The organism is Streptomyces polyasparticus, assembly GCF_014493765.1.
Lineage (GTDB): Bacteria > Actinomycetota > Actinomycetes > Streptomycetales > Streptomycetaceae > Streptomyces > Streptomyces polyasparticus.
This window is the reverse complement of the sequence record NZ_JACTVJ010000017.1, coordinates 1-57,671: the sequence shown is the minus strand read 5'-3', so window position 1 is coordinate 57,671 and position 57,671 is coordinate 1. Positions and strand designations below refer to the sequence as shown.

At 70.7% G+C, this 57,671-nt stretch carries 46 protein-coding genes and 1 pseudogene (1 of these 47 running past the window's edge); 32 read left to right on the top strand and 15 right to left on the bottom strand.

Annotation, left to right across the window (positions count from 1 at the left end; genetic code table 11):
- The 3 genes from H9Y04_RS30880 to H9Y04_RS30870 form a co-directional block, all read left to right on the top strand.
- A protein-coding gene (locus tag H9Y04_RS30880) for a helix-turn-helix domain-containing protein (RefSeq protein ID WP_236071687.1) crosses the window boundary here: on the top strand, positions 1 to 290 show its final stretch. Its footprint begins 535 nt before the window's first position; 290 of the gene's 825 nt are visible here — the last part of the coding sequence; the start codon falls outside the window, past its left edge; it ends in the stop codon at positions 288 to 290.
- Positions 287 to 526, top strand: coding sequence for a DUF397 domain-containing protein (locus H9Y04_RS30875; protein ID WP_187817397.1), 240 nt, complete (start codon positions 287 to 289; stop codon positions 524 to 526). Before H9Y04_RS30880 ends, H9Y04_RS30875 begins: the two co-directional genes overlap by 4 nt.
- Positions 527 to 834: 308 nt before the next feature.
- On the top strand, positions 835 to 1,413 hold the full coding sequence (locus H9Y04_RS30870; RefSeq protein ID WP_187817396.1) for a VanZ family protein: 579 nt from the start codon (positions 835 to 837) through the stop codon (positions 1,411 to 1,413).
- A 399-nt stretch (positions 1,414 to 1,812) separates the two neighbouring features.
- Here the strand turns inward: H9Y04_RS30870 and H9Y04_RS30865 are convergent, their stop codons facing one another.
- Both H9Y04_RS30865 and H9Y04_RS30860 read right to left on the bottom strand, forming a co-directional pair.
- A complete protein-coding gene (locus H9Y04_RS30865; protein WP_187817395.1) occupies positions 1,813 to 2,676 on the bottom strand; it encodes an ABC transporter permease in 864 nt (287 codons plus the stop codon).
- A 52-nt stretch (positions 2,677 to 2,728) separates the two neighbouring features.
- Positions 2,729 to 5,380: an alpha/beta fold hydrolase gene (locus H9Y04_RS30860; RefSeq protein ID WP_187817394.1), complete on the bottom strand. Its 2,652-nt coding sequence runs from the start codon at positions 5,378 to 5,380 to the stop codon at positions 2,729 to 2,731.
- Between the two features lie 475 nt (positions 5,381 to 5,855).
- On the opposite strand from H9Y04_RS30860, the gene H9Y04_RS30855 reads away from it, so the two are divergent.
- The 3 genes from H9Y04_RS30855 (at position 5,856) to H9Y04_RS30845 (ending at position 8,757) form a co-directional block, all read left to right on the top strand.
- Positions 5,856 to 7,184: a hypothetical protein gene (locus tag H9Y04_RS30855; protein ID WP_308801240.1), complete on the top strand. Its 1,329-nt coding sequence runs from the start codon at positions 5,856 to 5,858 to the stop codon at positions 7,182 to 7,184.
- Positions 7,185 to 7,276: 92 nt separating this feature from the next.
- Complete coding sequence (locus H9Y04_RS30850) at positions 7,277 to 8,380, top strand: WxL protein peptidoglycan domain-containing protein (protein WP_187817393.1); 1,104 nt, start codon at positions 7,277 to 7,279, stop codon at positions 8,378 to 8,380.
- Complete coding sequence (locus H9Y04_RS30845; RefSeq protein ID WP_187817392.1) at positions 8,344 to 8,757, top strand: GNAT family N-acetyltransferase; 414 nt, start codon at positions 8,344 to 8,346, stop codon at positions 8,755 to 8,757. The genes H9Y04_RS30850 and H9Y04_RS30845 overlap by 37 nt, the downstream gene beginning before the upstream one ends.
- Positions 8,758 to 8,799: 42 nt before the next feature.
- Here the strand turns inward: H9Y04_RS30845 and H9Y04_RS30840 are convergent, their stop codons facing one another.
- A complete protein-coding gene (locus H9Y04_RS30840) occupies positions 8,800 to 9,429 on the bottom strand; it encodes a LysE/ArgO family amino acid transporter (RefSeq protein WP_187817391.1) in 630 nt (209 codons plus the stop codon).
- 83 nt (positions 9,430 to 9,512) lie between these two features.
- On the opposite strand from H9Y04_RS30840, the gene H9Y04_RS30835 reads away from it, so the two are divergent.
- Positions 9,513 to 10,427, top strand: coding sequence for a LysR family transcriptional regulator ArgP (locus tag H9Y04_RS30835; protein ID WP_308801237.1), 915 nt, complete (start codon positions 9,513 to 9,515; stop codon positions 10,425 to 10,427).
- Between the two features lie 324 nt (positions 10,428 to 10,751).
- Positions 10,752 to 12,350, top strand: a complete 1,599-nt coding sequence (locus tag H9Y04_RS30830; protein ID WP_187817549.1) for a vWA domain-containing protein — start codon at positions 10,752 to 10,754, stop codon at positions 12,348 to 12,350.
- A gap of 198 nt (positions 12,351 to 12,548) precedes the next feature.
- Here the strand turns inward: H9Y04_RS30830 and H9Y04_RS30825 are convergent, their stop codons facing one another.
- Both H9Y04_RS30825 and H9Y04_RS30820 read right to left on the bottom strand, forming a co-directional pair.
- Positions 12,549 to 13,760 (bottom strand): S8 family peptidase, encoded by a 1,212-nt coding sequence (locus H9Y04_RS30825; RefSeq protein ID WP_187817390.1) that lies wholly within the window; start codon positions 13,758 to 13,760, stop codon positions 12,549 to 12,551.
- Positions 13,761 to 13,982: 222 nt separating this feature from the next.
- On the bottom strand, positions 13,983 to 15,653 hold the full coding sequence (locus H9Y04_RS30820) for an arabinofuranosyltransferase AftB family protein (RefSeq protein ID WP_187817389.1): 1,671 nt from the start codon (positions 15,651 to 15,653) through the stop codon (positions 13,983 to 13,985).
- Positions 15,654 to 15,840: 187 nt separating this feature from the next.
- Here H9Y04_RS30820 and H9Y04_RS30815 point away from each other — a divergent pair, with 187 nt between their 5' ends.
- The gene (locus tag H9Y04_RS30815) at positions 15,841 to 17,748 is read left to right on the top strand and encodes an AMP-dependent synthetase/ligase (RefSeq protein ID WP_187817388.1); all 1,908 of its coding nucleotides are present in this window, start codon (positions 15,841 to 15,843) and stop codon (positions 17,746 to 17,748) included.
- 123 nt (positions 17,749 to 17,871) lie between these two features.
- Positions 17,872 to 19,338 (top strand): nitronate monooxygenase, encoded by a 1,467-nt coding sequence (locus tag H9Y04_RS30810; RefSeq protein ID WP_187817387.1) that lies wholly within the window; start codon positions 17,872 to 17,874, stop codon positions 19,336 to 19,338.
- A gap of 16 nt (positions 19,339 to 19,354) precedes the next feature.
- On the opposite strand, the gene H9Y04_RS30805 is transcribed toward H9Y04_RS30810, so the two are convergent.
- From H9Y04_RS30805 to yicI, 3 genes are all read right to left on the bottom strand, one after another.
- Positions 19,355 to 20,011, bottom strand: a complete 657-nt coding sequence (locus tag H9Y04_RS30805; RefSeq protein WP_187817386.1) for a class F sortase — start codon at positions 20,009 to 20,011, stop codon at positions 19,355 to 19,357.
- 104 nt (positions 20,012 to 20,115) lie between these two features.
- Entirely contained in the window at positions 20,116 to 20,760 is a 645-nt protein-coding gene (locus tag H9Y04_RS30800; RefSeq protein WP_187817385.1) for a hypothetical protein, read from the bottom strand.
- 271 nt (positions 20,761 to 21,031) lie between these two features.
- Positions 21,032 to 23,254 (bottom strand): alpha-xylosidase, encoded by a 2,223-nt coding sequence (yicI, locus tag H9Y04_RS30795; protein ID WP_187817384.1) that lies wholly within the window; start codon positions 23,252 to 23,254, stop codon positions 21,032 to 21,034.
- Positions 23,255 to 23,474: 220 nt separating this feature from the next.
- Here yicI and H9Y04_RS30790 point away from each other — a divergent pair, with 220 nt between their 5' ends.
- On the top strand, positions 23,475 to 24,482 hold the full coding sequence (locus H9Y04_RS30790) for a LacI family DNA-binding transcriptional regulator (protein WP_187817383.1): 1,008 nt from the start codon (positions 23,475 to 23,477) through the stop codon (positions 24,480 to 24,482).
- A 95-nt stretch (positions 24,483 to 24,577) separates the two neighbouring features.
- Here the strand turns inward: H9Y04_RS30790 and H9Y04_RS30785 are convergent, their stop codons facing one another.
- On the bottom strand, positions 24,578 to 25,264 hold the full coding sequence (locus H9Y04_RS30785; protein WP_308801284.1) for a glycoside hydrolase family 12 protein: 687 nt from the start codon (positions 25,262 to 25,264) through the stop codon (positions 24,578 to 24,580).
- 101 nt (positions 25,265 to 25,365) lie between these two features.
- Here H9Y04_RS30785 and H9Y04_RS30780 point away from each other — a divergent pair, with 101 nt between their 5' ends.
- Complete coding sequence (locus tag H9Y04_RS30780) at positions 25,366 to 25,941, top strand: IS607 family transposase (RefSeq protein ID WP_187817381.1); 576 nt, start codon at positions 25,366 to 25,368, stop codon at positions 25,939 to 25,941.
- Entirely contained in the window at positions 25,938 to 27,395 is a 1,458-nt protein-coding gene (gene tnpB, locus H9Y04_RS30775) for an IS607 family element RNA-guided endonuclease TnpB (RefSeq protein WP_187817380.1), read from the top strand. The genes H9Y04_RS30780 and tnpB overlap by 4 nt, the downstream gene beginning before the upstream one ends.
- Here tnpB and H9Y04_RS30770 read toward each other — a convergent pair.
- The 4 genes from H9Y04_RS30770 to H9Y04_RS30755 are packed head-to-tail and all read right to left on the bottom strand — an operon-like array spanning position 27,368 to position 33,127.
- A complete protein-coding gene (locus tag H9Y04_RS30770; protein WP_187817379.1) occupies positions 27,368 to 29,452 on the bottom strand; it encodes a beta-galactosidase in 2,085 nt (694 codons plus the stop codon). The genes tnpB and H9Y04_RS30770 overlap by 28 nt on opposite strands.
- A gap of 5 nt (positions 29,453 to 29,457) precedes the next feature.
- A complete protein-coding gene (locus H9Y04_RS30765) occupies positions 29,458 to 30,381 on the bottom strand; it encodes a carbohydrate ABC transporter permease (RefSeq protein ID WP_236071697.1) in 924 nt (307 codons plus the stop codon).
- A gap of 23 nt (positions 30,382 to 30,404) precedes the next feature.
- A complete protein-coding gene (locus H9Y04_RS30760) occupies positions 30,405 to 31,436 on the bottom strand; it encodes an ABC transporter permease (protein ID WP_187817377.1) in 1,032 nt (343 codons plus the stop codon).
- Positions 31,433 to 33,127 carry an extracellular solute-binding protein gene (locus H9Y04_RS30755; RefSeq protein WP_187817376.1) on the bottom strand — a complete coding sequence of 565 codons (1,695 nt, stop codon included), beginning with the start codon at positions 33,125 to 33,127 and terminating at the stop codon, positions 31,433 to 31,435. The genes H9Y04_RS30760 and H9Y04_RS30755 overlap by 4 nt, the downstream gene beginning before the upstream one ends.
- Before the next feature lie 267 nt (positions 33,128 to 33,394).
- On the opposite strand from H9Y04_RS30755, the gene H9Y04_RS30750 reads away from it, so the two are divergent.
- From H9Y04_RS30750 to H9Y04_RS30740, 3 genes are all read left to right on the top strand, one after another.
- Complete coding sequence (locus tag H9Y04_RS30750) at positions 33,395 to 36,268, top strand: glycoside hydrolase family 3 C-terminal domain-containing protein (RefSeq protein WP_187817375.1); 2,874 nt, start codon at positions 33,395 to 33,397, stop codon at positions 36,266 to 36,268.
- Between the two features lie 77 nt (positions 36,269 to 36,345).
- Positions 36,346 to 36,948 (top strand): SigE family RNA polymerase sigma factor, encoded by a 603-nt coding sequence (locus H9Y04_RS30745; RefSeq protein ID WP_187817374.1) that lies wholly within the window; start codon positions 36,346 to 36,348, stop codon positions 36,946 to 36,948.
- Positions 36,948 to 37,784 (top strand): hypothetical protein, encoded by an 837-nt coding sequence (locus tag H9Y04_RS30740; RefSeq protein WP_187817373.1) that lies wholly within the window; start codon positions 36,948 to 36,950, stop codon positions 37,782 to 37,784. The genes H9Y04_RS30745 and H9Y04_RS30740 overlap by 1 nt, the downstream gene beginning before the upstream one ends.
- Before the next feature lie 25 nt (positions 37,785 to 37,809).
- On the opposite strand, the gene H9Y04_RS30735 is transcribed toward H9Y04_RS30740, so the two are convergent.
- On the bottom strand, positions 37,810 to 39,072 hold the full coding sequence (locus H9Y04_RS30735; protein ID WP_236071686.1) for a hypothetical protein: 1,263 nt from the start codon (positions 39,070 to 39,072) through the stop codon (positions 37,810 to 37,812).
- Positions 39,073 to 39,178: 106 nt separating this feature from the next.
- Between H9Y04_RS30735 and H9Y04_RS30730 the strand changes: the two genes are divergently transcribed.
- The 15 genes and pseudogenes from H9Y04_RS30730 to H9Y04_RS30660 all read left to right on the top strand — a co-directional run bounded on the left by H9Y04_RS30730 (position 39,179) and on the right by H9Y04_RS30660 (position 55,965).
- Positions 39,179 to 40,009: a pectate lyase gene (locus H9Y04_RS30730; RefSeq protein ID WP_187817372.1), complete on the top strand. Its 831-nt coding sequence runs from the start codon at positions 39,179 to 39,181 to the stop codon at positions 40,007 to 40,009.
- Positions 40,010 to 40,316: 307 nt separating this feature from the next.
- Positions 40,317 to 41,027, top strand: coding sequence for a GntR family transcriptional regulator (locus tag H9Y04_RS30725; RefSeq protein ID WP_187817371.1), 711 nt, complete (start codon positions 40,317 to 40,319; stop codon positions 41,025 to 41,027).
- Positions 41,024 to 41,935, top strand: a complete 912-nt coding sequence (locus H9Y04_RS30720) for a dihydrodipicolinate synthase family protein (protein WP_187817370.1) — start codon at positions 41,024 to 41,026, stop codon at positions 41,933 to 41,935. Before H9Y04_RS30725 ends, H9Y04_RS30720 begins: the two co-directional genes overlap by 4 nt.
- Positions 41,923 to 43,653: an L-arabinonate dehydratase gene (gene araD / locus H9Y04_RS30715; RefSeq protein ID WP_187817369.1), complete on the top strand. Its 1,731-nt coding sequence runs from the start codon at positions 41,923 to 41,925 to the stop codon at positions 43,651 to 43,653. Before H9Y04_RS30720 ends, araD begins: the two co-directional genes overlap by 13 nt.
- Positions 43,654 to 43,748: 95 nt before the next feature.
- On the top strand, positions 43,749 to 44,690 hold the full coding sequence (locus H9Y04_RS30710; RefSeq protein WP_187817368.1) for a carbohydrate ABC transporter permease: 942 nt from the start codon (positions 43,749 to 43,751) through the stop codon (positions 44,688 to 44,690).
- Positions 44,687 to 45,586, top strand: a complete 900-nt coding sequence (locus H9Y04_RS30705) for a carbohydrate ABC transporter permease (protein WP_187817367.1) — start codon at positions 44,687 to 44,689, stop codon at positions 45,584 to 45,586. Before H9Y04_RS30710 ends, H9Y04_RS30705 begins: the two co-directional genes overlap by 4 nt.
- Positions 45,583 to 46,770, top strand: coding sequence for a Gfo/Idh/MocA family protein (locus tag H9Y04_RS30700; RefSeq protein WP_187817366.1), 1,188 nt, complete (start codon positions 45,583 to 45,585; stop codon positions 46,768 to 46,770). The genes H9Y04_RS30705 and H9Y04_RS30700 overlap by 4 nt, the downstream gene beginning before the upstream one ends.
- Positions 46,771 to 46,772: 2 nt before the next feature.
- On the top strand, positions 46,773 to 47,630 hold the full coding sequence (locus H9Y04_RS30695) for a DUF6807 domain-containing protein (protein WP_187817547.1): 858 nt from the start codon (positions 46,773 to 46,775) through the stop codon (positions 47,628 to 47,630).
- On the top strand, positions 47,627 to 49,171 hold the full coding sequence (locus H9Y04_RS30690; protein ID WP_187817365.1) for a glycoside hydrolase family 43 protein: 1,545 nt from the start codon (positions 47,627 to 47,629) through the stop codon (positions 49,169 to 49,171). Before H9Y04_RS30695 ends, H9Y04_RS30690 begins: the two co-directional genes overlap by 4 nt.
- Positions 49,172 to 49,283: 112 nt before the next feature.
- Positions 49,284 to 50,309: pseudogene (locus tag H9Y04_RS30685) on the top strand (pectinesterase family protein); the annotation flags it as partial.
- Positions 50,310 to 50,414: 105 nt separating this feature from the next.
- Positions 50,415 to 51,758, top strand: a complete 1,344-nt coding sequence (locus H9Y04_RS30680; RefSeq protein ID WP_187817363.1) for an ABC transporter substrate-binding protein — start codon at positions 50,415 to 50,417, stop codon at positions 51,756 to 51,758.
- Between the two features lie 128 nt (positions 51,759 to 51,886).
- Complete coding sequence (locus H9Y04_RS30675) at positions 51,887 to 52,714, top strand: rhamnogalacturonan acetylesterase (protein ID WP_308801225.1); 828 nt, start codon at positions 51,887 to 51,889, stop codon at positions 52,712 to 52,714.
- Positions 52,715 to 52,809: 95 nt separating this feature from the next.
- On the top strand, positions 52,810 to 54,120 hold the full coding sequence (locus H9Y04_RS30670; RefSeq protein WP_187817362.1) for a pectate lyase family protein: 1,311 nt from the start codon (positions 52,810 to 52,812) through the stop codon (positions 54,118 to 54,120).
- A gap of 223 nt (positions 54,121 to 54,343) precedes the next feature.
- The gene (locus H9Y04_RS30665; protein WP_187817361.1) at positions 54,344 to 55,120 is read left to right on the top strand and encodes an IclR family transcriptional regulator; all 777 of its coding nucleotides are present in this window, start codon (positions 54,344 to 54,346) and stop codon (positions 55,118 to 55,120) included.
- Positions 55,117 to 55,965, top strand: a complete 849-nt coding sequence (locus tag H9Y04_RS30660) for an SMP-30/gluconolactonase/LRE family protein (protein WP_187817360.1) — start codon at positions 55,117 to 55,119, stop codon at positions 55,963 to 55,965. Before H9Y04_RS30665 ends, H9Y04_RS30660 begins: the two co-directional genes overlap by 4 nt.
- A 64-nt stretch (positions 55,966 to 56,029) precedes the next feature.
- On the opposite strand, the gene mmsB is transcribed toward H9Y04_RS30660, so the two are convergent.
- The gene (gene mmsB / locus H9Y04_RS30655; protein ID WP_187817359.1) at positions 56,030 to 57,268 is read right to left on the bottom strand and encodes a multiple monosaccharide ABC transporter permease; all 1,239 of its coding nucleotides are present in this window, start codon (positions 57,266 to 57,268) and stop codon (positions 56,030 to 56,032) included.
- Positions 57,269 to 57,429: 161 nt separating this feature from the next.
- Here mmsB and H9Y04_RS30650 point away from each other — a divergent pair.
- The coding region (locus H9Y04_RS30650; RefSeq protein WP_187817545.1) for a helix-turn-helix domain-containing protein at positions 57,430 to 57,671 on the top strand (242 nt) is incomplete at its 3' end.

Genomic DNA, 57,671 nt, shown 5'->3' with positions numbered 1-57,671 from the left:
ACACCGAGCAGTTGCGGAGCCTTCAGGAGTCGGCAGCCATTCCCGGCCTGACCGTCCAGGTGGTGCCGCTCGGCCGCACCTTTCATGCCGGGCTGTCGGGGCCGTTCATCCTGATCGAGACAGCAGATCACCAGCGGCTCGCGTACGTGGAGGCGCAGCGCGGCAGCCAACTGATTGCCGCTCCGGACGAGGTGTCCATCCTGGAGCACAAATATGCGATGCTGCGGACACAGGCCCTCAACCCCCAGGAAAGCAGGGACCTGTTGAGTCGGTTGCTAGGAGAGCAATGACCAGCACGCTTAGGTGGTTCAAGTCGAGCTACAGCAGCGAACAGGGCGGCGACTGCCTCGAAGTCGCCTACGACTGGCGCAAGTCGACCTATAGCGATGACGTCCACGACAGGTGCGTAGAGGTCGCCCCCCACCCCGCCGCCATCCACATCCGCGACTCCAAGTGCCCCGAGGGCGACATCCTCACCGTCACCCCCGAGGCCTGGGCCAAGTTCACCGCGTACGCGACCGCTTGACCGTACGCATCAGAGGTGGGCGTCGCCCAAGAGCCGGCTCGCCTCCGGCTCCCGCCGGGGGCTGCGCGTTTCGTCGGCGGCCGGCGGCCCGGTGGGGCTCTTTCTCATCCGCTGGGGTGGCTGATCTGCGTGGATGGTTGCGCGAACCTCGCGCGGGTCCATTTTCGGCGCCCGCGCCATCGGACTTCCTTTCTCCGATTGCTCTCAGAGCTCTTCCGGATCTCCCGGCTCCCGCCGATCCATACGCCGCCGATATGTGCCGCCGGTGAGACTGCCGGTGGCAACTGGATGGAATCAGGGGTGGCAGGGTGAGGCTCGAAGGGTGGCACGGCTGGGCCGGTACGTTCACCGGGGTGGTGATCCTCACCGTGGCCGCGTTGCCGGTGGCGGCGCTGGTGGCGTGGGCACTGGCTCGGCGGCGGAGGCTCGCCGGGGCGGCGAGGGCGTGGCGCAGGTCGCTCGCCGAGGTCGGCATCGTCTACGGGACGGTGCCGCCGGTCTGGTTGATTCTGCTGCCGGGCGACGAGGACGGGGCGGTCGTCCACCTGGTGCCGCTGCAGGACCTGCTCACGATGGACACGGCCCAGATCATCGGCAACCTGATGGTGTTCGCGGCGCTGGGGTTCCTTGCCCCGCTGCGGTTCGCGGCCCTGGCATCGATACGGCGGATGGTCGCGCTCGGGGCCGGCGGCTCGGTCCTGGTCGAGACGGCGCAGTACGTCCTGCAGTTGGACCGGGTGTCGTCCGTGGACGACATTCTGCTCAACACGGCCGGCGCCGGTCTGGCCGCACTGGCGTCACGCCGCTGGTGGCGCGTCGGCCGTACCCCGCTCCCCGCGGGAGGAACGGGCCGGACACGCGGGGAGGCGAGCGGGAGCTCCGCATGACCGAAGCACGACTCCCCGCCCACCACCCGATTGCGCGGACCTCGCGAGGCTCCGCGTTCGACGCTCCCACCCTCGGCCCCGCTTCCCCCATTGCTGTCAGGGAGGCGAGATTGCTGTCAGGGAGGCGAGAAGAAGAGCTGAGGGAGATGGGGCGGAAGAGTTCTGAAAGCAATCGGGGAAAGGAAGCCCGATGGCGCGGGCGCCGAAAAGGAACCCGCGCGAGGTCCGCGCAACCATCCACGCAGCTCAGCCACCCCAGCGGAAGAAGAGGAGAACCCCCACCGGCCGAGCCGCCGCCGACGAAACGCGCACCCCCCCGGCGGGAGCCGGAGGCGAGCCGGCCCTTAGGTGACGCCCGCCCACGTCCGGCTCCCGATCCGCAGCCCCGGCCCGCACCCCTCAGGACACAATGTCCTTCCGCGAAAACGCCCGGAACGCCAGCGCCACCAGCACCACCGCGTACGTGACCGAGACCGCCGCGCCCTGGAGCATGCCGCCCCATTCCATCTTGGGCTGGAGCGCGTCGATCCACGCGAACTGCCAGTGCGCGGGCAGCACATCGCGCCAGTTGCCCAGCGCGGTGACCGCGTCGAGGACGTTGCCGACGATGGTGAGGCCCACCGCGCCGCCGACCGCGCCGAGTGGTGCGTCCGTCTTCACCGAGAGCCAGAACGCGAGGCCCGCGGTGACCAGTTGGGAGAGGAAGACGTAGACCACCACGACCAGCAGGCGGCCCGCCGATTCGCCGGCGCCGATGCCGCCGCCCGTCGGCAGTTGCAAGGGGCCCCAGCCGTATGCCGCCGTGCCCACGACCAGAGCGACCAAGGGGAGCAGGAGCATCGCCGCCGCACTGAACACCAGCGCCACCGACAGCTTGCTCCACAGGAGGCGGGCGCGCGGGACGGGGGCCGCCAGCAGGTAGCGCAGCGATGACCAGCTGGCCTCCGAGGCCACGGTGTCGCCGTGGAAGAGGGCGACGGGGATGACGAGGAGGAAGCCGGCCGAGACGAAGAGGCAGGTGGCGGCGAAGTTCGCGCCCGATTCCGTGGCCGTCTGCATCAGGGTCGGGCCGCGTTCGGCGTTGCCGTCGGGGGTGCCGCCGATCGCGAAGGCCGCGACCAGGATGAAAGGCAACAGGGACAGGATCGCGGCCATCACCATCGTGCGGCGGCGCTTCAGCTGGCGCAGGGCCTCGACCCGGAAGGGCAGGGTGCGGCCGGCCCGGTAGCCGGGCGCGGCCTCGGACGTCACCACAGTGCTCATGCCGAGCCTCCGATCAGGTAGCCGGGCGCGGCCTCGGACGTCACCACAGCGCTCATGCCGAGCCTCCGATCATGTTCAGGAACGCGTCCTCGAGGCGGCGGTGCGGTCCGACACCGGTCACCGGTACTTCGAGGCGCAGGAGTTCGGCGAGCAGGAACGGCACGGTCGCGCCGTCGAGCCGTACGAGCAGACCGCCTTCGGCCACGGCCGCCGAGGCGATGCCGGGCAGGCCCTCGATCTTTCCGGCGACGGCCTCGGTGACCGGCTCGGACGTGGAGACGAGCAGCATGTCGCCCGAGCCGACGATCTCCGCGACGGGACCGGCCTGCACGAGCTGTCCGCGGTCCATGACGACCAGATGCGTACAGGACTGCTCGACCTCGGAGAGCAGATGGCTGGAGACGATGACGGTGCGTCCCGCGGCCGCGTACCGGATCATCACCTCGCGCATCTCGCGGATCTGCGGCGGGTCGAGACCGTTGGTGGGCTCGTCCAGGATCAGCAGATCCGGCAGGCCCAGCATGGCCTGCGCGATGGCGAGGCGCTGGCGCATGCCCTGCGAGTACGTGCGTACGGCGCGGGCGAGGGCGTCGCCGAGGCCGGCGATCTCCAGGGCTTCGTCGAGATGGGCGTCCGCGGCCGGGCGGCCGGTCGCGGCCCAGTACAGCTCCAGGTTCTCGCGGCCGCTGAGGTGCGGCAGGAAGCCCGCGCCCTCGACGAAGGCGCCGACGCGGGAGAGCACCGGTGCGCCGGGCCGGATGGCGTGCCCGAAGACCCGGATCTCGCCCTCGTCGGGACGGATCAGGCCCATGAGCATGCGCAGGGTCGTGGTCTTGCCCGCGCCATTGGGGCCGAGCAGGCCGAGGACCTGGCCCTTCTCGACGCGGAAGCCGAGATCCCGTACGGAATAGCGGTCGGACTTGCCGTACTTCTTGCTCAAGTCCGTGATCTGGAGGGGGACTTCGGCGAGCGCCGGGTCGGCGGGCGGCGCCGCGACCCGGCGGCGGGCGGTGAGGAGCAGCCCGGCGGCGAGTGCCACGCCGGCCAGGGGCAGGGCCCAGACCCAGGCGGGCAGCGCTGCCGGGGCCGTCTTCACGCCGGGGGCGGTGGGCACGCTCAGGTCGTCGAGCAGGGTCACCTTGTACGTGGCCGGCTCGACGGGGGAGGCGAAACCGAGGTCCGTGGAGGAGAGGGCGAGGCGCAGCTTGTGCCCCGACTGCACCTCGTAATCGATCGCGGGCAGCGTGAGGTCGACCTCGCGGCCGTCCTCGGCGTCCGTGACCCGGACCGGCGAGACGAGCTGGGAGGGCAGAACCTGTTGTTGCTGTCCGCCCGGCCCCACGTCGTACACCTTCGCGAAGAGGACGGCTTCGCCGGAGTCCGACTGCACCCTGACGCGAGCGGTGGGGGAGCCGGTGATCCGCAGGTCCTTGCCGAGGGGCGCGGAGTCGAAGGCCGCGAACTGGCCGGGGAAGTCGAGCGAGAGCCCGCCGAGCCCGAGCGAGGACAGCTGGCCGAGGCCGCCGCCGAGGCCCGGCACCGTGGAGATCGCGGGAGGGCTCGAACCCGCCGGGTTCTCCAGGGACTTGGTGCCCTTGTGCAGCGGGACGGTCTTCATCCCGCTGTCCAGACCTGGGTACTGCCCGTCGGTCGCGCCCCTGAGCTGCGCCCGGCCGTCGGTGGAGTCCACTCCTCCGGTACGGGTCACACGGAACGCGGGACCGGTGTCTGCGCCCTTGTCCTGCTTGAGGTAGCGGTCGAACCAGGCGGCCACGCGCCCGTCGGCCCGGGCGCCCTCCATGTCGCCGCCGTCATGGCCGCCGGCGATCCAGTCGACGGCGACCGGTCCTCCGTTGTCCCCTATGGTCTTGGCCATCTCGTCGGCGTGGCCGAGCGGGAACAGCGAGTCGGTCTGGCCCTGGAGGATCAGCGTCGGCACCTTGATCCGGTCGCCGACCGCGGACGGGCTGCGCTCCTCGAGGAGCGCCTTCGCCTTCGCATCGGGCTTCCCGGCGACCGCGACCCGGTTGTACATCTCGCAGATCTGCTGCTCGAACCGGTCGCAGCCACCGCCGGTGGAGAGGAAGATCCCGGCCCACAGCTTCTTGAAGACCCCGTTCGGGAAGAGGGCCTCCGCGAGATTCCAGTACGTGATCAGCGGGGCGATCGCGTCGACCCGCTGGTCGTGCCCGGCGGCGAGGAGCGAGATCGCCCCGCCGTAGGAGGGGCCGGTCAGGCCCACGCGGGGGTCGCCGGCCTTGTCGAGCTGCACCTCGGGACGGGCCGCCAGCCAGTCGATCAGCTTCGAGACATCGGCGACCTCGGCCTTCGGATCATTCAGCCCGATCCTGCCGGTGGACTTCCCGAAGCCGCGCGCCGACCAGGTCAGGACCGCATAGCCGCGCGCGGCCAGACGCTCGGCCTGCGCCCGCACGTCCTCCTTGCTGCCGCCGAAGCCGTGCCCGATCAGGACAGCGGGTCGTCTGTCGTCCCTGCTGCCCGCCGTGAAGTACGAGGTGTCGATCGACGCCCCGTCCATCCGCATCTGGGCGTCGGTGCGCCGGACAGCCGGTTTGTCGTCGGCGGCCACCGCCGTCCAGGTGCCGGCGCCCACGAGCACGGCGAGCGCGGCCCCCGCGGCGGCGAGCCGGCGGGACCGCGGCCATGTGCGGGCACGCTTCAGCCCGGGCAGTCGAAGATCCATGCTTACGAGCGTAAGCGCGCGGTCGGACAATCGCGGCCCCCGCCGGACGGAGACCCCGGACCTCCCCGGGAGGTAGGAGGCGTGCCCCGCGTACCGCAGACGCAGTACGTGGCGGTCCTGCGGTTACGGGCGTGTTAAAGCGCACCTTACTCAGGACATAGCGGGCATTTCCGATGGGGAGCGCTTTCTCTCCTGATGGACCGTCAAATGCGTTGTCCGGTGACCTTCACATGTCATTGACATCTCCGGCACCTGGCGCGCTAATGCGACGACCGCACCACCGCGCACACGCGAACACACAAGAACCGGCCACCCTTTCCCGCGCCAACAGGTCAAGGGTGGCCGGTCCGTCGGCACAGGAGTGCCGGTCCCAATGTAAGCGCACGACCCCCGGGGCCGACAGCTCCTGTGATCACTTGCGGCCGGCAACTGCCGTGCCGCACAAGAGGATCACGACACAAGGGGGCTCCACCCAGTGAGAACCACCCGCAAACGAAGTCTGGCCTGCGTGGGAGCGCTGGCCCTTGCCGTGGGGGCGGGAGTCGTCGGGCTCGCGGCCCCGGCGAGCGCCGTGACGGGTACCGCCACGGCCAGCATGCACTGCCAACTGCCCGCAGGCTCGCCCTCGCCGAACCCGCGCGACATGAACTCCACGTACACGGTGGAGGTGCCGGACAATGTGCAGCCGGGCGATGTGCTGCCCGTCGGATCGGTGAAGGTGACACCCTCGCCGACCGGTGTGACGGTGCCGCTGCAGCTGACCCTGACGATGACGCCGTCCGTCACCTTCGAGCTGGAGAACGCCGGGATCCCGGCCGGCACCAAGGTGACCGTCGCGGGCGACGCACAGGCCTCGCAGACCGTACCGGCGAACGGTGAGCCGACGATCGCGCCGTGGTCCAACAACGCGCCGATCACCATCCCGGCCTCCGCGAGCCCGGGCGCCATCAAGTGGCTGATCGACTCGTCCAAGACCGTCACCACGATCACCAACCCGCCGCTCGGCGCGCAGGACACCACCTGTACGGCGAACGCGCCGAAGGTCTCCGCGGTCACCAACCAGATCCCGGTGCCGACGGTCCCGACGACCACCAAGCTGACCCCGAACAGCGGCGGCCCGGGTACGGCCGTGACGGTCAGCGGTGTCAACTTCCCCGCAGGTGCGGTGACGTGTACCGCGTCGCTGGCCGGTGTGGACACCGACACCGGTGCGGGTACGGCGGACGCGGCCGGCAACGCGACCTGTTCGCTCACGGTGACGACGAAGGCGGACAGCATCCGCATCGGCAGCACCCCGGGCAAGGCCTTCGTCTGGGTCGCCCCCATCGAGGGCGTCCCGCACCCCGTCGACATCGAGGTGCTTCCGGGCGCCCTGGCGATCGGACCCGCGGGCGGTCTGCCCACGCTCGACCTGGGCTCGGTCACCATCAACGGCAAGTCCCAGACGGTGACGGGCACCTTCAACGCCGCCGCCGTACAGGACTTCCGCGGTGGCAGCCTCGGCTGGGACGTGACCGTGACGAGGACACCGTTCCTCAACGCGGCCACCGGGCACGCCATGAGCACCGCGGCGCTCTCCATCGCGCCGACCTGCACCGTGACCAACCCGGACAGCCCGAGCCCGTGCACCGTGGGCGCGGCCGGAGCGATCACGGACACACCGAAGCAGGTCGCCTCCCAGGCGCCTGGTGGTGAGGAACTGACCGGTGGCGAGTTCGCGGTCGGCGGCGGGGCCTCGCTGAAGCTTCCGCCGTTCATGTTCGCGGATGCCTATCAGTCGGTCGTCACGTTCTCGATGGCGTAACCGGCACAAGGGGGCAGGGTGCGCCCCGGCTCAGTCACCTCAAGGCGCACCCTGCTCCAACTCTTCGCCGTACCAGACTTCTTGGAGCAGGCATGCCCAGACCGTACGCGTTGATCGTGGCCGCAGTGGTCGGCCTGCTCCTCACCCTCACCGGCCCGCCGCCCGCCGCGCGCGCGGCGGACAACGGCACCTGGGCGGTCTTCCCCACGCCCCCCGACGGCTCGGACAAGCGCACCCGCGAGTACTTCTCCCACGAGGCGGACCCGGGCGGCGAGATCGAGGACAGCGTCAGCATCGCCAACACCTCGGACGAGGCCCTCACCTTCCGGGTCTTCGCCACGGACGCGATGAACACCCCGCAGGGCGGCGCGTTCGCGCTGCTTCCGGTGGAGCGCGAACCGAAGGACGTCGGCCTGTGGATGCTGCTCGGCAAGGAGGACGCCGCGCGCGACGCCTCGATCACGGTGGAGGCGCACCAGCGTGTCGACATCCCGTTCCGCCTGAAGGTCCCCGCCGACGCCACCCCCGGTGACCACATCGGCGGCATCGTGGCGCTCAACACCAAGGTGGAGAGCGTCCGCAAGAAGGACAAGGTGCAGGTGGGCGTGCAGCGTTCGGTGGGCGCCCGGATGTATCTGCGGGTCAGCGGCCCGCTCGCGCCCGATGTCGCGATCGAGTCGGTGTCGGTGGACCGCAGCGCACCCCTGGTCCCCTGGGTCACGGACGCCAAGGCCACCGTCCGCTACGTCCTGGTCAACCGCGGCAACGTCCGGATCCGCCCGACCGTCCAACTGTCCGCGGAGGGCCTGTTCGGCCGCGATGTCCTCACGCAGCGTCCGCGCGCCCTGAAGATGGAGCTGCTTCCGGGGCAGCGCGTGGAGTTCACCGAACCCTGGGCGGACGCGCCCCAGTTGGACTGGGTGACGCTCAAGGCGACGGCGGGCGCGTTCGACGAGCCGAAGGTCGCGCAGACGACCCGCGAGACCTCCTTCCTCGCCGTGCCCTGGCCGGCGCTCGGCGGACTGTTCCTGCTGGCCCTGCTGGTGTGGGCCGGGCGCCGGATCCGCCGTGCGGGCGGGCCGCGTGCGGTGCTCCGCCGGCTGCGGTCCCGCATGAGCAGGCGCGCTCAGGACCCCAACTCCCGTGATACGGATGAGGAATGGACATCCGCCGCGCCACCGACGCTGACCAGGTGACAGCAGCCGCCCATCTCTTCGACACCCCGCCCCGCGAGGAGGCCACCCGCCGCTTCCTCGCGGCCGGCGGGCACCACATGTTCCTCGCGTACGAGGAGGGCGTGCCCGCGGGCTTCATCACGGGGATCGAGATCCACCACCCGGACAAGGGGGTGGAGATGTGCCTGTACGAGCTGGGGGTGGACGCTCCGTACCGGCGCAGGGGCATCGCCACGGCACTGATCACCGAACTGGCCGCGCTCGCCCGCACGTTGGAGTGCTACGACATGTGGGTGCCGGTGGACACGGACAACGAGGGGGCGCTGGCCACGTACCGGGCGACGGGGGCGCGGGACGACGGGGTGTGTGCGGTGCTGACGTGGGAGTTCGGCGCCTGAGGGCTTTCGACGCCCATGGGCCCTACAGGGTGCTCATGGGTCCTACAGGGTCTGGAGCAGCAGCATCCCGCCGAGCGCCAGCATCGTCCCCGCCACGACACCGTCCACCACGCGCCAGGCCGCCGGCCGGGCGAGGACGCCGCTGAGCAGGCGCGCGCCGTAGCCGAGCGCCGCGAACCAGACCAGGCTGCCGAGCGTCGCGCCGAGGCCGAACACCCACCGCAGGTCCCCGCGCTGCGAGGCGACCGAGCCGAGCAGCAGCACCGTGTCCAGGTAGACATGCGGGTTCAGCCAGGTCAGGGCCAGGCAGGTGAGCACCGCGGCCCGAATGGAGCGGGTGCCCGCGCCGTCCGCCCGCAGGCCCTGCGCGTCGTCCGCCGGACGCAGGACGCGGCGGGCCGCCAGGACTCCGTAACCGATCAGGAACGCGCCGCCCGCGAGGCCCACGATCGTCATCGCCGGCGGCCACGCGGTGACCACCGCGCCGAGGCCGGCCACGCCGAGCGCGATCAGGACCGCGTCCGAGGCCGCGCAGATGGCGACCACCGGGAGCACGGCCTGGCCGCGGACGCCCTGGCGCAGCACGAAGGCGTTCTGGGCGCCGATGGCGACGATCAAGGAGAGTCCGGTGCCGAAGCCGGCGCCGAGTGCCGGGACGAATGCGCTGTTCATGGCTTCGACGCTAAGCTCCGCCCGGGCATCAGTACAGCTAATGTTTCTTAGGTGCCATTAGCACTGCTTCAGATGGAGTTCTCGTGGATCTGCCGCACGACCTGGTCCGCACCCTCCTCGCCACCGTCGACGAGGGCACCTTCGACGCCGCCGCGACGGCCCTGCATCTGACGCCCTCCGCGGTCAGCCAGCGCATCAAGGCGCTCGAACAGCGCACCGGGCGTGTGCTGTTGATGCGGACGAAGCCGGTGCGGCCGACGGAGTCCGGCGAGGTGGTGGTGCGCTTCGGACGCCAGCTCGCGGCGCTGGAGCAGGCCGCCCACCTGGAGCTGGGTCTCGACGCCGACGACGAGGGGCCGCGCGGGGTGGTCCGGCTGCCGATCGTGGTGAACGCGGACTCGCTCGCCACCTGGTTCCTGCCCGCCCTGACCCGTGTGCCGCAGGATCCGCCGGTCTGCTTCGAGCTGCTGCGGGAGGACGAGGGCCACTCCGCGACGCTGCTGCGCGAGGGCCGGGTGATGGCGGCGGTGACCTCCCCGGCGGAGCCGGTGGCGGGGTGCACGGTGCGGCCGCTGGGGCGTGCGCGCTATCTGCCGGTCGCCACCCCGGCGTTCAGGGGACGGCACCTGGCTTCCGGGCCCCTGTCCCGTGGGCTGCCGCATGCGCCGGTGGTGGTCTACGACCGCCGCGACGAACTTCAGGACCGCTTCGTGCGGGCGCTGACCCGCGGCCGCTCGGACGCCTGCCCGGTCCGCCACCACGTCCCCACCTCGGAGGGCTTCCGCGACGCGGTCGCCGCGGGTCTGGGCTGGGGCCTGGTCCCGGACATCCAGGCGGCCCCGCTCCTGGAGTCCGGCGCGCTGGTGGAACTGACGCCCGGCAGGCATCTGGACGTCCCTCTGTACTGGCAGCAGTGGAAGCTGGACGCCCCAGCCCTCGCGCTGGTGGCGGAAACGGTCGCGTCGGTGGCGTCGGAGTACTTGCACGGGTCCGGCTGAGCGTGACCCTGACGGGTGCGCGGGGTATCGGCTTCGGGAGGCGTCGGCTTCGAGGGCGGCTCAACTTCCGCGCCGACACCGGACGTTATCGCTCCGCGACTGGGGTGACGGGTCCGTCCCCGGGTCGTGACCGCCTCGCGATCTTCGTTATCGGCCCGCGACCGGTGTTGCCGCATCGCAACTCTTCCGCAATAACCCGGACCGCACATTCCTGAAGTCCCCTGCGTCACAGTCACAAGACCGCTGACCGATGGGGGTAACGACGTGGGTTCAGGACGCGTACGGATACGGTCCGGGGCGCTCGCCCTGGTGATGGCCGGGGCGATGCTCGCCACCGGATGTGCGGCCGGGGGCAGCAGCGACGGAAACAGGTCGAGTGAGGGCCGGGGCAACGCGGACAGCGTGCCGATGCCCGCGCCCGACCAGCCGCGCGGCACCGAGGGGACGGAGGAGGGGGACAAGAGCCGGGAGGTCGCTCCCGCACCGCCGGACTTCCTCTCCACCTTCGCCCTCGACGTCGACACGGCCAGCTACGGCTACGCGCGCCGCTCGCTCGGCGAGGGCCGGCTGCCCGACCCGGCGAACGTACGGCCCGAGGAGTTCGTCAACAGCTTCCGGCAGGACTACGAACGGCCCGACGGCGACGGCTTCTCCGTGACGGTCGACGGCGCGAAGACGAGCGATCCGGACTGGTCCCTGCTGCGGGTCGGCCTCGCCACCCGCGGCGAGGACGGGGAGCGGCGGCCGCCCGCCGCGCTCACCTTCGCCGTGGACATCTCCGGCTCCATGGCCGAGGCCGGCCGCCTCGATCTCGTACGGGAGTCACTCGACCTGATGACGAACAGGCTGCGCGCCGACGACCGCGTGGCCATCGTGACCTTCAGCGACGAGGCCGACACCGTCCTGGAGATGACCCGGATCGGCGGCAACCGCGACCGGATCCACGACGTGATCGACGACCTGGAGCCCACCGACTCCACCAACGTCGCGGCCGGTGTGGAGGAGGGGTACGACACCGCCGTGGACGGCAAGGTCGCCGGCTCCACGAACCGTGTCGTGCTGCTCTCCGACGCGCTCGCCAACGTCGGCGAGACGGACGCGGACGGGATCCTGGAGCGCATCGCGGACGAGCGCAAGGAGCACGGGATCACGCTGTTCGGCGTGGGCGTCGGCAGCGAGTACGGCGACCAGCTGATGGAGCGGCTCACCAACAAGGGCGACGGGCACACCACGTACGTGTCGACGATCGACGAGGCCGAGAAGGTGTTCTGCGAGCAGCTTCCGGCGCATATCGAGCTGCGGGCCCGTGACGCCAAGGCGCAGGTCGCCTTCGACCCCCAGACGGTCAAGCAGTTCAAACTGATCGGTTACGAGAACCGCGAGGTCGCCGACGAGGACTTCCGCGACGACCGCGTGGACGGCGGCGAGGTCGGCCCCGGTCACACCGTGACGGCGCTCTATGCGGTACGGCTGCGCGACGGCGCCGACGCCGGCCATGTCGCCACCGCCAGCGTCCGCTGGCTCGACCCCGACAGCCGTGCGCCGCACGAGGAGTCCGAGCAGATCGAGTCCTCGGCCCTGCGGGGTTCTCTGTGGGGCGCCGGCGCCGACGAGTCGCTCCAAGTGGCCGCGGTGGCCGGGTACTTCGCGGACGGGCTGCGGGCCGGGTCCGGCTACCGGCCCTGCGAGTCGGAGACCGAGTGCAGCGCGGACGACATGTCCACCGCCGCGGGCGGCTCCCTGCCCGGTGCGCCGTCGCTGCCGCAACTGCAGCGTGAGGCATCGCAGTTGGCCGACTCCACGGGTGACGGGGACGTGCGTGCCCTGGCCACCGCCCTCGAACAGGCCTGCCGCCTCCTGGGCCTGGCCCCGGCGCCCGAGTCGGACGGCGACGGGGGCGGGGAGCCCGAGGGCGAGCTCTGAGGGTCCGTCGGGTGCGGGCCGGTGGAGGTGCGGGTGGTGCGCCTGCGGCGGGCGGTTTTCCCCTACCCGCCCCTTCCCGAAACCGGGGCTCTGCCCCGGACCCCGTGCATCCGAACTTCGTTCGGATCTCCTCAAACGCCGGAGGGGCTGAACGTCACGAGGGTGCGGAGGGCGGGCAGCCCTCCGCACCCAAGCGCCTCAGAACAGCGAGTAAAGGAGCCTGTTCGGGGAGCCCGTGCGTGGGTCCTGGACCTTGCCGACCGTCGCCGCGTTCACGAGCGCGTCGCGGACCTGGGCAGGTGCGGCGCCGGGGTTGGACGCCAGGTACAGAGCCGCCACACCCGCCGTGTGCGGGGCCGCCATCGACGTGCCGCTGATCGTGTTGGTCGCGGTGTCGTTGGCGATCCACGCCGACGTGACGCTCACACCGGGCGCGAACACGTCCAGGCAGGTGCCGTAGTTGGAGAACGAGCCGCGCCGGTCGTTTCGGTCCGTCGCCCCCACCGTGATCGCCTCGGGGACCCGGGCCGGCGAGTAGTTGCAGGCGTTCGCGGGCCAGCCGAAGATATTGCCGTTGCCGGCCGCGACCGCGTAGCTGACACCGGAGGCGATGGAGCGCTTCACGGCGTTGTCCAGGGAGGTGTTGGCCCCGCCGCCCAGGCTCATGTTCGCGACGGCCGGCTTGACCGCGTTCGCGGTCACCCAGTCGACGCCCGCGATCACCCCGGCGGTGGTGCCGGAGCCCTGGCAGTCGAGGACCCGTACGGCGACGAGCTTCACGCTCTTGGCCACGCCGTAGTTCTTGCCGCCCACCGTGCCGGCCACATGCGTGCCGTGCCCGTTGCAGTCCTGCCCGTTCTGGCCGCCGCCGACGGTGTCGGTGCCGACGCTCGCGCGTCCGCCGAATTCGCTGTGCGAGGTGCGGATGCCGGTGTCGATGATGTACGCGGTCACGTTGGACGCGCCGGTGTTGTACGTGTACGTCGTGGAGAGCGGGAGATCCCGCTGGTCTATTCGGTCGATGCCCCAGGTGGCGTTCGGCTGGGTCTCGCTGATCGCGACCCGGGTGTTCTGCTCGACGTACGCCACGTCGGGATCGGCCGCGAGCTCCTTCGCGTCGGCCTTGGACAGCTTCGCGGCGAAGCCCTTCACGGCGCTGCCGTACACATGCGTGAGGCTGCCGTCGTACTCGCCCGTGAGGGAGCGGGCGGCCGAGGCCGTCTCGGCGCGGGAGGCGGAGCCGTCCTTGAGGACGACGATCCAGCTGCCGTCGACGGCGGCCGACTCCGGCGCGAGCCGGAGGTCGCCGAGCACGGGCGCGGAGTGCGCGGGGGAGCCGGCGAACTGGATGCCGGCGGCGAGCAGCACGGGCACGAACAGCGCGCCGAGTCTGCGGGAACGGGAACGCATGAGTGAGCACCTGACCTTTCGTTGACCGACCGGTCCGCGCCCGTGGGGACACGGTGCGCGGGCCCGGGTGGGGAACGGGCAATGAGGTGTGCGTGGTGCGGTGCGGCAGCCGCGAGCGGTACGCAGAGGTACGGAGCGGTACGAGAGCTGCCGAGGGATATGCATGGCATGGCTTTGTGCATGCCAAACCTATGGATCCGGTGACGTATTGCGGGTTCGGCCTCAGTCCCGCCCGCACAACTCCCTTTCCGCTTGGGCCGGATCGGTCGGGAAGCGGAAACCGGTGCGCTGGAAAGAGCCGGTGAGATTGGCGAGAAAGCGTCGCGTGGTGAGCGGCGCGTGGGTGGCCTCGCGGAGCTCGGCGAGCGCGCCGCAGCGCAGCGCCCGCCGCGCCGCCTCGACCTTCGACGGGTCGACACCGGAGGGGAGTTCACCCGCTCCCCGGTCCGCGATCACCCATGCGTCCGGCAGCTGCTTGTCGTGCCCGACCCGTCCGCCCTCGACCCGCTCCGAGTGCGCGGCCAGCGGATACGCGAGGCCGATCGGGTCCAGGGCCGCGCCGTCCAGCGGCACCGACGTGCCGTTGTGCCCGAGCACCGGATACACCCCGGTGACCGTGGGCGTCCCGGCCGCGAGCCGCACCGGGCCCGGCAGCAGCAGGGCCGGCGGCTCGGCGGCGCGGGCCGCCTTTCCGTACCGCGCATGCCAGTCGGCGCCCGCGAACGTGTGGTGCAGCGGGTGCGGATCGGCGTTCTGCGCCACGTACACCCCGCGCTCGTCGGCGATACCGCCCGGGCCGACCCGCCCCTCGTAATCGATCCGCAGCACGCTCGCGCACACCGCCGCCCACACCGCGACGCCCACCGAGGCGAGGGCGGTCGCGCGGCTCGCGGGCGCGAGGAAGACGGGAAGCAGCATCAGGAAGAGACCCGGAAGCAGCATCCGGCCGTGCATGAAGTCCCCGCCGACCTTGATGACATACGCCCAGCACAGGACCCCGGCGAGCACCGGAGCGAGCACGGGCACGAGCCGGTCGCGGCTCTCCGCGCGGACGGGAAGCACCGCCGCGAGCACGAACAGCGCGGGCACCCACAGCAGATACGGTCCTGCAAAATCGCCGAGATACGTGAAGCCGCGGCCCCACAGGCTCTGCGAGGCCTCCTTGGTCACGGCGGGCAGCGGCACCAGGTGCCCGTAGTAGCCCGCGCGGAAGATCTCGTACGCGCCCGGCAGCGCGACCGCCGCGCCCAGGCCCGCCAGGGTGCGCCGCCGCCCCGGCCGTACGAGCAGCCACTGGGCGCCGAGGAACACCGCGGACACCAGACCGAGATCCGGCCTGACCAGCGGCCCGAGCCCGAGTACGACCGAGGTCCACACGGACGCGGGCCGCGTCACCAGGAGCAGCCAGCCGCCCGCGAGCCAGCAGGTCGCGAGGCCCGTCTCCAGTCCTGAGGTCGCGAAGTCCCATACCGGGGGCAGCGCGAGCAGCAGGGGCGCGCCGAGCGGGAGCATCGAGGAGTCGCCGTACAGCCGCAGGCAGCCGAGCGCGGCGAGTGCGAACCCGGCGGCGGTCAGGAGCAGTCCGCCGTGGACGGCGGCCTGCGCGAGGTCCGCGCCGGTCAGGCCCACCGCGGCGAGCAGCCACTGCCAGAGCGTGCCGGTGGAGGCCTCGGCGCGTTCGCCGGGGTTGAACACCGGTCCGTTGCCCGCCAGGATCTGCCGGACCGTGCGGACGTAGATCAGCGCGTCGTCGGACATCCAGCGCCGCTGGAAGCCCGCGACGAGGATCACCAGGGCGGGCAGCGCGATCAGCCCGTACCGCAGCCGGCGCATGGGACGGGTGTCGTCCTCGGTGAACTCCACGGTGTGGGTGGGTGCGTACGTGGTGGCCATGGTCCGACCCTGACCCGCGGCGGGCTCCCGGCAGCGCGGGCGCACCGGTACGTGGGCCTAACGAGTGCATGCACTGCCCCCTGCCGGGCCCATTGATTTCTCGTTACGCATCGGTAAGTTGACCCTTGCGTAAAGAACTTGGCGTCACCGCACCACCTGTCGTGACCAGCGGACCACGGAGTCGGCCATGGGCGTACGCAAGGATCTGAAGCGGGCGAAACGGCGCGGCGATCTCGCGGCCAGGACCCGCACCGAGCTCGTCCGCGAGGGCGGTGCGGTGCGCGAGGTGCGCGTGCCCGCGCTCGTCCCCGAGAAGCCGGGCGGCTCGGTCGCGGACATCCCGTTCGTCAACGCGCAGGAGGATCCGCACGCGGTGGTGGTGCGGCGCAAGGAGGCCGGTGAGTGGCGGCCGGTGACCGCCGAGGCCTTCGCCCGTGAAGTCACCGCCGCGGCAAAGGGGTTGATCGCGGCAGGCCTCGAACCGGGCGGCCGGGTCGCCCTGATGTCCCGTACGCGCTACGAATGGGCCGTACTCGACTTCGCGATCTGGGCGGCCGGCGGACAGTCCGTGCCCGTCTACGCCACCTCCTCCGCCGACCAGATCGCCTGGATCGTCGAGGACTCGGGCGCCACGGTCCTGATCGCCGAGACGGCCGAGAACACCGCGACCGTCCGCACGGCCGTCGGCGACAAGGTCCGCCTCTTCGAGCTGGACTCGGGCGCGATCCTCGAACTGGCCTCGCTGGGACGGGACATACCCGACGGGGAGGTGGAGAAGCGGCGGGCCGCGCTCACGCCCGACACCATCGCCACCGTCTGCTACACCTCCGGCACCACGGGCCGCCCCAAGGGCTGTGTGCTCACGCACGGCAATCTGCACGCGGAGGCCGCCAACACGGTGGAACTGCTCCACCCGGTCTTCCAGGAGGTCACAGGGCAGGTCGCCTCGACCCTGCTCTTCCTGCCGCTCGCCCATATCCTCGGCCGCGCGATCCAGATCGCCTGTCTGCTGGCCCGCATCGAGATCGCGCACTGCCCGAGCATCAAGCCGGACGAGCTGCGGCCCGAACTCCGTTCCTACCGGCCCACGTTCCTCGTCGGCGTCCCCTATCTCTTCGAGAAGATCCACGACACGGGACGTGCGACCGCCGAGAAGATCGGCCGCGGCTCCTCCTTCGAGCGCGCGGACCGGATCGCGGTGCGCTTCGGCGAGGCGTATCTGCGCAAGTTCCTCGGCACCGGCAAGGGGCCCTCGCTCGGCACCTATCTCGCCTGGGGCCTGTACGACCTGCTCGTCTACCGCCGTATCCGCAAGGAACTCGGCGGCCGGCTGCGCTACGCGATCAGCGGCGGCTCACCCCTCGACCCCCGCCTCAGCCTCTTCTTCTACGCCGCCGGAATCATCATCTACGAGGGCTACGGCCTCACGGAGACCACCGCGGCCGCCACCATCACCCCGCCGCTCAGCCCGCGCCCGGGCACGGTCGGTCTGCCGGTGCCGGGCACGGCGATCCGGATCGCGGAGGACGGGGAGGTCCTCATCCGGGGCGGCATCGTGTTCGGCGCTTACTGGAACAACGCCCGGGCCACCGGCGAGACCCTGGACGACGGCTGGTTCGCGACCGGCGACCTCGGCGAACTCGACGAGGACGGCTATCTGAGGATCACCGGCCGCAAGAAGGACATCCTCGTCACGAGCGGCGGCAAGAACGTCGCCCCCGCCGTCCTGGAGGACCGGCTGCGCAGCCGCCCGCCGGTCGGCCAGTGCCTCGTCGTGGGCGACAACCGCCCGTTCATCGGCGCCCTGATCACCCTGGAGCCGGACGCCGTGACCCACTGGCTCTCCGTACGCAAGATGCCGGCCGACACTCCGATGTCCGAGGTCATCGAGGACGAGCGCATGATCGCCGATGTGCAGCGGGCGGTGGACTACGCGAACGAGGCCGTGTCGCGGGCCGAGTCGATCCGCGCGTTCCGGCTCGTGGAGGCCGAGTTCACCGAGGAGAACGGGCTGCTCACGCCCTCGATGAAGGTTAAGCGGGGGGCCGTCCTTCGGGCGTACGAAGGGGAGATCGAGGAGTTGTACCGGGGCTGAGGGGCCTTTGGTCATCGGCAGTCGGGACCTTCGCCGGGCCTGCCCGCGCCCTGGGTGGCACACGCTGGAAGCAGCGAACCTACGGTTCCGTAGGTTACGAAGGCGACAGCGATCGAGGGCGATATGCCGACTGCTCCTGCCACCGCGGACACCGCCGCCGGCGCACCTCCCCAGGTGATCCAGGGCGGCATGGGCGTGGGCGTCTCCGGCTGGCGGCTCGCGCGCGCCGTCTCCCGTACGGGCCAGCTCGGCGTCGTCTCCGGCACCGCGCTCGACGCGGTGCTCGCCCGCAGGCTCCAGCTGGGCGATCCCGGCGGCGACGTGCGCCGCGCACTCGCGGCCTTCCCCGTGCCCGAACTCGCGGCCGCCGTGCTCGATCGCTACTACGTGCCGGGCGGCCTCGCCGAGGGCGAACGCTTCCGTACGGAACCGATGCTGCGGGCCGAACGCGGCGAGGCGGCCGATCTGCTCACGGTGATCGGCAACTTCGTCGAGGTGTGGCTGGCGAAGGAGGGCCACGAGGGCCTCGTCGGCGTCAACTACCTCGCCAAGGTCCAACTGGCCGTCGCCCCCGCTCTGTTCGGGGCGATCCTCGCGGGCGTCGACCACGTCCTGGTGGGCGCCGGGGTGCCCGCGCACATCCCGCAGCTCGCGACGCGCCTCTCGCGCGGTGAGGCGGTGACGGTGGAGCTCACGGTCGACGGGGACGAGGGCGTCTGCGAGCACCGGTTCGACCCGGGGGAGGTGCTGGGGTCCGCCGGGGTGCCCGCGGACCTGCGTCGCCCCGCCGTGCTCGCCATCGTCTCGCTGCCCGTGCTCGCCTCGTACTTGGCGCGCGACGAGGTGACCCGGCCCGACGGCTTCGTCATCGAGACCCATGGCGCGGGCGGGCACAGCGCACCGCCGCGCGGTGCACTGAAGCTCGACGCGGACGGCGAGCCCGTCTACGGGCCGCGCGACCTCCCCGATCTCGCCAAGATGGCGTCGCTGGTCGACCAGGGCATCCCGTTCTGGCTCGCGGGCGGCGCCGCCCACCCCGAGCGTCTCGCCGAGGCCAAGGCGGCCGGTGCGGCCGGGGTCCAGGTCGGCAGCGCCTTCGCCCTCTGTGAGGACTCGGGTATGACGGGCGAGCTGCGCGCACAGGTCAAGTCCCGTGCCTGGCACGGGACGTTGACGGTGCGCAACGACGTGGCGGCCTCGCCCACCGGCTTCCCCTTCAAGGTCGCCGACCTGCCGGGCACGCTCTCGGAACCCGCTGTGCGCGAGGCCCGGCGCCGCGTCTGCGACCTCGGCTATCTGCGCACCCCGTACCGCACCCCGAAGGGCGCGCTCGGCTACCGCTGCCCCGCCGAACCCGGCGCGGCCTACGCCCGCAAGGGCGGCGACACCGCGCTCGCCGAGGGCAAGGTCTGTCTGTGCAACGGGCTGCTCGCCACGGTGGGCCTGGCCCAGCGCCGCCCCGGCGGCGCGGTGGAGGCGCCCGTCGTGACGCTCGGCCAGGACCTCGCCTTCCTGGCACACCTCAGCCCGGGGGGCGAGCCGTACGCGGCGGTGGATGTCGTGAACTGGATGACGCAGACCGCTGGTTGAGCAACAGTCCGGCGCCTCAGCGGACGCCGCTGAGATGCGCGTACACGACCGTGTTGCCCTGGTAGCCGCCCGCGCCCGGACCTCCGGGCTGGTAGCTGCCGCCGCAGGTGATCACGCGCAGTTCGGGGCGGCCGGTCGTGCCGTACACCTTGCTGTCGGGAAACGCGCTGCCGTCGTGCAGTTCGACGGAGTCCACGGTGAAGACCGCCGTCCGCCCGTCCGCCCGGTCGATCTCGACGGTGTGGCCCGGGCCCAGCTGCGACAGGTGGTAGAAGACCGCCGGGCCCGTCGCCGAGTCGTAGTGCCCGACGGTGAGCGCGGTGCCGGCCGCGCCCGGGCTCGTGCCCTGCTCGTACCAGCCGGCGAGCTGGGGCGTCTCGGGGGAGGGCACGTCCAGCGATCCGTCGGGCCGCACTGTGAGGCCGACCAGCATGGACTCGACCCCGATCGCGGGGATACGGATCGTCAGCGGCTGGGAGGGGGCGAGCGGCGGGACCTCCGGCGCCCCCACATGCTGCGGCGCCGGTACGGAGATGCGCGGCGGCGCCTCGACGGCATCCGCGTTCCGCACCCCCTCGGCCGCGAACCACGCCCCGATGAGCACCGCGAGCGCGGTCGTACCGGCGAGCGGGGCCCTGACACCGGGGAGGCGGTAGCGGCCGGGTGCGGACATGGGCACCTTCCTCCGTGTGCTGTTTCTCCGGGGATTGCGCGCTTTCCGGGGAGGGCGCGTTCTACGGCGTCGAGCGTTCTTCGGCGTTGAGCGTTCTGCAGCGGTCACGCGGACCGGTGCGTGAGCGCGGCCTTGCGGTTGCGGCGCCGGATCAGGAACGCGCCGCCGGCGCCGGCCGTGACGGCGAGCGCCGCACCGCCCGCGATCTGCGCCGAGGTGTCCACGTGCTGCGGCGCACCGCCGCCGAGCCCGGCCGACACCCGGCCCTGCGGGATGACCTGGGGGCGGGTGGGCGTGATGGTCGGGGTGCTCGGGCGTACGGGCGCGACGGGAGCCGCACTGGTCGGCGCCGCGGTCGGCGAGGTGGCCGACGAGCCCGAGATGGTGACCCGCTGCGAACCGGCCGCGTCGCCGCCGGAGCAGACCACGGCCACGGTGTACGTGCCGGGGTTCACGTTGTTCCAGGTGGCCGAGCCGCCCGCGAGCATGGCCTGCTGGCCGCCCGCGAAGCTGGCGTTGCCGCCGCCGATGAGGGAGGCGCGGCCGCCCTTGGTGCAGGCGGAGGTGGTGGCCTGCACCGTGGAGCCGTTGACGGTGACCTTGATGCCGGCCGCGTTGCCGCCCGCGACCGGCTGCGCGCTCTGCTTGCCGCCGGTGGCGCCGTCCTCGGGCATCAGCGTCAGGGCGGCGCCGCCCGCGAGCACGGCGAGCACTACGACCGGGGCTGCTGTGGCGACGGTCCGTCGCATGTTCCGCTGCGTCCGCATGCGTATGCCTCCAGCGAAGCCCGGGGTGGCGGCACCCTGCCCGTCCGCCTCAGTGGCCTGTCCCCGGCGCTCCATCCCCTCGAGCCAACGGCCTGACGCCCCGGCCCGCATGCGGGGAGCCCTCTCGGTTGGTCGTGCGGGTGACGGGCTGGGCCGGATGGCTGAGGGTCCGTCAAGCCCGCGCCCCGTCCACTCGGCCCGCACCGCCCCCGGCGCTCACCCTCTCCACTCGGCCCGCACCACCCGCCGCCGCTCACCCCACCCGCTCGACCCCCACTTCCCCCGCCACCCCTTCGACGGCCACCCGTACCTCGCCCTCCGCGTCCCACGACACCCGGTAGCGGCCCGCCGGTGCCCCCGTCGTATCGGGCACGGTGACCAGGCGTTCGCCCGGGCCCGATGCGCCGTACACGCGCAGGGTCAGATCGGCGGTCCAGTCCGCGTCGGGGCGCGAGTCGTCCGAGGCGAGCGGGAGGACCGTGCCCGGGCGGACCAGGAGCGGGAGGCTGTCGTAGCCGTGGTGCTCGCGGTGCCAGGCCGGGCCGGTGACACGTTCGCCGGTCAGGAGGTGGGTCCACTCGCCGTCCGGCACGTAGTACTCGACTTCGCCGTCGGCGTCGAAGACCGGGGCGACCAGGAGGTCGGGGCCGAGCATGTACTGGCGGTCCAGGGTGCGGCAGGCCGGGTCGTCGGGGAATTCGAGGAGCATCGGGCGCATCAGCGGGACGCCCGACTCGCGGGCCTCGACCGCGGCCCCGTACAGATAGGGCATCAGGCGGTGCTTGAGCCGGGTGAAGCGGCGGGCCACCTCGACCGCCTCCTCGCCGAACTCCCACGGCACCCGGTACGAGGTGTTGCCGTGCAGCCGCGAATGGGAGGAGAGCAGCCCGAAGGCGAGCCAGCGCTTGAAGACCGCCGGGTCCGGGGTGCCTTCGAAGCCGCCGATGTCGTGCGACCAGAAGCCGAAGCCGCACAGGGACAGGGAGAGGCCCCCGCGCAGGGACTCGGCCATCGCGCCGAAGGACGCGAAGCAGTCGCCGCCCCAGTGCACCGGGTACTGCTGGCCGCCCGCCGTCGCCGAGCGCGCGAAGACGACCGCCTCTCCCTCGCCGCGCTCCTTCAGGAGGAGTTCGAAGACCGTGCGGTTGTAGAGCTGCGTGTAGTAGTTGTGCATGCGCTCCGGGTCGGAGCCGTCGTGCCAGACCACGTCCGTCGGAATGCGTTCGCCGAAGTCCGTCTTGAAGGCGTCCACGCCCAGGTCGAGCAGGGTGCGCAGCTTGGCCGCGTACCACTCGCGGGCCGCCGGGCTCGTGAAGTCGACCAGGGCCATCCCCGGCTGCCACAGGTCCCACTGCCAGATGTCGCCGTTCGGCCGGCGCACCAGATGGCCGAGGTCCGCGGCCTCGGCGAACAGGGCGGACTTCTGGGCGATATACGGGTTGATCCACATGCAGACGCGCAGGCCGCGCTCCTTGAGGCGGCGCACCATCCCGGCCGGATCGGGGAAGACCTCCTCGTCCCAGGTGAAGTCCGACCACTGGTACTCGCGCATCCAGAAGCAGTCGAAGTGGAAGACGCTCAGCGGGATGCCGCGCTCGGCCATGCCGTCCACGAAGGACGTCACGGTCGCCTCGTCGTAGTCCGTGCAGAAGCTGGTCGACAGCCACAGGCCGAAGGACCACGCGGGCGGCAGCGCGGGGCGGCCGGTCAGTCCCGTGTAGCGGCGCAGCACGTCCTTGGGGGTCGGTCCGGCCACGATCCAGTACTCGAGCGACTGGTCCTCGACACTGAACTGCACCTGGCCCACGGACTCCGAGCCGATCTCGTACGAGACCTTGCCGGGGTGGTTGACGAAGACGCCGTAGCCGCGGGACGAGAGATGGAACGGGATGTTCTTGTACGCCTGTTCGCTGCTCGTGCCGCCGTCGGCCTGCCAGACGTCCACGCTCTGGCCGTTCTTGACGAAGGGCGTGAAGCGTTCGCCGAGACCGTACGTCAACTCGCCGACGGATAGGCCGAGTTGGCCGAGCATGTGGTGGGCGCCGTCGGCGTCGGTGGCGAAGCCCGTGCCGCGGCCGCCGACCGTGGTCAGGGTGCGCCCTTCGGCGTCGCTGAAGCGCAGCCCCCAGGGGCCCTCGGTGTTCACCGTGACCGTGAGCGGGCCGCTGGTCAGGGAGGCGGAGTCCGCGCCGCGTTCGGTGAAGGCGCCGGACGGGGTCCGCTGCACCTCGAAGTCCGGGCCGGGGTGCCGCTTCCCGGCGTGATGTGTGGTGCGCACGGCGATCACGCCCTCCGCCGGGGAGTGGCATTCGACGGTGATCAAGGATGAGTTGAGGGTGTCGCCGCGGCGGGCGACCTTGCGGACGGAGGCGTAGGCCGTGATGCGGTCGGCGGTGACCGAAAGGTCGCGGACCTCGGTGGCGTACGAGGCACGCACCCCCTCGCGCATCAGCCAGAAGCCATCGGTGAACCTCATCGTGCTCCTGCCTGGGATGATGGGCGGACCGTCGGCGGCACCTCTGGGGTGACCGGCGGTAACTGGCGGCTGGAGAAAGCAGTTGTCGAAGCGCTTCGATGAAGCCTAGACGGCTATTTCGCCTGCATCTAGAGTGGCGTCGAGTTTTGATCACGCGCCGATCAAGCAATGGGTCGAAGCGGTTCACCAATCAGGCCGTATCGGCCAAGGGAGGGCCTGTATGGTCACCATCGCCGAAGTCGCCCGCAGAGCGGGGGTATCGCCGAGCACCGTCAGCTATGTGCTCAGCGGGAAGCGCGCCATCTCCGTGGAGACCAGGGAGCGGGTGCGGCGCAGCATCCGCGAGCTGGGCTACCACCCCAACGCGGGCGCCCGCGCGCTCGCCGGGAACCGCTCCCATGTGATCGCGCTGATGATGCCGTTGCGTACGGACATGTATCTGCCGGTGATGATGGAGATCGCCCTCGCGGTCGCCACCACCGCCCGCAGCCACAACTACGACGTGCTGCTGCTCACCGGCGAGGAGGGCGCCTCCGCCGTCCGCAGGATCGCGGACAGTGCCTCGGCGGACGCGATGATCCTGATGGACGTGGAGCTGGACGACGAGCGGCTGCCGCTGCTCGACGAGATCGCACCCCCGGCCGTGCTCATAGGCCAGCCCGCGGATCCCTCCGGACTGACCTGTGTGGACCTGGACTTCGCGGCCGCGGGCGCGAGCTGCGTCGCCCATCTCGCCGGGCTCGGGCACCGCGAGATCGCCCTGATCGGCGAGGCGCCCGCGGTCTACGAGCGGCATACGGGCTTCGCCGAGCGCACTCTGGCGGGCGCTCGGGCGGCCGCCCGCGAGCACGGGGTGCGGATGCTGCACCGGCCGACCGAAGGCACGTACGACGCGGTCGCCGCGCAGCTCACCCGGGTCTTCGACGAGCGGCCCGGCACCACGGGGCTCGTGGTGCAGAACGAGGCCGCCATAGAGCCGCTGCTCAGCCTGCTGCGTCAGCAGGGCCGCGCCGTCCCCGAGGACATCTCGGTCGTGGCCATCTGCCCCGAACAGGTCGCGGCCCAGGCTTCGGTGCGGCTGACCTCGGTCGCGCTGCCCGCGCAGGAGATGGGGCGGCGGGCCGTGGAGCGTGTGGTGGAGCGGCTCGACGGCACTGTGCAGCCCAGTCTCGACCTCCTCGCGCCCGAACTGACCCACCGCACGAGCTCCGGGCCCGCGCCCGCGTAAGTGCCGCTTGCGTAAGTGCCGCTTGCGTAAGCGCCGCTCGCGCAAGCGCCCGAGGCGGCCACGCCCTACGAGGAGGACGTGGCCGCGCGGCGGCATCAACTCGCGCTGACCGTAAGGCTGTCGGTACGGAAGTCCAGCCCACCGGACGACGAGGTGATCTCGTAGCCGAACTGGACGTCGCCGATGGTCTCGTTCCCCATCCAGCCCTTGGTGTCCTTGATCCACTTCAGGATGGGCAGGATGTTCACCGTGCCGGCGCTGGAGTTGGACGTGCGCAGGAACGAGAACACCTGGTTCGCGCCGTTGTCGCCCTTGTAGACCTTCCAGGTGTGACCGCCGAGCGACACATCGCCCTGGTGGCTGCCGATCGGGCCGACCGGGCCGTACTGGTTCACCCAGAGCATGATCTCGTAGTCGTGATCGGTGTCCCAGATGTCGTACGAGGTGTTGTACGCGCCCGCGCTCGGCACGCTCACGTTGTAGCTGCTGGTGAGCGAACTCATGGAACCGATGGGCTTGTTCACGGCCTTGGTCGCGTTGGGGTACGACTTGATGCCGCCGGTGTCGGGGTGGTTGGCCCAGACACCCCAGTCGGTACCGGAGTTGGCCCAGAAGCACTGGGTGCCGGCGCCGCCGCCCCAGATGTTGTTGTAGAGCGTGTAGCCGTTCATCGAGGTGTTGCCCCACTGGTCGCAGGTCGACCAGGTCGCGGCCGACGCGGGGGCCGTGGTGAATCCGGCGGCGAGGGCGAGCCCGAGTGCGGGGGACGCGAGCAGGCGTATGTGGGTGCTTCTCTTCACTGGTGCTCCCTCGGTGGGGGGTTGCCAACTGTTGCCTGTTTCATCAGTAAATCTCAGCCTTTCTCACCTGTTATCTTCATTGTGTGAAGCTTTCCGAGTGGGCGGCGCGCAACGGTGTGCACTACCAGACCGCGTGGGCGTGGGCGAAAGAGGGCCGTATGCCCGTCCCGGTGTGCCAGACGCCATCCGGCACATGGCTGGTCGACGAGCCCACCCGGGAGACGTCCGGCCGCGTCGTGGCGTACTGCCGGGTCTCGTCGGCGGACCAGAAGCCGGACCTTGACCGGCAGGTCGCCCGTGTGGTCCAGGGGGCCACCGGTCTCGGCCTGCCGGTCGCTGAGGTCGTGACCGAGGTGGGATCCGGGTTGAACGGGCGACGCCGCAAGCTGCACCGGCTGCTGTCCGACCCGCGGGCGGCGGTGATCGTGGTGGAGCACCGTGACCGGTTGGCCCGGTTCGGCGTCGAGCACTTGGAGGCCGTGCTGTCAGCGTCCGGGCGGAGCCTGGTCGTCCTCGACCCGACCGAGAGTGCCGATGATCTGGTGTACGACATCACCGAGGTGCTGACGTCGATGTGCGCCCGCCTGTGCGGGCGGCGGGCGGCGAAGAACCGGGCCGCCCGCGCGCTGGCCGTGGCGATGGGCGAGGCCGCCGAGTGAAGAAGTTCCGGCCGCAGCCCGGGTTCGTGGTCCAGGCGTACCGCTTCGCCCTGGACCCGAACGCCGCCCAGGAGCGTGCGCTTCGGTCGCACTGCGGTGCCGCGCGTGCCGCATACAACTGGGCCGTGGGCTGGGTGACCGCCTCGTGGTGGCAGCGCAAGGCCGAGGAGACGTACGGCGTCCCCGAAGAGTCGCTGACCGAGTGGCGGCCGTGGTCGTTGCCGGCGTTGCGGAAGGCGTTCAACGCCGCCAAGCACACCGACCCCAGGTTCGCCCGCTGGTGGGAGGAGAACTCCAAGGAGGCGTACTCCACCGGTCTGGCGAACGCGTCGGCCGCGTTCGACAACTACGCCAAGTCGAAGGACGGCCGGCGGCGCGGCAAGCGGATGGGTGCGCCGCGGTTCAAGTCGAAGCGGAAGGCGCGCCTTGCCTGCCGGTTCACCACCGGCACCATCCGGGTGGACGCCGACGGCCGGCATGTGACCCTGCCGAGGTTGGGCACGATCCGCACGCACGAGCCCACGTTGAAGCTCCTGACCCGCGTTAAGGCCGGGACGGCGCGGATCCTGTCCGCGACCGTGCGGCACGAGCGAGGACGCTGGTTCGTTTCCTTCCAGGCCGAGGTCAAGCGGGACCTCGAACGTGTGGCGCGGCCGGACAAGGCGGTCGGGATCGACCTCGGCATCAAGACCCTCGCGGTGATGGCCGACAGCACCGGCGAGATCCGCACCACCGCCCATCCCGGGTGCTACAACCGGGCACTGGGGCAGCTGCGCCGAGCCTCGCGGTGCGTCTCTCGCCGTCAGGGCCCCGACCGGCGGACCGGGCGGCAGCCGTCGAAGCGCTGGGAGAAGGCCAACGCCGCCCGTAACAAGGTGCATCACCGGGTAGCGAACCTCCGCGAAGACGCCCTGCACAAGCTCACCACGAGTGTGGCGGCCGAGTACGGCACGATCGTCGTCGAAGACCTCAACGTCGACGGAATGCTGAAGAACAGGCGCCTTGCCCGCCGGATCGCCGACGCCGGATTCGGCGAGATCCGCCGCCAGTTCGACCTCAAGAGCCGCCAGCGCTACGCCACCCGCATGGTGATCGCGGACCGCTGGTACCCGTCCTCCAAGACCTGCTCCGGGTGCGGCGCGGTGAAAGCCAAACTGCCGCTGCACATCCGGACCTACCAGTGCGACGCCTGCGGCCTGGTCATCGACCGGGACGACAACGCCGCACTCAACCTCGCCGCCCTCGCGGCGGCCGCAGCAACTGGTACCGGAGTGGCCGGAGACCAGGACACCGCCCCGGCGGTGTCGAAGCCTCGTGGAGCCGACCAGAGGACCCGCGCCACCCGCCCCCGCCGCACGGCCGGGGCGGGGCGGGCAGGTGGCGCAACCCTGCCGCAGCAGCGGCAGACGGAAACGAGAGACCGTCCTCAAGCCGAAGCCCTGACGCTCTGGTGACGAGACGGACCTTCCGAGCCGAGAAGCCCGGAATGCTGAGAGTCGCTGAGGCTCTGAGTAACGGACGGAGGAGTCAGGGGCGCCGCCGCTCGCAGGACGGCGACGCCGTGGCGGCCGAGCTCCAAGGAGCCCTCGGCGGCGGTGCCGCCGAGGAGTTCGCGATACGCGCCGGGCAGCTCGACCCGTACGGGCGCGCGGCCGTGGTTCAGGAGGAACAGGAGCTCGCCGCGGCGCACCGCCTCGACCATCGGCGGGAGCCCGGGCAGCGTGGGGTGCACACCGGCCTCGCCCGCGACCGAGGCGAGCAGATCGCGCAGGGCCGCGGGGACCGGCAGCGTGGAGACGTACCAGGAGCGGCCGTTGCGCAACACGGCCGGGAATCCGTCGAGTTCGCCGCCGCGGTACGCCGCGACCGTCTCGGCGCCGGGTGCCGCCTCCAGCTCCTCGGTCCACACGGTGGCCTCGAAGGTGTCGGTCGTGGCGCGCTCGCCTTCGTCGAGCGGCCACCACTCGTGCAGGACCTTGATCCCGAAGAGCTCCCGCAGCCGGGGATCCATCCCGCCCGGGCGGATGCGGTCGTCGGGGTCCGCCAGTCCGGTGAGGAAGCCGCTGACGAGGTGGCCGCCGTCCGCCACGTACGACGTGAGGTTCTCGATCGCGGCGTCGGACAGGAGGTAGAGCTGCGGAATGACGGCCAGGCGGTACGGGGACAGGTCGGCGTCCGGTGGGACGAAATCCGCGCGCAGGCCCGCCTCCCACAAGGCGCTGTGCCAGGCGCGCAGGACCGCTGGATAGTCGACCGCGTCGGAGAGCCGGCCCTCCTGGAGCCCCGCCCACCAGGAGTCCCAGTCGTGCAGGAGCGCGATCCGGGCGGGCTCGGTGCGGGTGCCGGTGATCTGCGGGCCGATGCGGCCGAACTCGCCGCCGATCTCGGCGACTTCGCGGTACGTGCGGCCCTCGGGGCCCGCGTGCGACAGCATCCCCGAGTGGAACTTCTCGGCTCCCTGGCGTGACTGGCGCCACTGGAAGTAGCAGACGGCGTCCGCGCCGCGCGCCACCGCCTGCCAGGACAGGAGCCGGTTCAGACCGCGCGGCTTGGCGTGGTTCACGCCACGGAAGTTGACCGGGCCCGCAGCCTGTTCCATCAGCATCCAGGGGCGGCCGTCCGCCTGGCCGCGGGTCATGTCGCAGATCAGCGCGTTGTGCTGGCCGCCCATCGGGTCCTTGGGATCCGGATAGATGTCGACGGAGACGACATCCTCCTCGGCCGCCCAGCGCCAGGCGTCCTGGCCCACCCACATCGGCATGAAGTTGGTGGTGACCGGGATGCCCGGGCTGTGGGCGCGGACGATCTCGCGCTCCATCGAAAAGCACTCGAGCAGCGCGTCCGAGGTGAAGCGGCGGAAGTCCAGGGCCTGGCCGGGGTTGCGCAGGTACTGGGCGCGGCGCGGCGGCAGGATCTCCTCCCAGTCGCCGTACGCCTGGGACCAGAAGGCCGTTCCCCAGGACTCGTTGAGTGCGTCCAGGCCGTCGTGCCGCTTGCGCAGCCACTCGCGGAAGTGCCGTGCGGTCTCGTCGCACCAGCAGTGCGTGCAGTACTCGTTGTTGATGTGCCACAGGCGCAGGGCCGGGTGGTCCGCGTACCGCTGTACGAGCCGCGTCGTGATGGCCGCCGCGTACGAGCGGTAGACCGGGCTCGACGGGCAGAAGTGCTGGCGCGAGCCGTACCAGACGATCTCGCCGTGCTCGTCGCGCGGCAGCGTCTCCGGGTGGCGGGCGCCGAGCCAGGGCGGCGGGGAGGCGGTGGGCGTGGCGAGGACCACGCCGATCCCCGCCTCGTGAAGGAGCGTGAGCAGCCGGTCCAGCCAGCCGAACTCGTGGACGCCGGGCCTCGGTTCGAGCCGCGACCAGGAGAAGACGCCGACGGTGACCGAGTTGACCCCGGCCCGGCGCATCAGCGCGATGTCCTCGGGCCAGACCTCCTCGGGCCACTGCTCGGGGTTGTAATCGCCGCCGAAGAGGAGGCGGCCACGGGTGGAGTCGTCGAGAGAAAGCACCACAGTCAGCCCTTCACCGCGCCGGTCAGCATGCCCTTCTTGAAGTGCTTCTGGACGAACGGCGAAAGCACCGTGACCGGCAGCATCGCGAGCACCATCACCGCCATCTGCACCGCGAGCGGGGACAGCGGACCGGCCTTCACGGCCTGGCCGAGACCCGTCGGGGGCTCCTGGCGCTGTACCACCTGGATCATCACGTTCTGCAGCGGGAGCATGTCGTGGTCGTTGAGGTACAGGGACGCGTTGAACCAGGCGCTCCAGTACCCGACCGCGTAGAACAGCGCGATCACCGCGACCACCGCACGCGAGAGCGGAAGCACGATCTGCCACAGGATCCGCCAGTCGCCGGCGCCGTCGATCCGGGCGCTGTCGACGATCTCCTGCGAGACGTTCATGAAGAACGCCCGCAGGACAAGGATGTTGAAGACGCTCACCGCGCTCGGCAGGATCAGCGCGAGATAGGTGTCGGTCAGGCCGAGCGACTGCACGAGCAGATACGTCGGGATGAGACCGGCCGTGAAGAACATCGTGGTGAGCAGCGTCATCAGGATCCCGCGGTGCCACAGCGAGCCCGAGCGCGAGAGCCCGTACGCGCACAGCACCGACACCGTCACCGAGAACAGGGTGCCGACCAGCGTCACCCCGAGACTGACCAGCGTGGCCCGGCTGACCTGGCCGCCGCTGAGCAGTTCCCTGTACGCGACGAAGGTGATCTCGCGGGGGATGAGGACCAGACCGCCCGCTTTGGTGATGGTCTCCTTCGAGGAGAGGCTCGTGACGATCACGATCCACAGCGGGAAGAGGATCGCGAGCATCGCGAAGCCGAGGACCACACCCTTGCTCGCGAGTCCGACCTTGGTCGGCGGCTCCTCCCAGGCGGGGCGGTTGTGCGCCGCGGGCGGTCCGGGCCGCTGCATCGACGTGGGCATCTTGGGAGCCCTGTACGTGGTGGTCATTTCCGGTACACCCCCTGCTCGCCCAGGAGATGGGCCATCTTGTTCGCGATCAGGACCAGCGTGATGCCCACCAGGCCCTTGACCAGGCCGGCCGCCGCGGCGAAGGAGAAGTCCTGGTTGCGGATGCCGTTCCACCACACGTACGTGTCGAGGACTTCCGAGGCGCCCGGGCCCACGGCGTCGCGTTGCAGCAGGATCTGCTCGAAGCCCACGGTCAGGGCGTCCCCGACGCGCAGCACGAGGAGCAGCGCGATCACCGGCCGCAGTGCGGGCAGCGTGACATGCCACATGCGCCGCCAGCGGTTCGCGCCGTCCACCGCCGCCGCCTCGTACAGATCCGGGCTGACGGAGGCCAGCGCGGCGAGGAAGACGATGATGCCCCAGCCGGCGTCCTTCCAGACGCCCTCGGCCGTGACCAGGAACTTGAACAGACCCGGGTCGGTCATCAGGTCGAAGCCCTCGATGCCGTTCTGCCGCAGGATCTGCGCGATGATCCCGGCGCCGCCGAAGATCTGCTGGAAGACGGTGATGACCAGGACCCAGGAGAAGAAGTGCGGCAGGTAGAGCACCGCCTGGGCGACGGCCCGCACCCGGGGCCGCACAAAGGAGTTGATGAGCAGCGCGAGCGCGATCGGGATCGGGAAGAACAGCACCAGCTGCAGGACGAACAGGACCAGGGTGTTCTGCAGCGCGTCCCAGAACGCCGGGTCCTCGAAGATCCGCGTGAACTGTTCGAGGCCCACCCAGGCGCTGTGGAACATGGCCACGACGCCGTTGTCGCTGGCGTACGGGTCGTACTCCTCGAAGGCCACGAGGTTGCCGAGGATCGGCACGTAGGCGAAGACGACCACGAGAAGGAGCGCGGGCAGCGTCATCCACAGACGGGTGCCGTCCCTGCGCAGCCGCAGGCGGAACATCGCCCAGCGGCCGATACGGGCAGGTGGTGCGGTGTCCGCTCCCGGGGCGGGAGGCTCAGCCCCGGGAGCGGAGTCTTCTCCGGCGGAAGGCCGGGCGGCGGCGGTCTTCATCGGTTCGCGGCGGACCCGGCGTCGTCGAGGAGCTTCTTGTACCAGTCGCGCAGCTGGTCGCCGCCCTTGGAACGCCACGTCGATATGAACTGCTGCATATCGGCGATCGACTTGCGGCCGCGCACCACCTCGTCCTCCATGCCCTCCATGTCGTTGGAGAGGTTGGTGTACTTCGCGGGCTCGGTGACCTGCAGCCCGTAGAACGAGGTCTTACGGGTGAGGGCCCCGTGCCGCTGCTGCCACGCGACCTGGTCGCGGGTGATCTGCGGCAGATCGGGGTGGGCGAGCGTGGAGGCCGGCGATGCCAGCATCACGTAGGCGTTGTTGACCTCGTTGTTGCCCTTGTCGTTCTTGACCGGAAGGCCGTTCTTGATGTCGTAGTGCGTGCCCTCTACGCCGTAGTTCGTGAGCATGTACTCCTTGGTGCCGTACGGCGAGGCCGTGAAGTTCGCCGCCGCGAGCGCCGCTTCGATCGCGGACTTGTCCGCGTTCTTGCTGACGAACGCGAAGATGCCGGCGGGCTGCTTGGCGTAGAGCACGGGCTTGCCGCCGTCGGGACCGAAGATGTCCATGCCCGACATCGTGAACTTCGGGTTCTGCGGCAGCTGTTCGGCGGTCTTGCCGTACCAGTGCGAGATGTCGTCGTTGTACATCAGGACCTGGCCGGCGGTGAACCGGGTGGCGTCGTCGCCCTGCTGCGCCTTGGCGTCGGGATGCACCACACCCGCCGCGTACAGCTTGCGGGCCCACTCCAGGGCTTCGAGGTACTCCTCCTGCTCGATGCGGTAGAGCAGTTTGCCGTCGACCATGTTCCAGCCGAGGGCCTTCTCCTCACCCGAGAAGACACCGAACACGTTGAACGAGGTCCACTTCATGTCCCCGCAGCCCCACACCTTTGCCTTGGCATGGGTGATCTCCTTGGCCAGGTCGAGGAACTCCTGGGGCGAGGTGGGGACTTCGTACCCCTTCTCCTCGAAGAGGTCGCTGCGGTAGTACGGCACGATGTTGGGGACGTAGCTGGCCGGCATCGGCAGGCCGCGCAGCTTGCCGCCGAAGATGGCGCGCTGCCAGGCGTCGGTGGGGATCGCGGCGAGGTTCGGGTACTTCTTCACCTTGTCGCCGGAGAGATACGGGCCGAGGTCCGCGAACTTGTTGATGATCGCGCTCGGGATCTTGCCGCCCATGTTCCAGCCCGGGATCACCACCACATCCGGGATCCGGCTGGAGGCGAGCACCGCGCCGAGCTTCTCGTCGTAGTGCATCCCGTCCTGGTTCTGCCAGGTGATGTCGACGCCGATCGCTTCGTTCGCGGCCTTGTAGTACGGGTTGTCCTGCTTCGGCGGGGAGCCCCAGTACGGCGACATGACCGTGATCTTCTGGCCCTTGCCCAGCTTCTCCGGCACCGCGGACTTCAATTGGTCCGATGAAAGGGCCTTGTGGAAGCCGAGGGACGAGCCGTGCTCGGACGGGATGTCCGGCGCGACGATCGTGCGCGCCATGAACGTGGGCAGCACCTTCTTGGCGTCCTTGCCGGAGGTCGTGCCGTCCTTGCCGCCGCCCGGACTTCCGCAAGCGGTCAGCAGCGACGCACCGCCGCTGACGGCCACGGCGGCGACGGCGGTGGAGGCGAGGAAGCTTCTCCGGCTGGGGGCACCTGCGGGTGCGGTGCCGGTCGAGGTGCGCGGGGTCATGTGCGTCAGCCCTTCGGGAGAGGGAGGTGATGGCGCGGCTGGTGATGCGTGTTGAAGCGCTTCGACAATGGTCGGAGGTTAAGGGAAGGTTTCCGGACCCGACAAGACACCTGACCGAGGTTTCCGGCTGGTGACCTGAGTCGACTCTGTGCACCAAACTGTGCTGCACACAGGGGAGTTGAGGGGCAGGTGAGGTGCGGACCCTTGACAGTGCATGTCAGGGAAACCAGCATCGAAGCGCTTCAACCCAGTCCTCCGAGGAGTCCCGTGACCGCGAAACCGCCGCCCTTCCGCGATCCGAATCTGCCGCTCACCGAGCGGGTCGCGGACCTGCTCGGCCGGCTCACCGTCGACGAACGCCTCGCGATGCTGCACCAGTTCGCGCCACCCGTGGAGCGCCTCGGCCTCGCCGCCTTCCGCACCGGACAGGAAGCGCTGCACGGAGTGGCCTGGATGGGTCCCGCCACCGTCTTCCCGCAGGCCGTCGGGCTCGGCGCCACCTGGAACACCGCGCTGGTCCGGCGGATCGGCGACGCGGTCGGCGCGGAGGTACGCGCGATGCGCGAGCGCGATCCCCGCGTCGGGCTCAACGTCTGGGCCCCTGTGGTCAATCTGCTCCGCCACCCCCTGTGGGGCCGTAACGAAGAGGGCTGGTCCGAGGACCCGCACGCCACCGCCGCGCTCGCGGCCGCCTACACCCGAGGGCTGCGCGGAAGCGACTCCGTGCACTGGCGCACCGCACCTGTCCTCAAGCACTGGCTCGCGCACAACAACGAGACGGACCGGGCCACTTGCTCCTCGTCCGTGCGCCCCCGCGTGCTGTACGAGTACGACCTGCCGGCCTTCCGCGGCGCCGTCGACGGGGGAGCGGTGGCCGGGGTGATGCCCGCGTACAACCTGGTCAACGGGCGGCCCAACCATCTCTCGCCGTATCTGGAGAGCGAACTGCGCACCTGGACCGAGGACTCGCTCGTGGTCTGCTCGGACGCGGGCGCGCCCACCAACCTGGTCGACGCCGAGCACTACTACGACACTCACGAGGAAGCCCTCGCCGCCTCCCTCAGGGCCGGTGTCGACAACTTCACCGACCACGGCGAGGACTCCTCGGTCATCGTGGGGCGGCTGCGCACGGCCTACGACAAGGGCCTCCTCGACGAGGCCGATGTCGACCGGGCCGTGCGCCGGCTGCTCACGATGCGTTTTCTGCTCGGCGAGTTCGGGCCCGACCCGTACGCGGACGCCGGGCACGCCTTCGACACCCCGGCCCACCAGCGGCTCGCGGCCGAGGCGGCGGAGCAGGCGGTGGTGCTGCTCAAGAACGACGGGATCCTGCCGCTGAACCCGTCCGCGAAGCTCGCGGTGGTCGGGCCGCTGGCCGACGAGTGCAAGCTCGACTGGTACAGCGGCACGCTCATCCGCCGCTCCACCCCGCTGACGGCTCTGCGGGAACGGTTCGCCGAGGTCGTGCACGTGGAGGGCAGCGACACGGTGCGCCTGGTCCGCGCGTCCGACGGACTTGCGGTGCACGTACCGCAGGCCGCCGGGGAAGCCGCCGATCTCGTACGGGGAGCGGAGGGCGCACTCGACCCGGCGCTGCTCACCGGGCGCACCGATCTGCCGCCGCTGGTCCTCGACGCGCAGGGCACGGAGGTCGCACTGCTCGACTGGGGCGGTGACGTGCTCACCTTCAAGGCCCCCGACGGCCGGTATCTGTCGGTCGCCGAGGACGGTTTCGTACGGGCCTCCGCGGACCAGCCGGGCGGCTGGGTCGTCCAGGAGACATTCCGCCTGGAACCGCTGAACGATGAACAAGACGGACAGCTCCTCAGGCATATCGGTACGGGCGGCTACGTCTCTGTCGCCACCGGCGGCCTGAAGGTTGCCGCGGATCGTGCGGAAGCCGAGATCTTCCGGATCGAGTACGTGGAGCGCGGCACCGAGGCCGTGCTGCGGGCCGCGGCCGAGGCCGATGTGGTGGTGGTCGTGGCCGGAAACGATCCGCACATCAACGGCCGCGAGACCGAGGACCGCAGCACGCTCGCGCTGCCGCGGCAGCAGGGCGCCCTGTGGCGCGCGGCGCACTCGGCCAACCCGCGGACGGTCCTGGCCCTGGTCTCCTCGTACCCGTACGCCGTTCCCCAGGCCGACGCCGAACTTCCCGCGCTCCTGTGGACCGCGCACGGCGGACAGGCCGGGGGCACCGGGCTCGCACGGGTGCTTGCCGGCGAGATCTCGCCGGCCGGGCGGCTGCCGCAGACCTGGTACGCCGCCGACTCCGATCTGCCCGGTCTCTTCGACTACGACGTGATCGGCTCGCGCCAGACCTATCTCTACTTCGAGGGCACGCCGCTGTACCCGTTCGGGCACGGGCTCTCGTACAGCAGCTTCACCTACGAGGACCTCACCGTCCTGCAGACCCAGGACGCGGTGGTGCTCGCGGTCACGGTCGCCAACACCGCTGGCCGGGACGCGGACGAAGTGGTGCAGATCTACGGCAAGGCGGTCCATCCCCGTGTGCTCCGTCCGCGCCGGGCGCTGCTCGGCTTCGAGCGGCGGCGGATCGCGGCGGGCGCGCGCGAGACCTTCCACTTCCGGGTGCCGCGGGCGGAGTTGGGGTACTGGGACGTGGCCCACGGGACGTGGCGCGTCGACCCCGGGCTCTACGAGTTCGAGGCCGGGGCGTCGAGCGGCGACATCCGGCTGCGCTGCCTCGTCGAGGCGGAGGGCGAGCCGGCCGGGCCCCGGCCGGTGCGGCGCGGGCTGTGCGCCGTGGACTACGACGCGCAGTACGGGACGTGCATCGTCGACCGTACGAAGACGGCCGGGGACTCCGTGGCGGCCGAGGGCGGCGGACGCGGTGAACTGGTCTTCGGTGACTGCGACTTCGGGGACGGGGTGCGCGGGGCGGTGCTGACCGTGTCGGCCACGGGGCCCGGGGAGGTGACCCTCGCGGCGGGCGCCTGCGAGGTGACCGTGCCCGTATCGGCGACCGGTGGACCGTATGCGTACATCTCCCTCGATACCTCCTTCGAGGCCGAGGGCGTAAGGGAGTTGAAGGTCGGCCTCGCCGGCCCCGTCCGCCTCGCGGAGCTCGCCTTCACCCCGGCCTCGTCCACACCGTCGCCCCTTGCGGACGAGTGAGCTCCGATTGCTATGCTCGCCGCCCCGCAGCCACCGAAGAGGCCGGCACAGCGCTGACCAGGGAGGGAGTCGTCGCCGTGGGCATACCCGAGCAGGAGCCCGCTGCGGAGTTCCATGCCTTCTTCGAGCGGCACCATGCCGAACTCGCCCGTTTCGCACACCTTGTGACCGGTGAGGCGGAGGCCGCCGACGATCTCGCGGCCGATGCCCTGCTCGCCGTCTGGGACCGCTGGGACCGGGTCCGCGCGGCGGATCATCCGGTGGCGTACGCCCGAGGGGTCGTGGCGAACATGGCCCGCAGCCGGATCCGCAGCGCGGTGCGCGAGCGCCGCCGGGTCGCGCTCTACTGGTCGCGGCACGACGAGGACAGCGCCGGACCGGATGTGGCCGCGGTGGTCGACGTACGGCGCGCGCTGCGCAGACTCCCGTTCCGCAAGCGGGCCTGTGTGGTCCTGCGCCATGCGCTCGATCTGTCGGAACGCGATACGGCGATGGCGCTCGGGATATCGGTGGGTACGGTGAAGAGCCAGACATCCAAGGGGGTGGCCGAGCTGCAGCGGCTGCTCGGATCCGAGGAAGCCACGGAAATGGGAACGGCGGCCATGCTGCGGGCGGTGGAGCGGAACGGGAGTGCCCAGGTGCCGGGCGCCGTCGCCCCCGCCCGGGAGGTCGGGCACTGATGGACGAGTTGCGCCGCGAACTGCGGGCCGCCGCCGAGCGGCACGATCCGGACAAGGCCCGCATGTGGGCACGTATCGAACGCGGGATGTCGGCCGACACCGTGGTCACGGGCCGCTCCCCGCGCCCGCAGACCCGCGGCTGGCTGCGCGTGGCGGGTGCGGCCGCGGGCGTCGCCGGCGTGGTCGCGGTGGCCGGGATCTCGGCGACCGCGGCGATGCGGGACGACAACCCGGGCCCGTCGGCCGTGACCTCGGCGCCGCAGCCGGGCACGCCGACGGCGGACTCGACGGCGACGGTGCAGGGCACGGCCTCGCCGGACCCGTCCCGCAAGCCCTCTTCGTCCCCGCCCTCCGGTGAGGACGCGAAGACTTCGGAGACTCCCGACCCCGACCCGGGCAGGAAGACCAGCCCGCCGCCGGCGACCTCGGCGGCCGGTGAGACGGACGGGCCGCTGTGGTCGGACGGCTCGGTCAATCCGCACAGCAACGACTTCTGGGCGCAGAGCGATGTCACGGTGAAGACCACCGAGCCGCTGACCTCCCTGGTCGTGGAGCTGAAGATCGCGCGTACGGAGGGTGTCGCGTCCACGGGGGAGTGGCGGACGCGGCCGGCGGAGGACTTCGTCTCGGACGTCGTGGAGACGGACGGCTTCCTGATCTACCGCTGGACTTTGCAGCCCGGCAAGACGGTCCCCGCGGGCAGCCATGTCTTCGCGGGCCAGTACAACCACGAAGAGGGCGGCCGCAACGCGTACGGCGACTCGTACTCGGCGCGCGCGACCGCGAACGGCGAAGAGGCCCGCGTGGAGGGCAACTTCGCGCGGCACGAGGACTGAGCGCCGGGCCGCCGCCATGGATCTGTCAGGTGCGCTCCTCGCGCACTTTGTTGACAGCCGCCCGCAGCCGAAGCCACATCGGGTCCGACGGCTCGGCGCTGGTGAAGGTCTCCAAGTCGTCCTCCGCCCAAGTGCGTTGACCGTCGGTGAGCAGCAGATGGGCCTCCAGATCCCCGTCGCCCGGCACCTCGGAGCTCGAATCCAGGAACGAGCGGACCGCGGCCCGCTGCTCCGCTGCGTCGGGGGCGGGGCGCCGGGTGGCGTCGCGGAGGAAGAGAAGCGCGAGGCCGCCGTCGGCAGTTGCTGCCAGGAGGTGGCCGCCCGACGTGGTGGCGAGGGCCGTCACGCCGGAGCCGGAGAGCACGCCGTCGTACTCGGTGGCGCGCTGTTCCGCGAGGTCGAGTGCGATGAGCGCGCCGGCGGGTGTGCCGATCCAGAGCACGTCCGGCTGCCCGCCGAAGGCGATGTTGTGCCGGGACCACGCACGATTCTGCTCGAGCCACTCGTCCGGATACGGGTGGCCCGGGCTCGGTTCGCCGAGCGTCGTGGACAGGACGCGCCGCAGCGACGGGAAGGCGAAGATGTCGAGGGACTGGTCGTAGGCGTTCCCGCGGATCGCGAAGTGGCGCCCGTCCGGGCTGAAGAGCGGGGCCTCGTAACCGTCGGCGTCGAGGATCAGGGCCCGGCGCAGGAAGCGCATCGGTGTGGGGGCGGGTCCGCCGGCGACTGGTGCGAACAGGACGAGGGTCGCGCCCTGGTCGCTGGAGTAGGCCGTGACCAGGCCACCGGCCGGATGCTCCACGGCCGCGGTGTCCCACCACCGTCCCTTCGCGACGTGCCCCGAGGCAAGCGCGATGGCGTCCGAGGTCTCCCACGGGGTGTCCTCGGGGTCGGACGACGGTGATGCCCACACGGTGCTTCCGTCCGGGCTGAAGGCGAGGTTCTGGTAGGCGGCGCCCGGGGGGAAACCGTCCGCCGCGGAGAGTCCGTCGGGCGTCCAGCGGATGATCTGCCCCTCGGTCACGACCACGAGCAGCGGGTCGTGCGGATGCCAGGCCACCACCGGTGTGCGCTCCAGCCGGTCCCAGCCCGGCGCGTCGTACGGCGCCGACTCCGCGCCCACGGAGGCCAGTTCGTTCACCTGCCCCTCCGCGCACTCCCATACGTGGACGGCCGGGCGCGTCGAGTCCAGGCAGGCGGCCAGGGGCAGCCGGGGGTGGCACAGCAGCCGTTCGGTCGCGGGCCGTGCGGTGGTCGTGGTGCGTGCCACGGTCTCGATGACAGTCATGCCGCGGACCGTACGGCCCACCACTGACAACCGAGCCGCGGCAACCTTTCCCGCCCCCCGTGACCACTCACTTGCGTCAACACACCCCCACGCAAGGAAACGTGGCATGAGTTCAGGCAAGGAAACGCGCGCCCGGCATCGTCGGCGGATCACTCGTCGGCGGGCCCTGTTCGCGGGGGCCGGTGCGGCGCTGCTGACCGGTGGGGCGCTCGGCGTCACCTCGATGATGTCCACGGCAGGGGCCGCCTCCGCCTTCCCCACTCCCAAGGGGCAGCAGGCGGTCAGCAAGTCGATCGAGGTCAAGGGCACGCTCGACGGCGGCTACAAGCGGTACTACGGCAGCGGCGCGCTCGGCGGCGGCGACCAGGGCGAGGGCCAGGACCCGATCTTCAAGCTCGCCGACGGCGCCGTGCTCAAGAACGTGATCATCGGCTCGCCCGCCGCCGACGGCGTGCACTGCATGGGCAGTTGCACACTGCAGAACGTCTGGTGGGAGGACGTCGGCGAGGACGCCGCGACCTTCAAGGGCAAGTCCGCCTCGTCGGTGTACACCGTCTACGGCGGCGGCGCCCGCAAGGCCAGCGACAAGGTGCTGCAGTTCAACGGCGCCGGCAAGCTCGTGATCTCGAAGTTCCAGGTCTCGGACTTCGGCAAGCTGGTCCGCTCCTGCGGCAACTGCTCCACCCAGTACAAGCGCACCATCATCATCAACGACGTCGACATCACCGCCCCCGGCAAGTCGATCGTCGGCATCAACCAGAACTACGGCGACACCGCGGCCCTGCGCAACGTCCGTATCCACGGCGACAGCAGCAAGAAGATCTCGCCGTGCGACCGCTTCCAGGGCAACAACACCGGCGCCGAGCCCACCAAGATCGGCTCCGGTCCGGACGGCACGTACTGCCGCTACACCGCAGCGGACCTGATCTACAAGTAGGTCCCCGCGGCAGCAAGTAGCCGTTCTCGCAGGTCAGTTGGCTGCCACCCCCCGCCCGGCCCCCGGTGCGCCCTCGCGCGCGCCGGGGGCCTGGGCGCGTTGCGCGGAAGGCGGCCTCGACAGCCTTGGACCGCTCCGGTCATCACAACTTCACCCGGCCGAAAAGAAGTTCTGTCACAAGCGTTGACGACGCCCGGTCCCGGCTTTAGCTTCAGCACGTCATATTTCGTACGTCATATACGAGACGCGATACGCCATACGCGATGTACGACCGGCACCCCATCTCAGAAGCGAGAGCCGAGACTTCATGACCTTCGCAGCTCCCAGCCCGATCCCGTCCAGGACCGAGTATGTCCTGGAGGCGATCAAGCGCGGTATCCTCACCGGCCAACTGGTCCCCGGCCAGGCCCTGGTGGAGACCGAACTGGCCGCCCGTTTCGGTGTCTCCAAGACCCCCGTACGCGAGGCCCTGAAGACCCTCGCCGGCACGGGCCTGGTTCTGATGAGCCAGTACAAGGGCGCCACGGTGCGCATGGTCGACGCGGAGATGGCGCACGAGGTCTACGACGTGCGACTGCTCCTCGAGCCCGAGGCGCTGCGCCGTGCGATCACCCGCAACTCCGGCTTCGAGGAGGCCGCCGAGGCGCTCGCCCGCGCCGGCTCGGCCGCCGACGCGGCCGAACGGAGCCTCGCCAACCGGGACTTCCACCGCGCCCTCTACCTGCCCTGCGGCAACCCGCTGCTCGGCCGGATGCTGGACGAGGTCCGCGACCAGGCCGCCCTGGTCTCGGCGGTGGCCTGGGCGGCGCGGCCCTCCTGGGAGAAGGAGGCGGCCGAGCACGAGGAGATCCTGCGCCTGGCCCGCGCCGGCGATGCCGACGCGGCGGCCGCCGCACTGCATGCGCATATCGCGGACTTCGTACGTCACGCCTTCCCCGGGCAGGACGGACCGGACGGGCCGGATGCCCCGGGCGGACCGGCTGCCACGGGTGGGGCCGAGGAGGGCCACCGAGCATGAACACCCCCGACTTCACCGCCCAGCGGGCCGCGCTCGCCGATGTGGTGGCGATCCCCGTCACGCCGTTCGGCGAGGACGGCCGGATCGACACCGAGGCGCACCGCGTCCTGCTGCGGCGCCTGCTCGACGCCGGGGTCCGCACGCTCACACCGAACGGGAACACCGGCGAGTTCTACGCCCTCGACCCTCAGGAGCGCCGCGCGGCCGTCGAGTTGACGGCCGGGGCCTCCCAGGGGCAGGCCGTGATCATCGCCGGAGTCGGCCACGACGTGCCCACCGCCGTCGAGGCCGCGCTGCACGCACAGGACAACGGCGCGCAGATGGTGATGGTGCACCAGCCGGTACACCCCTATGTCTCCGCCGACGGCTGGGTCGACTACCACCACGCGATCGCCGAGGCCGTGCCCGAGCTGGGCGTCGTCCCCTACATCCGCAACGCGCGCCTGCCCGGTTCCCGCCTCGCGGAGCTGGGCGAGGCCTGCCCGAACGTGATCGGCGTGAAGTACGCCGTCCCGGACCCGGTGACCTTCGCGACCTTCGCCCGCGAGGCGGGCATGGACCGCTTCGTGTGGGTCGCGGGTCTCGCCGAGTCGTACGCACCCTCGTACTTCTCCGCGGGCGCGACCGGGTTCACCTCCGGGCTCGTGAACGTCGCACCGGCCATCTCGCTGTCCATGATCGAAGCGCTTCGAGCCGGCGACTATCCGGCCGCGATGAAGGTCTGGGAGCAGATCCGCCGCTTCGAGGAACTGCGGGCCGACGACGGTGCCGCGTACAACGTGACCGTCGTCAAGGAGGCGCTCTCCTCGCTCGGCCTGTGCCGCCGCGACGTGCGCCCGCCGAGCAGCCCGCTGCCCTCCGCCGTGCGTGCGGAGGTCGCCGCGATAGCCGGGGAGTGGTCCCTGTGAGCGACTCCGCAAAGCTGCGCAGCAGCCAGTGGTACGACGTGGAAGGGCTGCGCACGTTCAGCCACCGCGCCCGCACCCGGCAGCTCGGCTATCTGCCCGAGGAGCACGTGGGCAAGCCGGTGGTCGCGATCCTCAACACCTGGTCGGACATCAACCCCTGCCACCAGCACCTGCGCGAGCGTGCCCAGGCCGTCAAGCGGGGGGTGTGGCAGGCGGGGGGCTTCCCGCTCGAATTCCCCGTCTCCACGCTCTCGGAGACCTTCCAGAAGCCGACCCCGATGCTCTACCGCAACCTTCTCTCCCTGGAGACGGAGGAGCTGCTCCGCTCCTACCCGGTGGACGGCGCGGTGCTGCTCGGCGGCTGCGACAAGACGACCCCGGCGCTGCTGATGGGCGCCGCGTCCATGGATCTGCCGACGATCTTCGTCCCGGCGGGTCCGATGCTCCCGGGCCACTGGCGCGGCGAGACGCTCGCCTCCGGTACGGACATGTGGAAGTACTGGGACGAGCACCGCGCGGGCCGGCTCGGGGACTGCGAACTCGGCGAGCTGCAGAACGGTCTTGCCCGTTCGGCAGGCCACTGCATGACGATGGGCACGGCCTCCACGCTCACCGCGGCCGCAGAGGTCCTCGGTGTGACGATTCCCGGAGCGTCGTCCATCCCGGCCGTCGACTCGGGCCACGAGCGGATGGCCGCGGCCGCGGGGCTGCGGATCGTCACGCTGATCCGCGAGGGCCTGAAGATCGGCGACATCCTGACCCGCGAGGCCTTCGAGGACGCCGTCACCACGGTGCTCGGACTCGGCGGCTCCACCAACGCCGTGATCCACCTGATCGCGATGGCCGGACGCGCGGGCGTCGAGCTCACCCTCGACGACTTCGACCGCATCGCCCCCACGGTCCCGGTCCTCGCCAACGTGCAGCCCGCCGGCGGCCCGTATCTGATGGAGGACTTCCACTTCGCGGGCGGTCTGCCCGGGTTCCTGTCCCGTATCACCGACCTGCTCCACCTGGACCGGCCCACCGTCGCCCACGCCACCCTGCGCGAACAGCTCGACGGTGCGCTGGTGCACAACGACGACGTGATCCGGCCGCGCTCCAACCCGGTCGCGAGCGAAGGCGGCGTGGCCGTCCTGCGCGGCAACCTGTGCCCCGACGGTGCGGTGATCAAGCACATCGCCGCCGAACAGCACCTGCTCAAGCACACCGGACCCGCCGTCGTCTTCGACGACTACCGCACCCTGCAGCGCACCATCGACGACCCGGCGCTCGGCATCACCGCCGACCACGTCCTGGTGCTGCGCGGCGCGGGTCCCAAGGGCGGTCCCGGGATGCCCGAGTACGGGATGCTGCCGATCCCCAAGTACCTCCTGGAACAAGGCGTACGGGACATGGTGCGGATCTCCGACGCGCGGATGAGCGGCACCTCGTACGGCATGTGCGCGCTGCATGTCGCGCCCGAGTCCCATGTGGGCGGACCGCTCGCCCTGGTGCGCACGGGAGACCTCATCACCCTTGATGTGGCGGCCCGTTCGCTCCGTATGGAGGTCGACGAGGCCGAGCTGGAGCGGCGCCGGGCCGAGTGGACCCCGCCGCCCGAGCGCTACGAGCGCGGCTACGGCGCCCTCTACAACGAGCACATCACGCAGGCCGACACCGGCTGCGACTTCGCCTTCCTCGCCCGCAAGGGCGCGAATCCCGAGCCTTACGCAGGCTGAGCAAGTCCCCCCAACTGCCCGAGATTTCGAACGGGGTCCGCGAAGCGCTTCGAGAAAGCGCTCTCACGACCTCGCCCCAGAACGGAGACCCGGTCATGGCACAAGCCGCAGCCGTGGCGAAACCACCCCCGAAGAAGCAGCCCAGGAAGCGCATCAAGTCGGTGACGCCGCGCAGGCTCCCGTATCTCCTGATCGCGCCCGCGGGCCTGCTGATGCTGGGCTTCATCGCCTACCCGGTGCTCAGCGTCTTCTACTACAGCCTCCAGCACTTCAACCCCACCAAGCCCTGGCGCGACGGGTACGCGGGGTTCGAGAACTTCACGAAGATCTTCACCGACGACCCGCTGTTCTGGGACACCCTGCTCTTCAGCGCCAAGTGGGTCGTGGTCGAGGTCGGGCTGCAGCTGCTCTTCGGTCTCGCGCTCGCCCTGATCGTCAACCAGACCTTCGTGGGCCGTGGACTCGGCCGCGCCCTGGTCTTCTCGCCGTGGGCCGTCTCCGGCGTCCTGACCTCGGTGATCTGGGTGCTGCTCTACAACTCCCAGACGGGTATCACCCGTTACCTCGCGGACATGGGCATCGGGGACTACGGCACCTCATGGCTGTCGGACCCCGGCACCGTCTTCCCGGCGGCGATCGTCGCGGACCTGTGGCGAGGCGTGCCCTTCTTCGCGATCCTCATCCTCGCCGACCTGCAGTCCGTCTCGAAGGACCTGTACGAGGCGGCCGAGGTCGACGGCGCCAGCCGCATCCGGCAGTTCTTCCACATCACGCTGCCGCACCTGAAGGACGCCATCGTCCTGTCCACGCTGCTGCGCGCCGTATGGGAGTTCAACAACGTCGACCTCCTCTACACGCTCACCGGCGGCGGCCCGGCCGGCGAGACCACCACGCTGCCGCTCTACGTCGCCAACACCAGCGTGGACGCCCACAACTTCGGCTACGCATCGGCCCTGACCACGGTGGCCTTCGTGATCCTGCTCTTCTTCTCGTTCCTCTATCTGCGCCTCAGCAAGTTCGGAGGTGACCAGAAGTGATCACCGAAATAGCCCCGGCGGACACCAAGGCGAAGACCGTGGAGCCCCCGCAGACCCCGCGCGGCAAGGGCAAGCGCCGCCGCGCCTGGGACGAGGCACCGCGCTGGCAGATCTATCTGCCGCTCGGCATCTATCTCCTGTTCACGCTGATCCCCTTCTACTGGATCCTGCTCTTCGCGGTACGGCCCTCCGGGTCGACCTCGCTGGTGCCGTGGCCGATGACCGGCGAGCACTTCGCGAAGGTGTGGACCGAGCGCAGCTTCGGCACGTACTTCATGAACAGCGTCTGGACGGGTGTCGCCACCCTGATCCTGACCACGGTGGTCGCCCTGATCGGCGGCTATGCGCTCGCCCGGTTCGACTTCAAGGGCAAGCGGGCCTTCATGCTGGCGCTGCTGTGCTCGCAGTTCGTGCCCGGTGCGCTGCTCCTGGTCCCGCTGTTCCAGATCTTCGCCGAGCTTCAGATGATCAACTCGCTTGTCAGCGTGGTCATCGCGGAGACCGTGTTCCAGCTCCCGCTCTCGATGATCCTCATCAGCGGGTTCATCAAGAACGTCCCGTACTCGCTCGAAGAGGCAGCCTGGGTCGACGGCTGCAGCCGGCTGCGCTCCTTCCTCGTGGTGGTGCTCCCGCTGCTCCGTCCCGGCCTGATCGCCGTCGGCTCCTTCGCCTTCGTGCATGCCTGGAACCACTTCCTGTTCGCCCTGATGTTCTTGAGCGTCCAGGAGAAGCAGACCATCCCGGTCGGCCTGAACACCCTGCTCAGCGCGGACAGCGTGGACCTCGGCGCGCTAGCGGCGGGCGGCATCATCGCGGCCGTCCCGGTGGTGATCGTGTTCGCCTTCATCCAGAAGTGGCTGATCACCGGCTTCAGTTCGGGGGCGGTGAAGGGATGAGCGCCCTCAAGGTCGTCCTCGCCGGCGCCCGTGGCCACGGCAACTGGCATCTGCGCAATGTGCGCCGGCTCGCCGAGCAGGGCCGGGTCGAACTCGTCGGCATCTGCGACCCCGTGCCGCTGGCGTCCGCCGAGCTCGAAGGCTTCGACGGCATACGGCAGGAAGCCGATCTCGCCGCCCTGCTCGACGCCACCGGGGCGCAGCTCGCGATCCTGTGCACCCCCATCCCCACCCACGCCGACCTGGCGCTCGTCTGCACCCGGCGCGGAGTCCATCTGCTCCTGGAGAAGCCACCGGCCGCCTCGTACGCGGACTTCCGGCGGATCCAGGACGGCGTGCGCGAGGCGGGCGCGGCCTGCCAGATCGGCTTCCAGTCGCTCGGCTCGCGCGCCATCCCGGCCGTCCGCGCCCTGCTCGCCGCCGGTGAGCTCGGCGAGGTCACCGGGATCGGCGCGGCGGGCAACTGGTGCCGCGACGAGGCGTACTGGCAACGGGCCCGCTGGGCAGGACGCCGCCGCCTGGACGGCGTGGACGTGATCGACGGGGTGCTCACCAACCCGCTCGCCCACGCCCTGGCCACCGCGCTCGCCCTGGACGGCTCGGTGCACGCCGAGGACGTGGCCCGGGTGGAGACCGAGCTCTTCCACGCCTACGGCATCGAGGCCGACGACACCTCGGCCCTGCGCCTGACCACGACGCAGGGACGCGCGATCACCGTCGCCGCGACGCTGTGCGCGGAGGAGACCGCCGAGCCGTACGTGATGGTGCACTGCACCTTGGGCCGCGTGACCTTCTACTACCGCGAGGACCGCGTGCTGTTGCAGCGCCCCGGCTTCGGCCCCGAGGAGATCCACTACGGGCGGATCGACCTCCTGGAGAACCTGGTCGACCACCTCACCGACGGCACCGAGCTCGTGGTGCCGCCGGAGCGGACCGGGGCGTTCATGCGGGCGCTCGAAGCGATCAGGACCGCACCCGACCCGCGCCAACTCCCGGACTCCGCCTGGCGGTTCGGGCCCGACGGGCGCCGCGTCGTCCCCGGGATCGACACGCTCACGGCCGAATCGGCGGAGCGGCTCGCCCTGTACTCGGAGCTGGGCGCCGACTGGGCCGTACAGGACGGGGCTGCCCAGGACCGGGCCGCACAGGACCTGTCGCAGCAGACGGAGGTGGAGGCACGATGACCATGGACGTACTCGGCGATCTCGACCTGCAGTGCGCCGAACTCAAGGTGGCCCGCTACCGGACCTACCCGGAAGTGCCCAAGCGCCTTTCGCCGCGCCCCTATCTGCACCCCGTCCACACCCTCGCCGGCACTCCCGTCACCGAGGAGTTCCCCGAGGACCATCTGCACCACCTCGGCGTCGGTGTCACCATCCCCGATGTCGAGGGGCACAACTTCTGGGGCGGCACCACCTATGTGCCGGGCCGGGGCCCGACCGAGGTCGACAACCACGGCACGCAGACCCACACCGGGTACTCGCTGCGCGACGAGGACGGGTTCGTCGAGGAGCTCGACTGGACCACGGGCACCGGGCAGCTGCTGCTGCGGGAGCGCCGCACCGTCGCCGCGGTGCAGCTCACCCCCGACGCCTGGGTGCTCGACTTCACGTTCTCGCTGCTCAACGCGAGCGGCTCCGCGATCAGCTTCGGCAGCCCCCAGACCAACGGGCGCTCCGGCGCCGCGTACGGAGGCTTCTTCTGGCGGGCGCCCAAGGAGGCCATCGCGCCCCGGGTGTTCACGGCCGAGGCCGAGGGCGAGGTGGCGGTGCACGGCACCCGCGCCGACTGGGTGGCGTTCACCGGCTCCACCTGGTCGCTGATCTTCGCGGGCGGCACGGACCGCACGCGCAAGGACCCCTGGTTCGTCCGGGCCGCCGGCTATCCCGGTGTCGGCTCCTCGCTCGCCTTCGACGAGCGGCTGCCGCTGGGTGCGGACAAGACGCTGGTACGCCGCTTCCTCACGGTCGTCGCCGACGGCCGGGTGGAGAAGGACGCGGCCGCCGAACTGGTGCACGCGGCCATCGAGGCGGTGGGACGGTGAACACGTCCTTCAGCGCCGACCTCGGCGACGGCACGTACCGCAATCCGGTCCTGAACGCGGACTGGTCCGACCCCGACGTGCTGCGCGTCGGCGAGGACTACTACCTGACCGCGTCCAGCTTCGGCCGCGTCCCGGGACTGCCCCTGCTGCACTCCCGCGACCTGGTCAACTGGACGCTGGTGGGGCACGCGCTCGACCGCCTCGTACCGGAGGAGGTCTTCGCGCTGCCGCGGCACGACTGCGGGGTCTGGGCGCCGTCCCTGCGCCATCACGACGGCCGGTTCTGGATCTTCTGGGGCGACCCCGACCAGGGGATCTACCAGGTCAACTCGCAGTTCGTGCAGGGTCCTTGGACTTCGCCGCACCTCGTCAAGGAGGGCAAGGGGCTCATCGACCCCTGTCCGCTGTGGGACGACGAGAGCGGCGAGGCGTATCTCGTGCACGGCTGGGCGCGGTCGCGTTCCGGCGTGAAGAACCGGCTCACCGGACACCGGATGCGCCCCGACGGCACCGGGCTGCTCGACGAGGGCAAGGTGATCGTGGACGGGGACGCCATCCCCGGCTGGTACACGCTCGAAGGCCCCAAGCTCTACCGGCACGACGGCTGGTACTGGATCTTCGCCCCCGCCGGGGGAGTCGAGACCGGCTGGCAGGGCGCGCTGCGGTCGCGGGACTTTTTCGGCCCGTACGAGGAGCGGGTGGTCCTCTCGCAGGGGACGACCTCCGTGAACGGCCCCCACCAGGGCGGCTGGGTGCGCACCCAGGACGGCGAGGACTGGTTCCTGCACTTCCAGCAGCGCGGCGCGTACGGACGGGTGGTCCATCTGCAGCCGATGCGGTGGACCGCGGACGGCTGGCCCGTCATCGGCCACCGGGGCGAGCCCGTCGACGTCCACACGAAGCCGGATCTTCCCGGGCAGCCGCTCGCCGTTCCGGAGATGGACGACGACTTCCCGGGCGGGCGGTTCGGGCCGCAGTGGCAGTGGACCGGCAACCCCGCGTCCCACTGGACCGGCGGCGGACACGGCTACGTGGACGGGCTGCGGCTCGCCTGCGTGCCCAGTGCGACGGCCGGGGATCTGCGCAAGGTGCCGAGCGTGCTCACGCAGCGGCTGCCCGGCGTCCCCGCGACCGTCACCGTCGACCTGGACCTCCAGTCCGGTGCGCCGGGGGCACGGGCCGGGCTCGTCCTGCTCGGTGACGCCTACCGGTGGGTGGGCCTTGAGCGGGGCGAGGACGGGGAGGTCTCGCTCGTGCACCGCTTCGGGGAACTGGTGGCGGACCGCGAACGGGACGCCGCGTACGCCCGGCCGCTGGGCAGGACGACGCAGGTCAGGCTGCGGATCGAGGCGGGAGAGGGCGGGCGCTGCCGGTTCCTCGCCGATGCGGGGGACGGGTTCAAGGCCGCGGGGCCCGACGCGTTCACCGCTGCGCCCTGGCGCTGGGTGGGCGCGCTGCTCGGTCTGTTCGCGCTGGCTCCCGAGGGCTCCGAGGACACGGGGTCCGCACTGTTCACGCACTTCCGGATCCGGGCCGTCTGAACACCTGCCCGCCCGGCCCTCCGCGCCACCGCACCACGTTCCGTACGACCGCTCCAACTCCCGTATGCCTCCAGCCTGTTCAGGAGCCGTGATGCCGCACACCCCACGTACGCGCCACCGCCTGGTGGCAACCGGCGCCCTGACCGTCCTCCTGGCGGGCGCCGCGACCCTGCCGGCGTCCGCCGAGGGGGCCGGGCGGCCCACCGTGCTCGATGTCCCCGCGCAGTACCCCACCGTGCAGGACGCCGTGAAGGCGGTCCCGGCCGGCAACACCTCGCCGGTCACGATCAGACTGGCGCCCGGCACGTACCGAGAGAAAGTCAGAGTCGGGGACGAGCAGCACCGCATCAGCCTCGTCGGCACCGGCGAGGACCGCGCGGACACCGTGATCGTCTTCGACACCCCCGCGGGTGAGCCGAAGCCGGAAGGCGGGACGCAGGGCTCGTCGGGCAGCGCCACCGTCATGGTGCGCGGCGACGACTTCACCGCCCGCAATCTCACCTTCGCCAACGACTTCGACGAGGCCGCGGTCGAGATCAGCGGCGAACAGGCGCTCGCCGTGAAGACCACGGGCGACCGGCAGTTCTTCGAGGACGTCGCCTTCCTCGGCAATCAGGACACCCTGATGACCGACACCCCCGCACTCACCGAGATCTCCCGCGTCTACATCCGCGACTCCTACGTCGAGGGCGATGTCGACTTCATCTACGGGCGGGCCAGCACCGTCATCGAGAAGTCGGTGATCAAGGCCCTCAGCCGCGGCTCGGACACCAACAACGGCTGGGTGACGGCCCCTTCGACCTGGAAGGAGAACCCGTACGGAATGCTGATCACCGACTCCAAGGTGATCAGCGACGCCCCGGACGGGAGCTTCCACCTCGGCCGCCCCTGGCACCCCGGCGGCAACCCCGACGCGATCGGCCAGCTGCTGATCCGCGACACGAAGCTGCCCGCCGCGATCAAGGCCGCGCCGTGGACCGACATGAGCGGCTTCTCCTGGCGCGAGGCCCGCTTCGCCGAGTACCGCACCTACGGACCGGGCGCCGCACCCGAAGGCCCCGACCGTCCGCACCTCGATCCGTCGCTGGCCGGCGACTACGAGCGTGCCGACTATCTGCGCGGCTGGAACCCGCGCTGACCCCCGACTGGCCTGCTGTGGACCACCGTCCGCCGCCGGCAGCCCCCACACACGCACACGTACACAACCCGCTGGGCCCAACCCTCGACACGAAGAGAGCCGATCATGAGCAGTAACCCGTTCCGTACCGGACGCGGGCGCCGCGGCGCCGGTGCCCTCGCCCTCGCCACCGTGCTCGCCCTGACCGCCGCGGCCTGCGGCGACGACGGCAGCGGCAAGGCCGGCGACAAGGGCGAAGAGGGCTCCGGCAAGGGCGAGATCACCTTCTGGGACAACAACGGCGGTGTGCGCACCGACATCTGGAAGGAGATCATCGCCGACTTCGAGAAGGCGAACCCCGACATCAAGGTCAAGTACGTCGGCATCCCCTCCGAGTCCGTCCAGTCCAAGTACGACACCGCCCTCCAGGGCGGCGGTCTGCCGGACGTCGGCGGCATGGGCACCGCGATGCTCGCCAGCTATGTCGCGCAGGATGCGCTCGAGCCGGTCGGCGACCGTATCGACAAGGGCGCCCTCAAGGGCAAGCTCAGCCCGACGATGGTCGACAGCGTGCGCGCCGCCGGCGGCGGCGACGAGCTGTACACCGTGCCGACCTCCGCGAACAACGGCACGCTCTGGTACCGCACCGACCTGTTCGAGGCCGCGGGTCTCGAAGAGCCCTCGACCTGGCCGAAGTTCTACGAGGCCGCCGAGAAGCTGACCGACGCCGACAAGAACAAGTTCGGCTACACCATCCGCGGCGGCGAGGGCTCCATCGCCCAGGCGCTCGACGCGTCGTACGGGCAGTCCGGGATCACCGAGTTCTGGAACGGTGACAAGACCACCGTCAACGACCCGAAGAACGTCGCCGCTCTCGAGAAGTACGCGGCCCTCTACAAGAAGACGACGCCGTCCGCGGACGTCAACAACGACTTCAAGAAGATGGTCGCCCAGTGGGACAGCGGCCAGATCGGCATGCTGAGCCACAACCTCGGCTCGTACCAGGACCACCTGAAGGCGCTCGACGGCAAGTTCCGCGGCATCCCGGCGCCGACGATGGAGGACGGTACCCGGGTGCAGGTCTCCAACCCGGTGGATGGCCTCGGTCTGTTCAAGTCCTCGAAGAACAAGGAGGCGGCCTGGAAGTTCATGGAGTTCGCCGCCTCGCACGAGTCCAACAGCAAGTGGAACGAATCGGCCGGCGCCATCCCCGCGAACACCGAAGCGGCCGGTGACGACTGGATCCAGAAGGCGGAGGCCACCAAGCTCGCGGCCGAGGTACTCAACAAGGGCGAGGTCAAGGTCGTCCAGCTGCCGTACTACCTGCCGGACTGGAACTCGATCTCCAAGGCCGACAACGAGCCCAACTTCCAGAAGGTCCTGCTCGGCAAGATGTCGGCGAAGGAGTTCCTGGACACCCTCGCCGAGCAGCTGAACGAGGCGCAGGCGGAGTGGAAGCAGCAGCAGTAGGTGCTCGCGCGCCGGGGTGGGGTGGGCCGGGCCCGTTCAGGTTGGCCCACCCCAGGTCGGGCGCGCAGTTCCCCGCGCCCCTATAGGGGCGCGGTTCCCCTCCTCTTGTGAAAGTGAGGCACAAGGGCGTGTCCCTTACCCGTAGACAGCTCAGTGCGGCCGGAGTGCTCGCGGCGGCCACCATGGCCACCGGCGCCGCCACGGCCACCGGAGCCTTCGCGGCCGGCGCCGGCGGCGGCAAGCACCGCAGCCGCACCCTGTTCATCGCCGGAGACTCCACCGCCGCCCAGAAGTACGCGGACGCCGCGCCCGAGACCGGCTGGGGCATGGCCCTGCCGTTCTTCCTCGGCCGTACGGTCCCGGTCGCCAACCACGCGGTCAACGGCCGCAGTTCGAAGAGCTTCCTCGACGAGGGCCGGCTCACCGCGCTGCTCGGCGCCATCAAGCCCGGCGACCTGTTGCTCGTCCAGTTCGGGCACAACGACTCCAAGGCCGCCGACCCCACCCGCTACACCGAGCCGTGGTCGACGTACCAGGACTGCCTGCGCCAGTACGTGGACGGTGCCCGCGCGGCCGGTGCGCGGCCCGTGTTCGCCACATCCGTGGAGCGGCGGCGCTTCGACACCGAGGGGCGGGCGGTGCCGACGCACGGTGAATACCCGGCCGCCATGCGGGCGTTGGGCTCCGAGCTCGACGTTCCCGTGCTCGACGCCCAGGCGCTGTCCCTGGAGCTGTGGCAGAAGCTCGGCGCGGAGCCGGCGAAGGCGTACTTCAACTGGACGCCCGAGGACCAGGACAACACCCACTTCAGCCCGCTCGGCGCCATCGAGGTGGCCCGTCTGGTCGCCGGCGAACTCCTGCGCACCCGGGTCCTCGCGGCCGCCGAGGTGCGGCGCCTCGAGGACGAGATCCCCACCTCGTGGATCACCTGGCCGGCCCCGCCGCCCGCCGCCTGACGCCGAACGCACTGCCCGCCGGCTGACGCCGCCGCACCCCCGTCGGCGTCAGCCGACCGCACCCGTGCACGTGAACCGACTAGGAGCTGCCCGTCATGTCCCGTACCGCCAGACGCACCTCCCGCACGTCCCGCACCCTCCTGCTCGTGACCGCCACCGCCACCGCGGCCACCCTCTGCGGCACCGCCCCGGCCCAGTCGGCCGGCCGCGACATGGCGCGTCAGACGCTGCCCGCCGGCGACGGCTGGGCCTCCGAAGGCGCCGGCACCACGGGCGGGTCCCAGGCCGCGCCCGAGCACGTCTACACGGTCGACACCTGGGAGGAGTTCCGTACCGCGCTCGCCCACGAGGGCACCGCGCCGCGGATCATCAAGGTGCGCGGCACCCTGAACGCCACCGCGAACGGCTGCGAGGCCTTCGAGGCCGAGGGCTACGACTTCGACCAGTACCTCGCCGACTACGACCCCGCGGTCTGGGGTCTCGACACCCCGGTCAGCGGCCCCCAGGAGGACCTGCGCGCCGCCTCCGCCGTCGCGCAGGACCAGGCGATCAAGGCGTTCGTGCCGTCCAACACCACGATCATCGGCGTCGGCAGGAACGCCGGGATCACCGGCGGCAGCCTCCAGATCAAGGACGCGGACAACGTCATCGTCCGCAACCTCACCATCGAGAGCCCCCTGGACTGCTTCCCGCAGTGGGACCCCACCGACGGGGCCACGGGCGCCTGGAACTCCGAGTACGACGCGGTGGTGGTCTACAACTCCACGCATGTCTGGGTCGACCACAACACGCTCACCGACGGCCGCTACCCGGACAGCTCGCTGCCTTCGTACTTCGGCGAGACCTACCAGCAGCACGACGGTCTGCTCGACATCGTGCGCGGCTCGAACTACGTCACCGCCTCGTGGAACCGCCTCCAGGACCACGACAAGACCCTGATGATCGGCAACAGCGACAGCGCGGCCGCCACCGACGCGGGCAAGCTGAAGGTCACGCTGCACCACAACCGGTTCTCCGGCACCGTCGAGCGCGCCCCGCGCGTCCGCTTCGGCCAGGTCGACGTCTACAACAACCACTTCGAGGTCAAGCCCGGCCAGAAGTACGGCTACACCTTCGGCATCGGCATCGAGTCGCGTCTGTACGCGGAGAAGAACTCCTTCTCGCTGCCGGCGGAGGTGACCGCGGGCCGCATCCTCAAGAAGTGGAAGGAGGCTCCGCTGACGGCCGAGGGCAACTACGTCAACGGGCAGCCGACGGACCTGATAGCCGTGCACAACACGGAGATCCCCGCCGAGCATCTCCAGTCCGGCGCGGGCTGGACCCCGACGCTGCGCACCAAGGTGGACGACCCGCTGTCCCTGGCCGGGAAGCTGTCCGCGCGGGCGGGCGCCGGAAAGATCTGCTGAGCCGGAGTCCGGAGAGCTCTGCTGAGCGGGAGTCCGGAGAGCTCTGCCGAGCCGGAGTCCGGCGCTCCAAATACGGGTGGAGCGGCAGCACTTGAACGCACGGTTCGTGCTGCCGCTCCGCCCCTTCCAAGAGCTTCGTTCCCCGGCTAAACTTCGTCCGAAGTTTCGAATGCCGCCCGAAATCCCGGACAACCACCGGAGGGGGCGAGGGAAGGAGAGACGTATGGGACGCCTCGTACCGGCGGTGACCCGGGCCATGGACATACTCGAGCTGTTCCTCGGGCCGGACGACACCCTTTCCGCTCCGGAGATCACCCGCAAGCTGGGACTCCCGCGCACCACTGTGCACGAACTGGTGGCGACTCTGACAGCCCGCCGCTACCTGGATCCGGTGCCGGGCCAGACCGGCCGCTACCGCCTGGGCGTGCGCACGTACCAGCTCGGCAGCACCTACGGCGAGCGGCTCGACCTCGCCGCCGAGGGCCGCGACGTGGCCCGCAAGGTGGCCGAGACCTGCGACGAGACCGTCCATGTGGCGATCCTCGAAGGCACCGATGTCATCTATGTCGCCAAGGTCGACTCCACCCATGCGGTGCGGATGGTGTCCGCCGCGGGCCGCCGCCTCCCGGCGCACTGCACCGCCGTCGGCAAGATGCTGCTCGCCACCCTGCCGGAGACCGATCTGCGCGCCCGGATCGAGAGCGCCGAACCCCTGGCCGCCCTGACCGACCGGAGCATCACCGACCCGGACGCCCTGATCGCGCACCTCGCCGGTATCCGCGAGCAGCAGATCGCCGTGGAGGAGCGGGAGTCCAACCCGCATGTCTCCTGTGTCGCCGCTCCCGTACGGAACTCGGCGGGCCAGGTCGTGGCCGCGCTCAGCATCTCCGTGCCCATGATCCGCTGGAGCGACGAGCGCCAGGACGAGCTCACCGAGCTCGCGGCCAAGGGCGCCCAGGAACTGTCCGAGCGCCTCGGCTTCGGGCGGGGCCGGCGGTGACCGGCGCGGCACGCGTCGAGGTCGCGCTGCGCGCCGGGGCCGAGCTGGGCGAGGGCCCGACCTGGGACCCGGCCGGCCGGCGGCTCCTGTGGGCCGACATCCTCGGTTCGCGCATCCACACGTACGACCCGGTCTCCGGGCACCGCACCGTCCGGACCACCGAGCAGCACGTGGGCGCCGCGAAGCCGCGCGCCGGGGGCGGCACGGTGGTCAACCTCCGTGACGGCGTGGGCCTTTACGACCCCGACGGCTCCTTCCGCTGGCTGCACCGCGACCCCGTCGCGGGCCGCCGCGGCAACGACGCGGCCGTCGCCCCCGACGGCTCGCTCTGGTACGGCACGATGCGCTACGACGAGACGGCGGGCGGCGGCACCCTCACCCGGATCGACGCCGACGGCGCCACGACGACCGTGCTCGACGACGTGGCCGTGAGCAACGGCACGGGCTGGAGCCCGGACGGCTCGCTGATGTACTACATCGACTCGCCGACGGGCCGTATCGACGTCTTCACGATGGACGGCACGCGCGCTACGGACCGCCGTACCTTTGCCGTTGTGGCCAAGGGCGAGGGCTTCCCCGACGGCCTCTGCGTGGACGCCGGGGGATACGTCTGGGTCGCCCTGTGGGACGGCGGCGCGGTCCGCCGCTACGCACCGGACGGCACCCTGGACCGTACGGTCGAGATGCCCGTCGCGCGCCCCACGGCCTGCGCGTTCGGCGGCGAGCAGCTCACCGACCTCTACATCACCACGGCCGCGATCGGCGACCCGCACCCGCTCGCGGGCTCCCTCTTCGTCGTACGGGATGCAGGACTCGGTCTGCCGCAGGCGGCTTTCAAGGGCTGAGCGCCCTCAACGCAAAGCGCCCCGGGACCAGTCGGTCCCGGGGCGCTTCAGCGGTTCAGGGCCGTCAGGCGCCCGCCCGCCGCTTGTTCCACACGTCGAAGCCGACGGCCGCGAGCAGCACCAGGCCCTTGATGACCTGCTGGTAGTCGGTGCCGATGCCGACGAGCGACATACCGTTGTTGAGGACGCCGAGCACCAGACCGCCGATGATCGCGCCGAGCACCGTGCCCACACCGCCGGACATCGACGCACCGCCGATGAACGCGGCCGCGATCGCCTCCAGTTCGAAGTTGATACCGGCCTGCGGGGTGCCCGCGTTGAGACGGGCCGCGTACACACAGCCGGCCAGCGCGGCGAGGACGCCCATGTTCACGAACACCAGGAACGTGACCCGCTTGTCCTTCACACCGGACAGCTTGGCGGCCGCCTTGTTGCCGCCGAGCGCGTACACATGCCGGCCGACCACCGCGTTGCGCATCACGAAGCCGAGCAGGATGAGCAGCCCGGACATGATGAGCAGCACGATCGGGACGCCCCGGTAGCTGGCGAGCAGCAGCGTGAACACCATCACCGCCGCCGCGATCGCCGCGCACTTGGCGACCCACAACTTCAGCGGCAGCACTTCCAGTTCGTACGCGAGCTGCCGGCGCCGGTCACGCCACTGCTGCCACAGGACCACGATCGCGACCGCGGCGCCGATGAACAGCGTCAGGTTGTGGTAGTTCGTGTCCGGACCGACCTCGGGCAGGAAGCCCTGGCTGATGTTCTGGAATCCCTTGGGGAACGGGGCAATCGACTGCCCCTCCAGGACGATCTGCGTCGCGCCGCGGAAGAGCAGCATGCCCGCGAGGGTGACGATGAAGGACGGTATCCCCAGATACGCGATCCAAAAGCCCTGCCACGCACCGGCGATGGCGCCGATGACCAGCGAGGCCGCCAGGGCCAGAGGCCAGGACCAGCCCTGTTCGACCATGAGCACAGCGGCGATCGCGCCGACGAACGCGGCGAGCGAACCCGCCGACAGATCGATATGGCCGGCGATGATGACGATCATCATGCCGATCGCCAGGATCAGGATGTAGCTGTTCTGCTGGACGATGTTGGACACATTGCGCGGCATGAGGAGCGTGCCGTCGGTCCATATCTGGAACAGGACGACGATCAGGCCGAGCGCGATCAGCATCCCGTACTGGCGCATGTTGCCGCGCATCGCGGACACCAGCGCACCGGTGATCCGACTGCCGGAGCCGTCCTTCGACGGGGTGCTCGCCACGGGGGGCTTGTCGGTGGTGACGGGGCTCATCGAACTTCTCCAAGGAGGCCCCCGGCTTTGGCCGGGGGAGGAATTGGACCCCTGCGGAGCAGGGAAGGGAGCGGGGTTTCGCCGTCAGGGTGAAAGCCCGTGCTTTGACTCGCAGATCGCTTATTCACCAGTAAGCCCGGTAGTTTGTGAGCGTGACCACGATGCAGGTGAAGCGGGCCTTCAAGTACCGCTTCTATCCCACCGACGAGCAGGCAGCCGAGCTGTCGCGCACGTTCGGATGCGTCCGCAAGGTCTACAACATGGCACTCGCCGCCCGCACCGAGGCGTGGACCCGGCAGGAGCGGGTGAACTACAACGCCACCTCCGCGATGCTGACGGCGTGGAAGAGGACCGAGGAACTGGCGTTCCTCAACGAGGTGTCGGCGGTGCCGTTGCAGCAGTG

Excerpts from the sequence above, each read along its gene's own strand:
- H9Y04_RS30875 (WP_187817397.1), top strand. The coding sequence starts at position 287 with ATGACCAGCACGCTTAGGTGGTTCAAGTCGAGCTACAGCAGCGAACAG.
- H9Y04_RS30865 (WP_187817395.1), bottom strand. The coding sequence starts at position 2,676 with ATGAGCACTGTGGTGACGTCCGAGGCCGCGCCCGGCTACCGGGCCGGC.
- H9Y04_RS30860 (WP_187817394.1), bottom strand. The coding sequence starts at position 5,380 with ATGGATCTTCGACTGCCCGGGCTGAAGCGTGCCCGCACATGGCCGCGG.
- H9Y04_RS30850 (WP_187817393.1), top strand. The coding sequence starts at position 7,277 with ATGCCCAGACCGTACGCGTTGATCGTGGCCGCAGTGGTCGGCCTGCTC.
- H9Y04_RS30845 (WP_187817392.1), top strand. The coding sequence starts at position 8,344 with ATGGACATCCGCCGCGCCACCGACGCTGACCAGGTGACAGCAGCCGCC.
- H9Y04_RS30840 (WP_187817391.1), bottom strand. The coding sequence starts at position 9,429 with ATGAACAGCGCATTCGTCCCGGCACTCGGCGCCGGCTTCGGCACCGGA.
- H9Y04_RS30830 (WP_187817549.1), top strand. The coding sequence starts at position 10,752 with ATGCTCGCCACCGGATGTGCGGCCGGGGGCAGCAGCGACGGAAACAGG.
- H9Y04_RS30825 (WP_187817390.1), bottom strand. The coding sequence starts at position 13,760 with ATGCGTTCCCGTTCCCGCAGACTCGGCGCGCTGTTCGTGCCCGTGCTG.
- H9Y04_RS30820 (WP_187817389.1), bottom strand. The coding sequence starts at position 15,653 with ATGGCCACCACGTACGCACCCACCCACACCGTGGAGTTCACCGAGGAC.
- H9Y04_RS30815 (WP_187817388.1), top strand. The coding sequence starts at position 15,841 with ATGGGCGTACGCAAGGATCTGAAGCGGGCGAAACGGCGCGGCGATCTC.
- H9Y04_RS30810 (WP_187817387.1), top strand. The coding sequence starts at position 17,872 with ATGCCGACTGCTCCTGCCACCGCGGACACCGCCGCCGGCGCACCTCCC.
- H9Y04_RS30805 (WP_187817386.1), bottom strand. The coding sequence starts at position 20,011 with ATGTCCGCACCCGGCCGCTACCGCCTCCCCGGTGTCAGGGCCCCGCTC.
- H9Y04_RS30800 (WP_187817385.1), bottom strand. The coding sequence starts at position 20,760 with ATGCGACGGACCGTCGCCACAGCAGCCCCGGTCGTAGTGCTCGCCGTG.
- yicI (WP_187817384.1), bottom strand. The coding sequence starts at position 23,254 with ATGAGGTTCACCGATGGCTTCTGGCTGATGCGCGAGGGGGTGCGTGCC.
- H9Y04_RS30790 (WP_187817383.1), top strand. The coding sequence starts at position 23,475 with ATGGTCACCATCGCCGAAGTCGCCCGCAGAGCGGGGGTATCGCCGAGC.
- H9Y04_RS30765 (WP_236071697.1), bottom strand. The coding sequence starts at position 30,381 with ATGCCCACGTCGATGCAGCGGCCCGGACCGCCCGCGGCGCACAACCGC.
- H9Y04_RS30760 (WP_187817377.1), bottom strand. The coding sequence starts at position 31,436 with ATGAAGACCGCCGCCGCCCGGCCTTCCGCCGGAGAAGACTCCGCTCCC.
- H9Y04_RS30755 (WP_187817376.1), bottom strand. The coding sequence starts at position 33,127 with ATGACCCCGCGCACCTCGACCGGCACCGCACCCGCAGGTGCCCCCAGC.
- H9Y04_RS30740 (WP_187817373.1), top strand. The coding sequence starts at position 36,948 with ATGGACGAGTTGCGCCGCGAACTGCGGGCCGCCGCCGAGCGGCACGAT.
- H9Y04_RS30735 (WP_236071686.1), bottom strand. The coding sequence starts at position 39,072 with ATGACTGTCATCGAGACCGTGGCACGCACCACGACCACCGCACGGCCC.
- H9Y04_RS30730 (WP_187817372.1), top strand. The coding sequence starts at position 39,179 with ATGAGTTCAGGCAAGGAAACGCGCGCCCGGCATCGTCGGCGGATCACT.
- H9Y04_RS30725 (WP_187817371.1), top strand. The coding sequence starts at position 40,317 with ATGACCTTCGCAGCTCCCAGCCCGATCCCGTCCAGGACCGAGTATGTC.
- H9Y04_RS30720 (WP_187817370.1), top strand. The coding sequence starts at position 41,024 with ATGAACACCCCCGACTTCACCGCCCAGCGGGCCGCGCTCGCCGATGTG.
- H9Y04_RS30710 (WP_187817368.1), top strand. The coding sequence starts at position 43,749 with ATGGCACAAGCCGCAGCCGTGGCGAAACCACCCCCGAAGAAGCAGCCC.
- H9Y04_RS30700 (WP_187817366.1), top strand. The coding sequence starts at position 45,583 with ATGAGCGCCCTCAAGGTCGTCCTCGCCGGCGCCCGTGGCCACGGCAAC.
- H9Y04_RS30695 (WP_187817547.1), top strand. The coding sequence starts at position 46,773 with ATGGACGTACTCGGCGATCTCGACCTGCAGTGCGCCGAACTCAAGGTG.
- H9Y04_RS30680 (WP_187817363.1), top strand. The coding sequence starts at position 50,415 with ATGAGCAGTAACCCGTTCCGTACCGGACGCGGGCGCCGCGGCGCCGGT.
- H9Y04_RS30670 (WP_187817362.1), top strand. The coding sequence starts at position 52,810 with ATGTCCCGTACCGCCAGACGCACCTCCCGCACGTCCCGCACCCTCCTG.
- H9Y04_RS30665 (WP_187817361.1), top strand. The coding sequence starts at position 54,344 with ATGGGACGCCTCGTACCGGCGGTGACCCGGGCCATGGACATACTCGAG.
- mmsB (WP_187817359.1), bottom strand. The coding sequence starts at position 57,268 with ATGAGCCCCGTCACCACCGACAAGCCCCCCGTGGCGAGCACCCCGTCG.